The sequence below is a fragment of the Paracoccus sp. MA genome, assembly GCF_020990385.1.
Taxonomy (GTDB): Bacteria; Pseudomonadota; Alphaproteobacteria; order Rhodobacterales; family Rhodobacteraceae; genus Paracoccus.
In genome coordinates this window covers 509,291-565,696 of the sequence record NZ_CP087599.1, presented here as the reverse complement: position 1 = coordinate 565,696, position 56,406 = coordinate 509,291, and the positions used below count along the sequence as shown (strand labels likewise).

At 68.1% G+C, this 56,406-nt stretch carries 51 protein-coding genes and 3 pseudogenes (2 of these 54 only partly in view); 22 read left to right on the top strand and 32 right to left on the bottom strand.

Features of this window, described 5'->3' with window-relative positions; genetic code table 11:
* Both LOS78_RS21555 and LOS78_RS21550 read left to right on the top strand, forming a co-directional pair.
* Positions 1–34, top strand: the 3' end of a protein-coding gene (locus tag LOS78_RS21555; RefSeq protein WP_230378683.1) for a hypothetical protein. Its footprint begins 650 nt before the window's first position; 34 of the gene's 684 nt are visible here — the last part of the coding sequence; its start codon lies off the left edge, out of view; it ends in the stop codon at positions 32–34.
* Complete coding sequence (locus tag LOS78_RS21550; RefSeq protein WP_371824729.1) at positions 31–342, top strand: hypothetical protein; 312 nt, start codon at positions 31–33, stop codon at positions 340–342. The genes LOS78_RS21555 and LOS78_RS21550 overlap by 4 nt, the downstream gene beginning before the upstream one ends.
* Before the next feature lie 177 nt (positions 343–519).
* On the opposite strand, the pseudogene LOS78_RS21545 reads toward LOS78_RS21550, so the two are convergent.
* From LOS78_RS21545 to LOS78_RS21535, 3 genes and pseudogenes are all read right to left on the bottom strand, one after another.
* Positions 520–2,018: pseudogene (locus tag LOS78_RS21545) on the bottom strand (IS66 family transposase).
* Between the two features lie 59 nt (positions 2,019–2,077).
* Positions 2,078–2,425 (bottom strand): IS66 family insertion sequence element accessory protein TnpB, encoded by a 348-nt coding sequence (gene tnpB, locus LOS78_RS21540; protein ID WP_028714527.1) that lies wholly within the window; start codon positions 2,423–2,425, stop codon positions 2,078–2,080.
* Positions 2,422–2,817 (bottom strand): transposase, encoded by a 396-nt coding sequence (locus LOS78_RS21535; RefSeq protein WP_028714526.1) that lies wholly within the window; start codon positions 2,815–2,817, stop codon positions 2,422–2,424. The genes tnpB and LOS78_RS21535 overlap by 4 nt, the downstream gene beginning before the upstream one ends.
* Before the next feature lie 434 nt (positions 2,818–3,251).
* Between LOS78_RS21535 and LOS78_RS21530 the strand changes: the two genes are divergently transcribed.
* The 8 genes from LOS78_RS21530 to LOS78_RS21495 all read left to right on the top strand — a co-directional run bounded on the left by LOS78_RS21530 (position 3,252) and on the right by LOS78_RS21495 (position 11,775).
* Positions 3,252–3,902 carry an ABC transporter permease gene (locus LOS78_RS21530; RefSeq protein WP_028714230.1) on the top strand — a complete coding sequence of 217 codons (651 nt, stop codon included), beginning with the start codon at positions 3,252–3,254 and terminating at the stop codon, positions 3,900–3,902.
* 25 nt (positions 3,903–3,927) lie between these two features.
* Positions 3,928–5,076: a betaine/proline/choline family ABC transporter ATP-binding protein gene (locus LOS78_RS21525; protein WP_230378681.1), complete on the top strand. Its 1,149-nt coding sequence runs from the start codon at positions 3,928–3,930 to the stop codon at positions 5,074–5,076.
* A gap of 89 nt (positions 5,077–5,165) precedes the next feature.
* A complete protein-coding gene (locus LOS78_RS21520) occupies positions 5,166–5,795 on the top strand; it encodes an ABC transporter permease (protein WP_371824734.1) in 630 nt (209 codons plus the stop codon).
* Between the two features lie 37 nt (positions 5,796–5,832).
* The gene (locus LOS78_RS21515) at positions 5,833–6,717 is read left to right on the top strand and encodes a glycine betaine ABC transporter substrate-binding protein (protein WP_028714233.1); all 885 of its coding nucleotides are present in this window, start codon (positions 5,833–5,835) and stop codon (positions 6,715–6,717) included.
* Positions 6,718–6,782: 65 nt separating this feature from the next.
* Positions 6,783–7,658: a nitrilase-related carbon-nitrogen hydrolase gene (locus LOS78_RS21510; protein WP_230378680.1), complete on the top strand. Its 876-nt coding sequence runs from the start codon at positions 6,783–6,785 to the stop codon at positions 7,656–7,658.
* A 12-nt stretch (positions 7,659–7,670) separates the two neighbouring features.
* On the top strand, positions 7,671–8,861 hold the full coding sequence (locus LOS78_RS21505; protein ID WP_230378679.1) for an acyl-CoA dehydrogenase family protein: 1,191 nt from the start codon (positions 7,671–7,673) through the stop codon (positions 8,859–8,861).
* A 15-nt stretch (positions 8,862–8,876) separates the two neighbouring features.
* A complete protein-coding gene (locus LOS78_RS21500; protein ID WP_230378678.1) occupies positions 8,877–10,439 on the top strand; it encodes a class I adenylate-forming enzyme family protein in 1,563 nt (520 codons plus the stop codon).
* Positions 10,440–10,449: 10 nt separating this feature from the next.
* Positions 10,450–11,775, top strand: coding sequence for an MmgE/PrpD family protein (locus tag LOS78_RS21495; protein WP_230378677.1), 1,326 nt, complete (start codon positions 10,450–10,452; stop codon positions 11,773–11,775).
* A 24-nt stretch (positions 11,776–11,799) separates the two neighbouring features.
* On the opposite strand, the gene LOS78_RS21490 is transcribed toward LOS78_RS21495, so the two are convergent.
* The 5 genes from LOS78_RS21490 to LOS78_RS21470 all read right to left on the bottom strand — a co-directional run bounded on the left by LOS78_RS21490 (position 11,800) and on the right by LOS78_RS21470 (position 18,016).
* A complete protein-coding gene (locus LOS78_RS21490; RefSeq protein ID WP_028714237.1) occupies positions 11,800–12,822 on the bottom strand; it encodes a GlxA family transcriptional regulator in 1,023 nt (340 codons plus the stop codon).
* A 52-nt stretch (positions 12,823–12,874) separates the two neighbouring features.
* Complete coding sequence (locus LOS78_RS21485) at positions 12,875–14,068, bottom strand: FAD-binding oxidoreductase (RefSeq protein WP_230378676.1); 1,194 nt, start codon at positions 14,066–14,068, stop codon at positions 12,875–12,877.
* On the bottom strand, positions 14,055–15,638 hold the full coding sequence (locus LOS78_RS21480) for an NAD(P)/FAD-dependent oxidoreductase (protein ID WP_230378675.1): 1,584 nt from the start codon (positions 15,636–15,638) through the stop codon (positions 14,055–14,057). The genes LOS78_RS21485 and LOS78_RS21480 overlap by 14 nt, the downstream gene beginning before the upstream one ends.
* A 111-nt stretch (positions 15,639–15,749) precedes the next feature.
* Positions 15,750–16,778: a hybrid-cluster NAD(P)-dependent oxidoreductase gene (locus LOS78_RS21475; RefSeq protein ID WP_230378674.1), complete on the bottom strand. Its 1,029-nt coding sequence runs from the start codon at positions 16,776–16,778 to the stop codon at positions 15,750–15,752.
* Between the two features lie 5 nt (positions 16,779–16,783).
* Positions 16,784–18,016 carry an SRPBCC family protein gene (locus LOS78_RS21470; RefSeq protein WP_230378673.1) on the bottom strand — a complete coding sequence of 411 codons (1,233 nt, stop codon included), beginning with the start codon at positions 18,014–18,016 and terminating at the stop codon, positions 16,784–16,786.
* 160 nt (positions 18,017–18,176) lie between these two features.
* Between LOS78_RS21470 and LOS78_RS22175 the strand changes: the two genes are divergently transcribed.
* Entirely contained in the window at positions 18,177–18,464 is a 288-nt protein-coding gene (locus LOS78_RS22175; protein WP_371824728.1) for a transcriptional repressor, read from the top strand.
* A gap of 66 nt (positions 18,465–18,530) precedes the next feature.
* Here LOS78_RS22175 and LOS78_RS21460 read toward each other — a convergent pair whose 3' ends face one another.
* The 7 genes from LOS78_RS21460 to LOS78_RS21430 all read right to left on the bottom strand — a co-directional run bounded on the left by LOS78_RS21460 (position 18,531) and on the right by LOS78_RS21430 (position 23,611).
* Entirely contained in the window at positions 18,531–19,004 is a 474-nt protein-coding gene (locus tag LOS78_RS21460) for an aminoacyl-tRNA deacylase (protein WP_028714241.1), read from the bottom strand.
* Entirely contained in the window at positions 19,001–19,384 is a 384-nt protein-coding gene (locus LOS78_RS21455) for a DUF4186 domain-containing protein (RefSeq protein ID WP_230378672.1), read from the bottom strand. Before LOS78_RS21455 ends, LOS78_RS21460 begins: the two co-directional genes overlap by 4 nt.
* Positions 19,385–19,423: 39 nt before the next feature.
* Positions 19,424–20,044, bottom strand: coding sequence for a class I SAM-dependent methyltransferase (locus LOS78_RS21450; protein WP_230378671.1), 621 nt, complete (start codon positions 20,042–20,044; stop codon positions 19,424–19,426).
* Between the two features lie 9 nt (positions 20,045–20,053).
* A complete protein-coding gene (gene pssA / locus LOS78_RS21445) occupies positions 20,054–20,797 on the bottom strand; it encodes a CDP-diacylglycerol--serine O-phosphatidyltransferase (protein ID WP_028714244.1) in 744 nt (247 codons plus the stop codon).
* Positions 20,797–21,477, bottom strand: coding sequence for a phosphatidylserine decarboxylase (locus LOS78_RS21440; protein ID WP_230378670.1), 681 nt, complete (start codon positions 21,475–21,477; stop codon positions 20,797–20,799). The genes pssA and LOS78_RS21440 overlap by 1 nt, the downstream gene beginning before the upstream one ends.
* Before the next feature lie 261 nt (positions 21,478–21,738).
* Complete coding sequence (locus LOS78_RS21435; RefSeq protein WP_230378669.1) at positions 21,739–22,263, bottom strand: Hsp20 family protein; 525 nt, start codon at positions 22,261–22,263, stop codon at positions 21,739–21,741.
* 262 nt (positions 22,264–22,525) lie between these two features.
* Positions 22,526–23,611, bottom strand: coding sequence for a sensor histidine kinase (locus LOS78_RS21430; RefSeq protein ID WP_230378668.1), 1,086 nt, complete (start codon positions 23,609–23,611; stop codon positions 22,526–22,528).
* 334 nt (positions 23,612–23,945) lie between these two features.
* Here LOS78_RS21430 and LOS78_RS21425 point away from each other — a divergent pair, with 334 nt between their 5' ends.
* Complete coding sequence (locus LOS78_RS21425; protein ID WP_230378667.1) at positions 23,946–24,203, top strand: hypothetical protein; 258 nt, start codon at positions 23,946–23,948, stop codon at positions 24,201–24,203.
* Between the two features lie 632 nt (positions 24,204–24,835).
* On the opposite strand, the gene LOS78_RS21420 is transcribed toward LOS78_RS21425, so the two are convergent.
* From LOS78_RS21420 to LOS78_RS21405, 4 genes are read right to left on the bottom strand one after another with little or no spacing between them, the layout of a single operon-like run.
* Complete coding sequence (locus LOS78_RS21420) at positions 24,836–26,116, bottom strand: F390 synthetase-related protein (protein ID WP_230378666.1); 1,281 nt, start codon at positions 26,114–26,116, stop codon at positions 24,836–24,838.
* Complete coding sequence (locus LOS78_RS21415; RefSeq protein WP_230378665.1) at positions 26,113–26,895, bottom strand: MBL fold metallo-hydrolase; 783 nt, start codon at positions 26,893–26,895, stop codon at positions 26,113–26,115. Before LOS78_RS21415 ends, LOS78_RS21420 begins: the two co-directional genes overlap by 4 nt.
* Positions 26,883–27,815: an NAD(P)-dependent oxidoreductase gene (locus LOS78_RS21410; RefSeq protein ID WP_028714250.1), complete on the bottom strand. Its 933-nt coding sequence runs from the start codon at positions 27,813–27,815 to the stop codon at positions 26,883–26,885. Before LOS78_RS21410 ends, LOS78_RS21415 begins: the two co-directional genes overlap by 13 nt.
* On the bottom strand, positions 27,815–28,801 hold the full coding sequence (locus tag LOS78_RS21405; RefSeq protein WP_230378664.1) for a 3-oxoacyl-[acyl-carrier-protein] synthase III C-terminal domain-containing protein: 987 nt from the start codon (positions 28,799–28,801) through the stop codon (positions 27,815–27,817). Before LOS78_RS21405 ends, LOS78_RS21410 begins: the two co-directional genes overlap by 1 nt.
* Before the next feature lie 91 nt (positions 28,802–28,892).
* Between LOS78_RS21405 and LOS78_RS21400 the strand changes: the two genes are divergently transcribed.
* The 4 genes from LOS78_RS21400 to LOS78_RS21380 all read left to right on the top strand — a co-directional run bounded on the left by LOS78_RS21400 (position 28,893) and on the right by LOS78_RS21380 (position 33,366).
* Positions 28,893–29,483, top strand: a complete 591-nt coding sequence (locus LOS78_RS21400; RefSeq protein ID WP_028714252.1) for a TetR/AcrR family transcriptional regulator — start codon at positions 28,893–28,895, stop codon at positions 29,481–29,483.
* A 22-nt stretch (positions 29,484–29,505) separates the two neighbouring features.
* Positions 29,506–30,552, top strand: coding sequence for a sulfotransferase (locus LOS78_RS21395; protein WP_230378663.1), 1,047 nt, complete (start codon positions 29,506–29,508; stop codon positions 30,550–30,552).
* 208 nt (positions 30,553–30,760) lie between these two features.
* Positions 30,761–32,494, top strand: coding sequence for a BCCT family transporter (locus tag LOS78_RS21390; protein ID WP_230378662.1), 1,734 nt, complete (start codon positions 30,761–30,763; stop codon positions 32,492–32,494).
* Between the two features lie 482 nt (positions 32,495–32,976).
* Entirely contained in the window at positions 32,977–33,366 is a 390-nt protein-coding gene (locus tag LOS78_RS21380; RefSeq protein WP_230378995.1) for a hypothetical protein, read from the top strand.
* A gap of 20 nt (positions 33,367–33,386) precedes the next feature.
* Here the strand turns inward: LOS78_RS21380 and LOS78_RS21375 are convergent.
* Positions 33,387–33,473, bottom strand: a pseudogene (locus tag LOS78_RS21375) (hypothetical protein); the annotation flags it as partial.
* An 86-nt stretch (positions 33,474–33,559) separates the two neighbouring features.
* Between LOS78_RS21375 and LOS78_RS21370 the strand changes: the two are divergent.
* Positions 33,560–33,689, top strand: a pseudogene (locus LOS78_RS21370) (PIG-L domain-containing protein); the annotation flags it as partial.
* Between the two features lie 14 nt (positions 33,690–33,703).
* Here LOS78_RS21370 and LOS78_RS21365 read toward each other — a convergent pair.
* The 7 genes from LOS78_RS21365 to LOS78_RS21335 form a co-directional block, all read right to left on the bottom strand.
* Positions 33,704–34,759 (bottom strand): ornithine cyclodeaminase, encoded by a 1,056-nt coding sequence (locus LOS78_RS21365; RefSeq protein WP_230378994.1) that lies wholly within the window; start codon positions 34,757–34,759, stop codon positions 33,704–33,706.
* A 134-nt stretch (positions 34,760–34,893) separates the two neighbouring features.
* Positions 34,894–36,240, bottom strand: coding sequence for a carbohydrate porin (locus LOS78_RS21360; protein ID WP_028717383.1), 1,347 nt, complete (start codon positions 36,238–36,240; stop codon positions 34,894–34,896).
* Between the two features lie 227 nt (positions 36,241–36,467).
* Entirely contained in the window at positions 36,468–37,514 is a 1,047-nt protein-coding gene (locus LOS78_RS21355) for a M42 family metallopeptidase (protein WP_230378661.1), read from the bottom strand.
* Between the two features lie 5 nt (positions 37,515–37,519).
* A complete protein-coding gene (locus LOS78_RS21350) occupies positions 37,520–38,998 on the bottom strand; it encodes a leucyl aminopeptidase family protein (RefSeq protein ID WP_230378660.1) in 1,479 nt (492 codons plus the stop codon).
* A gap of 98 nt (positions 38,999–39,096) precedes the next feature.
* Positions 39,097–40,599: a M81 family metallopeptidase gene (locus LOS78_RS21345; RefSeq protein WP_230378659.1), complete on the bottom strand. Its 1,503-nt coding sequence runs from the start codon at positions 40,597–40,599 to the stop codon at positions 39,097–39,099.
* A 5-nt stretch (positions 40,600–40,604) separates the two neighbouring features.
* Positions 40,605–41,717, bottom strand: coding sequence for a serine hydrolase (locus LOS78_RS21340; RefSeq protein ID WP_230378658.1), 1,113 nt, complete (start codon positions 41,715–41,717; stop codon positions 40,605–40,607).
* Positions 41,718–41,764: 47 nt separating this feature from the next.
* Positions 41,765–43,315: an MFS transporter gene (locus LOS78_RS21335; RefSeq protein WP_230378657.1), complete on the bottom strand. Its 1,551-nt coding sequence runs from the start codon at positions 43,313–43,315 to the stop codon at positions 41,765–41,767.
* A gap of 23 nt (positions 43,316–43,338) precedes the next feature.
* Here LOS78_RS21335 and LOS78_RS21330 point away from each other — a divergent pair, with 23 nt between their 5' ends.
* The 3 genes from LOS78_RS21330 to LOS78_RS21320 all read left to right on the top strand — a co-directional run bounded on the left by LOS78_RS21330 (position 43,339) and on the right by LOS78_RS21320 (position 47,551).
* Positions 43,339–43,959: a TetR/AcrR family transcriptional regulator gene (locus LOS78_RS21330; RefSeq protein ID WP_230378656.1), complete on the top strand. Its 621-nt coding sequence runs from the start codon at positions 43,339–43,341 to the stop codon at positions 43,957–43,959.
* A 93-nt stretch (positions 43,960–44,052) separates the two neighbouring features.
* Entirely contained in the window at positions 44,053–46,296 is a 2,244-nt protein-coding gene (locus tag LOS78_RS21325) for a DPP IV N-terminal domain-containing protein (protein WP_230378655.1), read from the top strand.
* Between the two features lie 16 nt (positions 46,297–46,312).
* Positions 46,313–47,551 carry an FAD-binding oxidoreductase gene (locus LOS78_RS21320; protein ID WP_230378654.1) on the top strand — a complete coding sequence of 413 codons (1,239 nt, stop codon included), beginning with the start codon at positions 46,313–46,315 and terminating at the stop codon, positions 47,549–47,551.
* Positions 47,552–48,157: 606 nt separating this feature from the next.
* Here LOS78_RS21320 and LOS78_RS21315 read toward each other — a convergent pair.
* Entirely contained in the window at positions 48,158–49,225 is a 1,068-nt protein-coding gene (locus LOS78_RS21315; protein ID WP_230378653.1) for a Glu/Leu/Phe/Val dehydrogenase dimerization domain-containing protein, read from the bottom strand.
* Between the two features lie 120 nt (positions 49,226–49,345).
* Here LOS78_RS21315 and LOS78_RS21310 point away from each other — a divergent pair, with 120 nt between their 5' ends.
* Positions 49,346–49,807 (top strand): Lrp/AsnC family transcriptional regulator, encoded by a 462-nt coding sequence (locus LOS78_RS21310; RefSeq protein WP_084648155.1) that lies wholly within the window; start codon positions 49,346–49,348, stop codon positions 49,805–49,807.
* 790 nt (positions 49,808–50,597) lie between these two features.
* Here LOS78_RS21310 and LOS78_RS21305 read toward each other — a convergent pair.
* The 4 genes from LOS78_RS21305 to LOS78_RS21290 all read right to left on the bottom strand — a co-directional run bounded on the left by LOS78_RS21305 (position 50,598) and on the right by LOS78_RS21290 (position 55,156).
* Complete coding sequence (locus tag LOS78_RS21305; RefSeq protein ID WP_230378652.1) at positions 50,598–52,115, bottom strand: aldehyde dehydrogenase family protein; 1,518 nt, start codon at positions 52,113–52,115, stop codon at positions 50,598–50,600.
* 17 nt (positions 52,116–52,132) lie between these two features.
* Positions 52,133–52,630, bottom strand: coding sequence for an FAD-binding protein (locus tag LOS78_RS21300; RefSeq protein WP_230378651.1), 498 nt, complete (start codon positions 52,628–52,630; stop codon positions 52,133–52,135).
* A complete protein-coding gene (locus tag LOS78_RS21295) occupies positions 52,627–54,015 on the bottom strand; it encodes a VOC family protein (RefSeq protein WP_230378650.1) in 1,389 nt (462 codons plus the stop codon). The genes LOS78_RS21300 and LOS78_RS21295 overlap by 4 nt, the downstream gene beginning before the upstream one ends.
* A 241-nt stretch (positions 54,016–54,256) precedes the next feature.
* Positions 54,257–55,156, bottom strand: a complete 900-nt coding sequence (locus LOS78_RS21290; protein ID WP_028717393.1) for a LysR substrate-binding domain-containing protein — start codon at positions 55,154–55,156, stop codon at positions 54,257–54,259.
* A gap of 125 nt (positions 55,157–55,281) precedes the next feature.
* On the opposite strand from LOS78_RS21290, the gene LOS78_RS21285 reads away from it, so the two are divergent.
* Positions 55,282–56,406, top strand: partial view of an FAD-binding oxidoreductase gene (locus LOS78_RS21285; protein WP_230378993.1) — the 5' portion only. Its footprint extends 201 nt past the window's final position; 1,125 of the gene's 1,326 nt are visible here — the first part of the coding sequence; its start codon is at positions 55,282–55,284; its stop codon lies off the right edge, out of view.

Below are 56,406 nucleotides of genomic sequence, written 5' to 3'. Positions count from 1 at the left end.
GGACGAGGCCGCCGCCGAAAGGAAATGCGCATGAGGCCGCCGCCCAATCCCTATCTGGTGCTGGCCTCGGCCGTCCTGCTGCCGGGTTCCGGCCAGGTCTGGAACGGAGAGCCGCAGCGCGGGCTGATCTTCCTGTTCTTCCTGCTGCTGCTGGGTGGCTTCACCCTGATGACCACCGGAGCCGAGATATCCTTCGTGGGCCGTTTCGCAGGGGCCTTCTTCGTGCACGCCATGGCGATCTTCGACGCCTACAAGCGCGCGCGCATCCGGCAGGCGGTTTGGACGCATGACGCGCGTTCAAGCGCAAGGCCGAGGCATAGCGGTGGCCAGAACGCCTCTTAAAACCGATGTGCAATCAGGCGGGGTTCAGGGACATCCTTCCATGGCGATAGCAGAGGACCGGGGTTCGGCGCGATGGTCGAACCGGCGGCGCCTCCGCCCCTCACCTGCCCACCGGCACCTGCGCGACCGTCGCTTCGGTCAGCAGCCCGCCGCGGCAGTAACCGTCCGGCCTGACCGCTACCCGTTCCATCGCCAGGGCAGCAGGTCGTCGACCTTGGTGATCCTGTAGTCTGGGATGCGGGCGATGGTGTCGGCGAGCCAGGCGTGGGGATCGATTGCGTTGAGCTTGGCGGTTTCGATCAGCGTGTAGGCGATGGCAGCTGTCTTGCCGCCCGCTTCTGATCCGAAGAAGAGGTAGTTCTTCCGCCCGAGGGCTATGGCGCGCATTGCGCGTTCGGCGGCGTTGTTGTCGAGCTCGAGGATGCCGTGATCAAGGTAGGGGGCAGGCGCTCCATGCGAGTTAGCGCATAGCGGATGGCGGCCGCGAGTGGGGATTTACCCGAGATCGTGGTGAGCTGCATGGCCAGCCAGACCTCGAGATCGTCGAAGACCGGGGCGGCATGGGCGCGGCGGAGTTGCGCGCGAGGGTCAGGCGGCGAGCCTCGGGCCTCCTTCTCGACGGCGTAGAGCTGGGCGATCCGGGCGATGGCCTCTTCGGCGATGGGGGACGCCTGCGACCGGTGGATGTCGACGAACTTGCGCCGGACATGAGCCATGCAGGCAACTTCGCGGATGGCTCCGGAGCGATAGAGGTCCTCGAACCCGGCATAGCCATCGGCATGCATCCAGCCGCGGAACCGGGCGAGGTGATCCTTGGGGTGCTGGCCCTTCCGGTCGCCGGAGAACCGATACCATGCCGCTGGTGGAGCATCCCCGCCCCAGGGGCGCTCGTCACGGGCATAGGTCCAGAGCCGCGCGGTCTGGGTCTTGCCGGTGCCCGGCGCCAGCATCTGAACGGGCGTGTCATCCACGAAGATCGCTTCGGCCGACAGGACATGGCGCCCGATGGCCTCGGACAGCGGTTCCAGCAGGGCGGTGGTCTTGCCGACCCAGTCCGCCAGAGTAGAGCGGTCGAGGTCGATACCTTCGCGCTCGAAGATCTGGCTCTGGCGATAGAGGGGAAGATGGTCGGCATATTTACTGGCCAGGACATGGGCCAGCAGGCCAGGCCCGGGACGGCCGCGCTCGATGGGGCGCGTCGGCAGCGGGGCCTGGACGAACCGTTCGCAGCAGGCGCAGGTCAGCCGGGGCCGCACGATCCGGTTCACGATGAAGCGTCCCGGCACATACTCCAGCTCTTCGGTCACATCCTCGCCGATCCGGCGCAGCCGCCCGCCGCAATCGGCGCAGGCCTCGGCGCCCGGGGTCAGTTCCACTTCCATCCGCGGGATGTGATCCGGGATCGGCCGGCGCTTGGGGCGGTCCTTCTCCTCGATGTCCGGCAGCTTCATCCGCGCCGTCATCGCGGCAGCGGCGATCTCGCTGGTCTCGAGCGCCAGTTGCAGCTGCTCGGCCGTCTCCGACGAGGCTCCGAACCGCTGCGCCCGGTGCCCGGCCAACTGGTGGCGCAGCTTCTCGATCAGGATCGCCTGCGCCTTCACCTCGGCCAGAAGCCGCGCGGTGAAGCTGCGAAGCTCCTCGGGGTCGTCCGGCAAGGTCAGGGTGTGATCGAGCATGGGAGAAGTCTATCTCACGGGATTCCTTGTGGGAATCCTGCGATTGCATGCCCCTTGGATTAGCCTGCCGCCAAGGGCCTCCAGGTCCGCTCCGGCGCGCGCCAGTCGATCCCTTCCAGGAGCATCGACAGCTGCGCCGGCGTCAGCGCCACCTTGCCTTCCTTCGCCGAGGGCCAGACGAACCGCCCCTTCTCCAGCCGCTTCATGAACATGCAAGCCCCTTGCCCGTCCCACCAGATGACCTTCACCAGATCGCCACGACGGCCCCGGAACACGAACAGATGCCCGGCGAACGGGTCCTGCTTCAGCACGGCCTCGGCCTGCGCCGCGAGCGCTGCAAAGCCCTTGCGCATGTCCGTCACCCCGGCCGCCAGCCAGACCCTCGTAGTGGCCGGAACCGGGATCACGCCGTGAGACCCCGGATCAGCCGCGCCAGCGCCTCGGGATCATAGCTCCCGCTGATCCGCATCCGGTGACCGCCGGCCAGCTCGATCTCGATGCGGTTCTCGGCGACAGGCGCTGCCGCAGGTGCTTGCTCTTCCGCGACTATCTCTACCGGCAAAAACCGCGCCTCCTCCGACGAGGCCGGAACCGACGCCGGGTCGGGCGCAAAGCGGGGATCGCGCAACCACTTGAAGATCAGGTTCGCATTGACCGCGTAGCGTCGCGCCACCTGCGCTACCGAAACGCCCGGCGCAGCCGTCTGGAAACAGATCGACCGCTTCTCCTCATCCGTCCAGAGCCGCTTCGTCCGACGCGCCACGCCATCACCATAGTGTCCACTATCGATGGTGGACACTATCCCGCACCCTCAGCACGCGGCAGGGCGGTCAGGCCGGACGGTTACCCGGGGATCGGCCGCGGCGTTGATCCGCCCGAACGGCGACGGCTTCCTGGTCCACGGGCTTGCGGCTGATCATCGCTGCCTGACAGGCCCGACGAACCGCAAGCCCTTCCGCCTTCAATCAAGAATTCCGTCCCATAGGCCCTGACGCCGGACAGGCGGGGTGGTCCTGCGGCCGGGATTGTTGCAAGATGGGATCATGCGACAGCTTTGCGATATGCGATCCGGTGGAGCGATGATCTCCGCCCCGGTTCAATGGCGCCTGAACCGTCCTCGCGACGGATTCGTGCAAGCTGGTGACGAATTGGCGCAACATGATGCCGTTTCAACCGGGCTATTCCGGGATATCGCTGGTCGGCCCCCCATCTCTGCCAGAGGGAAAGAGGGATATGGAAATATTTGGTTTCATTGCGAATAACTGGCCGGTCATCCTGCGGCTGGCCGGCGAGCACATCTCGATCGTCGCGGTGGCCGTGGGGCTGGCGATCCTGACCGGCGTGCCCATCGGCATCGCCATCACCCAGAACCGGCGCATCGCGGATGCGGTGCTCTATGTGGCCTCGATCATCGTCACGATCCCCTCGATCGCGCTGTTCGGGCTGATGATCCCGATCCTGTCCAAGATCGGCCAGGGGATCGGCTGGCTGCCGGCGGTGATCGCGATCCTGCTCTATTCGCAGCTGCCCATCGTGCGCAACACCTATACCGCCATCACCAATGTCGATCCGGCGCTGCGCGAGGCGGCCATCGGCATGGGCATGACGCCCTTCCAGCGGCTGACCCGGCTGGAGATCCCCATCGCGATCCCGGTCATCATGGCCGGCGTGCGGACCGCGGTGGTGATGAATATCGGCGTCGCGGCCATCGCCGCCTATATCGGCGCCGGCGGCCTGGGCGTGCTGATCGCGCGCGGCATCTCTCAGACCGATCCGCGCCAGCTTGTCACCGGCGCGCTGGCCGTCTCTCTTCTCGCCATCGTGGCCGACTGGGCGCTTTTGCAATTGCAGAAGCGGCTGACCCCGGCCGGGCTGAAACGCTGACATTTCCGGGCAAGGACCTTTGCGGATGATCCGACTCGAAGACCTGACCAAGAGATTCAAGACCCCCGGCGCCGATATCGTGGCCGCCGACCGGGTGAACATGGAAGTGCCCACCGGCGAGATCTGCATCCTGCTGGGGCCCTCGGGCTGCGGCAAGACCACGGCGCTGAAGATGATCAACCGGCTGATCCCGCCCACCAGCGGCAAGATCTACATCAATGGCGAAGACACCGCGCAGCTGGACGATATCCAGCTGCGCCGCAATATCGGCTATGTGATCCAGCAGATCGGCCTGTTCCCGAACATGACGATCGAGGAAAACATCTGCGTCGTCCCCCGGCTGCTGAACTGGGACATCCGCAAGGCCCGCCAGCGCGCCGCCGACCTGCTGGACCTGGTGGGCCTGGACCCGCGCCAGTTCCTGCGGCGCTATCCCAAGGAGCTGTCGGGCGGCCAGCAGCAGCGCGTCGGCGTGATCCGGGCGCTGGCCGCCGATCCGCCGGTGATGCTGATGGACGAGCCCTTCGGCGCCATCGACCCGATCAACCGCGAGATCATCCAGGACGAGTTCCTGAAGATGCAGGCCGAGCTGAAGAAGACCATCATGTTCGTCAGCCACGACATCGACGAGGCGGTGAAGATGGGCGACAAGATCGCCATCTTTCGCGCCGGCCGGATCGAGCAATACGACACGCCCGACATGATCCTGGCCCATCCCGCCAATGCCTTCGTCGCCGATTTCGTGGGCGCGGACCGCACGCTCAAGCGGCTGCGGCTGGTCACGGCCGAAGAGGTGGCCTCCACCGACGTGCCGGTCACCGCGCGGTCGACCAAGGTGTCCGACGCGCTGCACCAGCTGACCGTCGCAAAGGCCCGCCGCGCGGTGGTCATCGACAGCGACCGCCGCCCGGTGGGCTTCGTGACCGCCGAAGAGATGGCCGGCGCCTCGGGCGCGGTCCGGGACTTCGCCCATCCGCTGCCCGCCACGGTGCCGATCCGGGCGGACCTGCGCGCCGTGGTTTCGGAAATGTTCGCGCATGACACGATGTGGCTGGCCTGCACCGACGATCACGGCCGTTTCGCGGGGGTCATCACCCAGCCGGACGTGACCGCGGCGCTGCGCGCGACCTATGGCCCCGACAAGGGCGCGGGACTGGAACAGGGGGCGTCATGACACGCTGGCTGGGTCTCGGGCGCGGGGCGACGATGCTGCTGGTCTTCCTGCTGGGCATCTGGGTGGCGACCTCGGGGTTGCTGGACCAGATGGCGATATACTGGGACGACATCACCTATCTGACGCGGCAGCACGTGTTCCTGGTCGCCAGTTCCGGCGGAGCGGCGATCCTCGTGGGCGTGCCGGTGGGCATCTGGCTGTCGCGCCCCTCGATGGAGCGTTATGCCGAAACGGTGATGCAGGTCTTCAACATCGGCACCACCATCCCGACGCTTGCGGTCATCGCGCTGTCGATGACGCTTCTGGGCATCGGCTTTCCGCCGGCCTTCTTCGGGCTGTTCGTCGCCTCGCTGCTGCCCATCGTGCGCAATACCTATGCCGGGCTGCTGGCCGTGCCTTCGCATCTGAAGGAGGCGGCGACGGGCATGGGCATGACGCAGCGGCAGATCCTGTTGCGGGTCGAGATCCCGAACGCGCTCTATGTCATCTTCTCGGGCATCCGCACGGCGCTGGCGATCAATGTGGGCACGACGCCGCTGGCCTTCCTGATCGGCGGCGGCGGACTGGGCGAGCTGATCTTTACCGGCATCGACCTGATGGACACGGGCATGTTGCTGGCGGGCGCGGTCCCCACGGCGGCGCTGGCCGTGGCCGTCGATTTCCTGATGGGACAGGCGCAGCTGCGGCTGATCCCGAAAGGCGTGAATCCGCTTCGATAAGGCGGAACCAGAACCAGCAACCAAGGGAGCCAACAGCATGAACATCACCGTCAAATCCGGCCTTGCAGCACTGGCCTTCGCGGCATTCGCGACCGGCGCGCAGGCGGCCGACATCGTGGTCGGCGGCAAGAACTTCACCGAACAGCAGATCCTGTCGGCCATCACCCAGCAGGTGCTGGAGGCCAACGGCCACCGGGTCGACAACCGCGCCGGCATGGGCTCGGCCGCGGTGCGCCAGGCGATGGAGAACGGCCAGATCCACGTCTATTGGGAATATACCGGCACCTCGCTCATCACCTACAACAATATCGAGGAAAAGCTGGACCCGCAGCAGACCTATGACACGGTCAAGGAGCTGGACGCCCAGAAGGGCATCGTCTGGCTGAACCCGTCCGAGGCCAACAACACCTATGCCCTGGCGATGCGCGCGGCGGATGCCAGCGAAAAGGGCATCGCGTCCATTTCCGACCTGGCCGGGGCGATCAATGGCGGCCAGAGCCTGACCTTCGGCTCGAACGCCGAATTCTATGCCCGCCCGGACGGGCTGAAGCCGCTGGAGGCGGCTTACGGCTTCGAGTTCGGCCGCGCCAATGTCAAGCGCATGGATACCGGGCTGGTCTATCAGGCGCTGCGGGACCGGCAGGTCGATGTCGGGCTGGTCTTTGCCACCGATGGCCGCATTCCCGCCTTCGACTTCACCGTGCTGGAGGACGACCGGGGCTATTTCCCCAGCTACGCGCTGGCGCCCGTGATCCGCGCCGAGGTGCTGGAGGCCAATCCCGATATCGGCGACCTGCTGAACGAGGTCTCGGCCAAGCTGGACGATCAGGTCATGGCCGCGCTGAATGCCAGCGTCGACGTGGACAAGGTCTCGGTCGAGAACGCGGCGGCGAAGTTCCTGCAGGACAACGGCCTCATCTGAGGCGGGACGGGCGGGGGCGGATGCGCCCCTGTCCTCGGGATGGCGATGCGGAGGGGCCGAAGGCGATGACCACCAGCAAGACGATCACCATCGGCGCCGCGCAATTCTCCAGCGAGATCGGCGATGTCGACGCCAATCTGGACCGCCACCTGCACTGGATCGCGCGGGGACGCGAGGCGGGCCTGGACATGCTGGTCATGCCGGAACTGTCGCTGACCGGCCATTACGGGTCCGAGAACCTGCTCGACGCCGCCATGTCGCGCAAGGACCCGCGGCTGAAGCGGCTGGCCGAGGCGGCGGGCCCGATGGCCGTGACGCTGGGCTTCATCGAGGAAGGGCCAGCCGCGCAATTCTACAACGCGGCGGCGATCCTGTGCGACGGGCGGATGATCCATCTGCACCGCAAGGTGAACCTGCCCACCTATGGCAAGCTGGAAGAGGGCAAGCATTACGCCCCCGGCCGTTTCGTCGAGACCTGCGAGCTGGACGGGCATTGGCGCGCGGGCCTGCTGATCTGCGCCGATGTCTGGAACCCGGCGCTGACCCATCTGGCCTTCCTGCATGGCGCCACCCTGCTGATCTGCCCGGTCAGTTCCGGCGAGGAGGCGGTGGGCGCCGATTTCGACAATCCCGGCGGCTGGGCGCTGACCTGCCGCTTCTATGCGATGATCTACGGCGCCCCGGTCGTCATGGTGAACCGCACCGGGACCGAGCGCGACCTGACCTTCTGGGGCGGTTCGCGCATCATCGATCCCTTCGGGCGCGAACTGGCCGTGGCCGGTTCCGGCGAGGAGATGATCACCGCCACGCTGGATTACGACGTGCTGCGCCGCGCGCGCCACCTGCTGCCCACGGTGCGCGACAGCAATCTGGCGCTGGTCCAGCGCGAGACGGCGCGGCTGATCGACACGCTGGGCGTCCCGGATTTCGTCCGCGAATGAGGCAAGGCGACGATGCGCGATTTCTTCCTGAATGACGAGGACCGGGCCTTCCGCGCCGAGATCCGCGTTTTTCTGGCCCGCGAACTGGCCCCGCGCGTCGACCGGATCGAGCGCGACCAGGATTTCGCGGCCCAGCTGGAGGTCGCGCAGGCCCTGGGCGAGGCCGGCTATCTGAAGCTGATGTTCCCCGACCTTTACACGGGCAGCCTGTCGCGGCCCGGCCTGACCCATGCGGTGATCGTCTCGGAAGAGGCCGCCTATCTGAATTATGCCTTCGAGACGACCATCGCCACGGCCCTGTCCTGCGCCTATCCGATCCACCGTCATGCCCGCCCGGCGCTGCGCGAACGCTACCTGACGCCGATCCTGGAGGGCCGCGCCGTCGGCTCGATCTGCATGACCGAGCCGAATGTCGGCTCGGACAGCGCCGGCATGGAAACCGCGATCCGCTTTGACGAGGCCAGCCGCGAATGGGTGATCGACGGGTTCAAACGCTATATCTCGAACGCGTCCAAGGCCGATGTCTATATCGTCTGGGGCATCACCGATCCCGATGCCCCTCCGCAAAGGGGCATGAGCGCGGTTCTGGTGCCCGCCGATACCCCCGGACTGTCCTTTCCGCGGCTTTACGACTTCATGGGCCGGCGCGGCTCGGTCGTGGGCGAGGTCGCGCTGGACGGGGTGCGGGTGCCGGAGGAGAACCTGCTGGGAGAGGCGAATGCCGGTTTCCGCATCATGCTGGGGGCCTTCAACTTCGAGCGGGTGATCCTGGGCGGCTCGGGCCTGGGCGTGGCGCGGGCGGCCTTCGACCTGGCGCGCGACCATGCGCAAAGCCGCGTCAGCTTCGGCGAGAAGCTGGGCCAGAAACAGCTGATCTGGGACATGATCGCGCAGATGAGCTGGCGGATCGACGCGGCCGAACTGCTGACCCAGCGGGCGGCCAGGATGTATGACGGCGGCATCGGCGGCAAGGATCTGATGCGCGAGGCCAGCCAGGCCAAGCTGGTCGCGACCGAGACCGCCGTCTTCTGCTCGGACCGCGCGGTGCAGATCCTCGGCGGCGACGGCGTCACCCGCCAATACGCCCGGGCCGAGCAGCTTTACCGCGATGCCCGCGCGCTGCCCATCGTCGGCGGCAGCTCCGAGATGTGCAAATACCTGATCGCGGCGCGCGAGATGCCGGCGATCCGTCCCAATCTGTGACAGCAAGAGAGACCGATGCATATCGCCCGCATTCTGGAGGCTTCCGCCGACCGCTACCCGGATCACCTGGCGCTGGTCTTCGAGGACCGGCGCTGGACCTATGCCGAATGGCTGGCCCGCGTGCGCCGCTTTGCGCAGGCGCTGTCGGATCTGGGGGTGCGGCCCGGGGACCGCGTGGCCTTCTATGTCTCGACCTCGGAAAACTCGGTGACGACCTATTTCGCCTGCCAGATGCTGGGCGCGGTGGCGGTGCCGATGAACTTCCGCCTATCGGCGGGCGAGGCCGCCTATATCCTGCAGGATTCCGGCGCCCGCGTGCTGATCTATGGCCGCAGCCTGACCGAAAACGTCGAAAGGATCGCGGCGCAGATGCATTCGGTCCACGATTTCATCGGCTGCGCCTATGACCGGGCACATATCCCCGCCGGCCATCTGCATTTCGATACCCTGGCCGAACAGACCGCGGACCGGGACGAGCCGCGCATCATTCCCCCGGGGGATGCGATTTCCTCGCTGGTCTATACCTCGGGGACGACCGGGCGGCCCAAGGGGGTGATCCACACCCATGCCAACGACATCGCCATCGCGATGAACTGCGTCATGGAATATTCGCTGAACCACACCGACAAGGCGCTGCATATCGCGCCGCTCTACCATGTGGGCGGCATGCAGGCCTATTTCATTCCGCATCTGCTGGTCGGCGGCACCAATGTCGTGATCGGCCGCTACGAGGCGGAAAAGACGCTGGACACCATCGCGGCCGAGCGCATCACCACGCTGTTCGCCGTGCCCACCCAGATCCAGGAGATGCTGTTTCACCCGCGCTTCCGCGATCAGGACCTCTCCTCGCTGCGGCTGATCACCACCGGCGGCGCGGCCATTTCCGCCGCCACGATGGAGCGGGTGATGGCCGAGTTCTGCCCGGCGATCTTCAACGGCTACGGCATGACCGAGGCCTCGCTGACGCTGGTGCTGCATCCGCAGGACGCGCTGCGCAAGCTGGGGTCCTGCGGCAAGCCGACGCTGATTTCTGAATGCCGGATCGTGACCGACGACCCCGGGCGCGAGGTGCCGCCCTCGGAAACCGTGCCGCGCGGACAGGTGGGCCAGCTGATCGTGCGCGGCCCGCAGGCGATGCAGGGCTATTGGAACAACCCGTTCGAGACGCAGAAGAAGCTGAAGGCGGGCTGGATCTATACCGGCGACCTGTTCAGCCAGAACCGGGACGGGTTCTATTACTTCCACGGCCGGGCCGACGACATGATCGTCTCGGGCGGCGAGAACATCCATCCGCGCGAGGTCGAGGAGATCCTCTATCGCTGCCCCGGCGTGCAGGAGGTGGCGGTCGTCGGACTGGCGGACGAGAAATGGGGCCAGGCGGTGACGGCCTTCGTCGTCCGCTCGGACCCGGCGCTGAGCGCGCAGGATCTGGATGCGTTCTGCAAGGGCAGCGACGATCTGGCGCCCTACAAGCGGCCCCGCCGCTACGAGTTTCTGGAAAGCCTGCCGCTGAACCCCAGCGGCAAGGTGCTTCGGCGCGAGCTGGTCGCGCGCCATGCCCCGCAGCCGGCCTGTTGAGGACAGCATCATGCCATCGAACTTTCACGATTTCCTGCACGACATGCGCGCGGAGGACATGCCGGATGCGGTGCTGGACCTTGGCCGCCGCTGGCTTCTGGACCTGCTGGGGGTCGCGGCGGGCGGCAGCCGGACGCGGCTGTCGCGCATCATCCGCGACCATGCGGCGGCGCATTTCGGCGCGGGGGGCCGCGCGGCCCCGATGCTGATGGACGGCCGCGGAGTCAGCCCCGCGGGCGCGGCGCTGGCGGGCGGCATGACCATCGACGCGCTGGACGGCCATGACGGACACAAGCTGACCAAGGGCCATGTCGGTTGCGGCAGCCTGCCCGCGCTGCTGGCGCTGATGCAGGCCGAGGGGCGGACGGACGACCGCGCGCTTCTGGCCGGGCTGGTCGTCGGGTATGAGATCGGGACGCGCGCGGGCATCGCGCTGCACCGCACCGCCTGCGACTACCACACCTCGGGCGCCTGGGTCGCGGTGGCGGCGGCGTCGCTGGGCGCGCGGGTGCTGGGGCTGGATGCGGCGCGGACCCGCGAGGCCGTGGGCATCGCCGAATATCACGGCCCGCGCAGCCAGATGATGCGCTGCATCGACCATCCGACCATGGTCAAGGACGGCTCGGGCTGGGGCGCGATGGCCGGGGTCTCGGCCGCCTATCTGGCGGCGGCGGGCTTTACCGGCGCCCCGGCGATCACCGTCGAGGGCGCGGATGTCGCCGACCTCTGGGCCGATCTGGGCACGAACTGGCGCATCGCCGAGCAGTATTTCAAGCCCTGGCCGGTCTGCCGCTGGGCGCAGCCCTCCGTGCAGGCGGTGCTGGACCTGCGTGCCCGGCATGGGGTGACCGCCGATCAGGTCGAGCGGATCGAGATCGCCACCTTCCACCAGTCCCGCCGCCTGGCCGCCCGCGATCCGGCCAGCACCGAAGAGGCGCAGTATTCCACCGCCTACCCCGCCGCCGTGGCGCTGGTGCGGGGCCGCGTCGATCCGGCGGACGTGGCCGAGGACGGCTTGGCCGACCCGCTGATCCGCAGCCTTGCCGCCGGCATGACCGTCACCGAGCGCGAGGATTTCAATGCCGCCTTCCCGGCCCGCCGCTTTGCCGATGTGCGGCTGGTGATGAAGGACGGCCGGGTGCTGGAATCCGGCCCGACCGAGGCGGCGGGCGATCCCGAGGCCCCGGCACCGATGGATGCGGTGCGCGCCAAGTTCCGCGCCTATGCCGCGCCGGTTCTGGGCGAGGTTCGAACGACCGCTCTGGAACGCGCGGTGGACCGGCTGGGCGACGGCGGCGGCACGACGGCGCTGTTCGGACTGCTGGGCGCGACCTGAACGGCGGCCGGGTCGGAGCGCGGCTCAGGCGATGCGGCGCGACCGGGCGCGGGCGGCCCGCGCCTGTTCGCGCATCTCGCTTGGGCGTATCCCATAGAATTCCTTGACCCATTTCGAGAAATGCGAGGTCGAGGCGAAGCCCGTGGCGACGGCGATGTCGATGATCGGCTGCTCGGTGTAAAGCAGCATCTCGCGCGCGCGCTCGACCCGCAGCGACAGGTAGCAGCGCGCCGGCGTCATGCCCAGGAAGCTGCGGAAGTTGCGCTCCATCTGGCGTTCGCTGACGCCCGTCAGCGCGGCCAGCCTTTCGATCTGCAACGGCGTCTCGATATTGGCCTGCATCAGGCGAATGGCCATCTGCATCGTCCCGGGGAGGGTGCCGATCTGCTCGGCCCGGCCGCCCTGCTGGTTCTCGCCCGCATCGCGCATGCGGGCGTGGTGGAACTGGTTGGCGACCCCGTTGGCCAGGTCGCGGCCATGCAGGTCGGCGATGATATGCAGCATCAGGTCCATGGATGCCGTCCCGCCCGAACAGGTCAGCCGGTTGCGGTCGATCTCGTAAAGCGTGCCGGTGATCGGCAGATGCGGGAAATCCTCTTCGAAGGCGGCGCGGTTTTCCCAATGGATCGTGCAGCGATAGCCGTCCAGCAGCCCGGCCCTGGCCAAGAGATAGCTGGCCGTGGACAGGGCGCCGATGGCCCGGCCGCGATGCGCCGCCCGCCGCAGGGCGGCCAGATAGGGGCGTTCGTCCTGCGGATCGACACGCGCGCCGCCGCAGATGAACAGGGCGTGGTTGCGCTCGATCGCCTGATCGACGGGGATGGCCGGAAAGGGAATGCCCGAGGACGGCATGACCGGCTGACCGTCGATGCTGCACAGGTCCCAGCGGAAAGCCTCGCGCCCCAAGAGGCGGTTGGCGGCGCGCAGGGGCTCGGTCGCCGAAGCGAGGCTCAGCATCGAGAGCCCTTCCAGCATCAGGAAGGCGAAGCACAAAGGCTCGCCCGTGTCGTGGTAGAACATCGGCGGGTCCGGGTTGCGATGCGCCATGTTCGGCCAAGCCGCCCCGTTCTTCAAGCCGCCCCGCTTCAAGCCCGTCCCATCAGGCCGAGGCCATCGCGGCGGGCAGCCAGCCCTGAAGCGCGTCCCAGTCGGGCTCCAGCCGGTCGAAGCGGGCCAGCCGCAGGCTGGAGAGATCGGCGAAATCGCAATGCCCCTGCGTCACCAGCTGCATCAGCGCCCGGCCCGAGGCGGGCGACAGGCCGAAGCCGACGCCGGACAGGGTGGCGACGGTCAGGTTCTGCCACGGCGCCGGGCGGTCGATGACCGGGCGGCCGTCGGGGGTGTTCTCGATGATGCCCGACCAGCTGCGGATGACGCGGGCATGGGCGGCCTTGGGCAGCAGTTCGGCCACGCGCCGGGCGATGCTGCCCGCCAGCGGGGTCGAGGGGCGCGGGCCGCCCGGCTGTTCCTCGGTCTCGACCCATTCATGCGGGCCGCCGCCATAGGCCAGGTTGCCGCGCAGGGTCTGGCGGCCATAAAGCCCATTGCCGTCGATCCCGCCAAGCGGCATGAGCGGCAGGGGTTCGGTCACGATCATCTCGGCGCGGGCGGCGCGCATGGGGATGGCGACCTCCAGCATCGCGGCCAGCCGGCCGGTCTGCGGCCCCGCAGCGATGACCAGATGGTCGCAGCCAAAGACACCCCTGTCGGTCTCGACCGCCGTCACCCGGCCGCCCTGCCGCCGGAAGCCGGTGACGGTGACATGCTGGCGCAGCCGCCCGCCCCGGTCGCACAGCGCCCAGGCATAGGCCTGCACGGTGCGGTGCGGGTTCGCATGGCCGCCGAAATGATAGTAATGCCCGGCATGGACATTGTCCCCGGCCAGCGGCACCAGATCGCGCACCGTCTGCGCGTCCAGGTCGTCGGCGCGGAAGCCCTGCTTGCGGGCATTGGCAGCGGCGCGGCCGTAAAGCGTGAACTGCTCGGGCGTCAGCGCGATGCGGATGCGGTTCGGCCGGAACTCGGTCGGATAGCCCAGCAATTCGTCCATCATCGGCCACAGCCGCTGTTCCTCGGCGAAAAGCGGGCTGTGGTGATGCGAGCAGCCGCCGCCATTGCGCCCCGAGGCCTCCCAGCCGACGATGCCGCGTTCCAGCACCAGCACGTCCACGCCCGCCTCGGCCAGCCAGAAGGCGGTGGAGAGGCCGGTGACGCCGCCGCCGATCACGATGACCGAGGCGCCGCGATTGTCGTCGCCGGCGTCGATGCCGGGAATGGGGTTATTCGCTGACATGTTCCTTCTCCGTCGCAAGCGCGGCGACCGTGTAATGGTCCTCGACATCCCAGAAAGGGACCCATTGGCGCGGCATTCCGAACCAGGAATCCCAGGCGGCGGCGATGGCGGGATCCTCGGGCAGGGCGGCGGCGGCCAGGCTGAGCGGGCGGACCGGGCTGCGATAGCCGGCCAGCGGCACCACCCCCAGCGACAGGTCCTCCTGCAAGGCCAGCAGCGCCTGAATCTGCTCGCGGCAGCGGCGGCCCTGACAGGGGCCCATGCCGGCGCGGGTCAGCCGCTTGATCTGGTCGGGATCGGGCGGACCCTCGCCCAGGATCTCGGTCAGGCTGCGCGTCAGGTTCGGCAGATGCGGCGCGTTCAGATAGCGCGGCGGGCTGACATCCAGGATCTCGCGCGCCGTGACCTCCTCGCATTGGCAGACCGGCATGTCGGCCACGGCCTCCACCACCGAGGAGCGGACCCAGGCCTTGCGGTATGCGCCCAGATCGGCGGCGGGTGCGGGCTGCGGGGCGGCATCGACCGGAGCCTCTGCCAGCCCCAGCGCCGCCAGCGCGGCCCCGGCGGCCAGCCGCCCCTCGGCCTCGGCCAGCGCGGGATCGGCGGATTTCGCGGGCCAGATCCCCACGCAGTCGCCCGCGGCGCGGATGCCGGGCAGGCTGGTTTCGCCCCCCGCGCCCAGCAGCGGCACGAAGCCGCCGCGATCGTTGTCGAAGGCGCAGCGCGCCCCGGCTGCGTGGAGCAGGTCGATCATCGGCACCGCGCCCACGCCCAGCAGCACGGAATCGCAGGCGATGGTGCGGTTGCGCAGCACCAGCCCGGTGACGCCATCCGCGTCCGAGGTGACGCCGCGCGGCGCCTCGCCGGTGACGATCTCGACCCCGGCGGCGCGGATGCGCGCGACCAGATCCTCGGGCGCGGCGGCGGCCTCGGCCTGCTCGACCACGGCGGCGATGGTCACGCCCGCGTCGATCAGGTCCAGCGCCGCCAGCAGCGCCTCGGGGTTCGAGCCCAGCATGACCGCGCGGCGGCTGTCCAGCGCATCATAGAGCCACGCCAGCATCAGCGCGGCGCCGGCGCCCAGCACGCCGGGCAGGTCCCAGCCGGGAAAGGCCAGCCCCATGTCGCGCCGCCCGGTCGCCACCACCGCCTGATCGAAGCCGACCAGATGGCTGCCCTGTTCCTCGTCCACCAGGCCGGCGACCAGGCCGGGCATCCAGCCCAGGTTGGGCTGATTGGCGAACAGCCCCCAGCAGGCGGTGCCAAGGCGGATGTCGACGCCGGCCTCGAACAGCTCGACCAGATCGGGGCGGGCTTCCAGCATCCGCTCGGTCATGGCGTTGCGGTTGCGAATGGCGCCGCCCATGCGGCCGCCCCAGATCTGCGGGACGCTTTCGCCCATGGTCTCGAAGGGCACGGGATGTTCGTCGACCAGCATCACCTGCGCGCCGCCCTGATGGGCGTGGCGGGCGGCGGCGATTCCGGCGGGGCCGGCGCCCACGACCAGGATCTGGGTCCGCTCCGCGATCTCAAGGCGCTTGCCGGCGACGGATCGGGGGTCTGTGGTCATCTTGCGTCCTCTGGTGACTGCATCGCGGCAGGGCCATCCTTGGTGTAAAGCCCGCCGGGCCGGCAGCAGGTTTTCGACCCGAAGGGAAAGAAATCCGACCGTGATCCGGGGTCAGGCCAGCCTGATCTCGACATCCGACGCGGCGCGGGTCGAGCAGGCCAGCACATAGCCCTCGGCCGCCTCTTCCGGCGTCAGCCCGCCATTCGGCCGGCTGTCGACCCGGCCCGAGACAAGCTGCACCATGCAGGTGCCGCACATGCCTTCGCCGCAGCCGCAGGGGATGACGACGCCCTGGCGCAGGCTGGCCTGCAACAGCGTCTCGTCGGCGCGGATGCCGATGGCGCGGCCGTTCACGGTCAGGCCGAAGCCGGGGCCTTCGGGGGCGGCTTCGGCGATGGGCGCAGCGGCGGGGGCCACGCCGCCGAAGCTTTCGGTGTGGAACTGCGCCCGCGCGCCGCCCTCGGCGGCATGGATCAGCCGGACCTCCTGCATGAAGCCCTGCGGCCCGCAGCAGAAGACCTGTCGCCGGCCCAGATCCGGGATGGCACTCGCCAGCCGCCCCCGGCTGACGCGGCCGCGATAGCCGAACCAGCCCGGCCCGGGGCGGCTGACGCTGATCGCCACCGCCAAGTTCGGCATCCGCGCCTGCAATTCGGCCAGTTCGCGGGCAAACAGCACCTCGGCCGGATCGCGGGCGGCGTGGAACCAGGCCAGGTCGGCCTCGGGATCGGTATCCGCCAGCTGCCGCAGCATCGCCATCATCGGCGTGGCGCCCGAGCCGCCCGAGACGAAGGCCAGCCGGTCGTTGTCGCGCAGGCCCAGCGTGAAGGCGCCGCGCGGGGGGCGGGCCTCGATGCCGCTGCCCTCGCGCAGGTTCTCATGCAGCCAGCGGGTGGCGCCGCCCGGCGCCTGCGCCTTGATCGTCAGCTCCAGATCGCCCCCGGTGCCGCCCGAGATGGTGAAGCTGCGCCAGGCCGGGCCGCCCGGCAGGGGCACCTTCACCACCAGCGCCTGACCGGGGGTGAAGCCCACCGGGCCGCCATCTGCACGCAGGCGGAAGGTCTTGACGGTGGGCGTTTCGTCGCGGACGGCGATGCAGGACAGCGACAGCAGGGCCGCCGAAGGGGCTTGCATGTCCATGCGCCTTACTCCGCCGCGATCCGCGCCTGCGGGCCGCCGGTGAAATCGCCCATCTTGCCCGCATACCATTCCGAGAAATTGTTCAGCATGAATTCCGAGGGCGCATAGGGGCCGGGCCGGTAGGCGCGCGACAGGATGCCGCGATGGTTGTTCTCGGCCAGCACGCGATCCTCGTCATTGGTGGCCAGCCAGACCTCGGTCAGGCGTTGCAGGTCGTAATCCACGCCCTCGACCGCATCCTCGTGGACCAGCCATGTGGTGCGCACCTCGGTGCGGTTCGCCGACAGCGGCAGGACCCGGAAATGCAGGATGTGGTCGGAGAGGAAGTGGTTCCAGTTGTTCGGCACCCGGAACATGCGGACCGAGCCCAGATCGGGCTCGGTGAAATCGGCCAGAAGCTTGTTGCAGGCGGGCTTGCCGTCCATGGTGAAGGACAGGCAGTCCTCGTTGAAGGGCAGGCGGATGCAGCGGAACTCGTTGCCGCCCTCGGCGGGCTTGTGCGGCAGCCCCAGCCCGTCCCAGCGCGCGGCCGAGCGGTCCATCAGCCCCTGGAACTGCGCCTTGACCAGCGGATCGTCGGGCAGCGCGAATTCGACCAGCGTCACCAGCAGCTCGGGATGGTTGCCGGCGCAGTGATAGCATTCGCGGTTGTTCTCGATCACCAGCTTCCAGTTCGCCTCCTCGACGATGGTCGAGGTGAAGGCAACCTTGGTGCGGTCGGGCATGTGCGGGGCGATATAGGGCGTGACCCCGGCGCGGAACCGCGCCAGCGAGGGCGGCTCGTCGGCAAGGCAGATATAGACCATGCCGCAGATCACCTCGACATGGATCGGGGCGAGGCCGTGCGCCGCCTTGTCGAACCCCTCGGGCATCTGGCGGGCATTGATCAGGCTGCCGTCCAGCTCGTAGACCCATTGGTGATAGGGGCAGACCAGACGGTTCGCGCGCCCCCTTTCCTTCTGGCAGATCAGCGAGCCGCGATGCCGGCAGCTGTTGTGAAAGGCGGCGATCTCTCCATCCCGGTTGCGCAGCACGACGACGGGATTGTCGCCGACCTTCAGCGTCAGGTAGTCGCCGGGGCGCGGAATCTCGACCACGTTGCAGGCGAAGATCCAGTCGGTTTCGAACACCACCTGCATGTCGGCGCGAAAGATCTCGTCATCGACATAGAAGTCGCGGGGCAGGGAATGGCCGGGCCGGCGCTGCGCGAGCAAACCCGCTATCCGTTCTTTCAGCATTCTCGCTAACCTCTTGATAACCCTTCCCATGGGGGCGCATTTCGGCATTCGCGGGCATCCTGTCCTGCGCCCTGGTTCCGGCGCAGCAGCAATGCGACATCGGCCGTCAGCTTTCCGACGGGCCGCGAAAAGGTCTGGTGCCGTCGCCCGAAGGGAAGGGGTGGACAGCCGTCAGCGGGGGCATCCGGCGACAGGTCGCGCCTTGCATGAACGATCCGCATGGGCCACCGGGATCTCCATCGCTACGGTCTATCGAACGGTCAGCACACTGGAAAGCTGTGGCCTGATCGAGCGCCACAGCTTCGCCGACGGACGCGCGCGCTTCGAAACCAGCGGTTCCGGACATCACGACCATTTCATCAATATCGAGTTTTTGTTGCCTGATAAAACTTCGATGGCTGCCAATTGCCCTGACAAATGGGCGAACTTGCCGTCCCTTCGCGGCTAAAGTCACGAAAACATGGGTATATCCAAGACCGGACAGGCCTTGATCGCCCGTCGCTTCAACGGTTTCTCAGGCCGAAAGCGGCTCGGCCCGGGCGCCAAGCGCGGTCAGCGCCGCGCGCGGCGACAGCAGCAAGAGCAGCCCGCGCTTGCCGCCGTTCACCGCCACCTCGTCGAAGCCCATGGCCTCGGCCTCGAAGATCACCGGCACCGGGCGGCGCTGGCCGAAGGGGCTGATGCCGCCGGTGCGATAGCCGGTCAGCCGCTCGGCCTTGTCCGGCGGCATCATCGTCGCCGTCTTGCCGCCGAAGGCCGCGGCCACGCGCTTCATCGACAGGCTGCGGTCGCCGGGAATGACGGCGCAGGCGGGCCGCCCGTCCACCTCGACCATCAGCGTCTTGAGCAAGCGCCCGGCGGGCAGGCCGATGGCTTCGGCCGCCTGCAGCGCCACCCGCTCGGAACCCGGGTCGTAGCGGTATTCGACCGCGCGGAAGCCCAGCTTCGCCCGGCGCAGGAATTGCGTGGCCGGCGTGCCGGTGCTCATCCGGCGGTCCCGTCCCGCGGCGGCGCAAAGCCCATCTCGCGGTCGATCCAGCCCATCAGCAGCGCCACGATCCGCGCCTGCTCGGCATCGCCAAGCGCCCGGCCCGGCGGGATGGCGTGCCATTTCCCCAGGCAGGACCGGCAGCAGCAGGCGGTGGCGTGCTGGGCAATAAAGACCGGATGGCCGCGCATCGGCGTCTGCCGGCCGTCGTTCTGCGGCTGGGCGGGCGCCAGCCGGGCGGCGACGAAATCGCGGGCATGGGCGGCGATGGTCTCGCGCCCCTTGGCATCGGCATAGGCGCGCTCTTTCGGGCCAAGGCGAAAGCGGCGGCGAAAGGCCGAGCGGGCCAGCCGGTCGAGGATCTTGTTCTGCGCCGTCATATCCCGGACATAGCCGCCCCGGCGCGCGGCGGAAAGCCCCTAGCCCGCGACCTTGCCCAGCACCAGGAAGGTCATCATGCCCAGCGGCGGCAGGCTCCGGCGTTCTTCCAGGACCAGCGACCGCTCTTGCAGCACCCGGTCGATGGGGAAATCGGAATGCCAGCCGATGGTGTTGGCCAGCGGCGCGAACACCCGCTCCAGCGCGGCAAGGGCGCCGCGTTCGCGGGCGAAATGGTTGGTGATCACCACCTTGCCGCCCGGCCGGCAGACGCGCGCGATCTCGGCCATCACCTTTTCCGGCTCGGGCACCACCGACAGCACATGCATCGCGGTCACGGTGTCGAAACTCCCGTCGGGGAAATCCAGCTTGCGCGCATCCATCTGCCGCAGCGCGTGCACCTGCTTCAGACCCAGCCGCTGCACCTTGGCGATGGCCTTGTCCAGCATGTCCTGGCTGAAGTCGATGCCGGTGACCTGCATCTGCGGGCCGTAATGTTCCAGCGACAGCCCGGTGCCCACCCCGACCTCGAGCACGCTGCCGCCGCGGCGGTTGATGTAGTCCACCGCCCGGCGCCGGCCCATATGGGTCACCGCCCCGAAGGTCCGGTCATAGATCGGCGCCCAGCGGGAATAGGAGGATTGGATGGCTTCGATATCCATGGCCGTTCCTTATCGGCTTGAGGGGCGGTCCCGGTCGATCCAGGCCCAGATCACCATGACGGCATAGCCCAGGCAAAGCGCGATCAGCGTGATCCAGGCAAAGCTGAGCAGCGCGGCGCCGATGAAGGCCACGCCGACAAGGAAGAACTTGACGTTCTCGCGCGAGATCTTCGTGGTCTTGAAGGACCAGGTGGGGATCCGGCTGATCAGCAGCAGGCCGACCAGGATCATGTGCAGGCAGATGACGATCTGCGGCAGCACCGGCCGGTCGGCGAAGGCGAAGGACAGATACATCGGCAGCATCACCAGAAGCGCCCCGGCAGGCGAAGGGATGCCCTCGAAATAGGCGCTGTCGCGATGCGCCTCCTCGGACTTGCTCGAAACGTTGAACCGCGCCAGCCGGATCACGCAGCAGACGGCAAAGACCAGAACGCAGATCCAGCCCAGGCTGCGGATGTCCTTCAGCGCCCAGAAATACAGGATCAGCGGCGGTGCGACGCCGAAATTCAGGAAATCCGCCAGCGAATCCAGCTCGGCCCCCATCTTGCTGGACGATCCCAGCAGCCGCGCGATGCGCCCGTCGATGCCGTCCAGGATGCCCGCGCCGATGATCAGCAGCACCGCCGGCATGTAGTCGCCCTGCACCCCGAAGCGGATGGCGGTCAGCCCGGCGCAGACCGCGATGATGGTCAGCATGTTCGGAAGCAGCTGCACCAGCGAGAATTCGGTCTGCGGGCCGGTGGGCTGTTCCATCACGCCTCCGCCCGCTCGGCCTGCAGCAGTTCGGCGATGACGGTCTCGCCGGCGACCATGGTCTGGCCGATCTCGACCAGCGGCGCCACGCCCGGCGGCAGGTAGACGTCCAGCCGCGAGCCGAAGCGGATCAGGCCGAAGCGTTCGCCCGTGCGCAGCCGGTCGCCGGGCTTGACGAAGCAGACGATGCGCCGCGCGACCAGGCCGGCGATCTGCACCACGGCCAGTTCCCGGCCGTCCTGCATGCGGATGCGCAGGCCGTTGCGTTCATTGTCGACGCTGGCCTTGTCCAGCGAGGCGTTGAAGAACTTGCCGGGCCGATAGGCGACCGAGACCACCTCGCCCGCCACCGGGCTGCGGTTCACATGGCAGTTGAACACGCTCATGAACACGCTGACCCGGGTCAGGGGCGCGTCGGCCATGCCCAGCTCGGCCGGCGGCACCGCGGGCTCGATCAGCGAGACCACGCCGTCCGCCGGGCTGACCACCAGGCCGGGACGGGCGGGCGTCACCCGCTCGGGGTCGCGGAAGAAGTAATAGCACCAGACGGTCAGGCCGACGCCGATCCAGCCCAGCGGCTCCCACAGCAGGAACAGCACCAGCGTCACGGCGGCAAAGATCGCCACGAAACGGACGCCCTCGCGGTGCATCGGCTTGATGAAGGTGTCGCGCATGCGCATCTGGCTTCTCCCCGGGGCTGAGCTGCCGCGCCAGTCATAATGGGATTGGCCCGGCGCGCAATAGCGCAGCCTGCCATACATGTGGCCCTTGCGGATGCGCGATCAACCCCTGACGAGGGCCGGCATGAAGCCGCCGGCTCTGCGGGCGCCGACCGGCGGGATCACGGTTTCCCGCCCCAGACGCGCGCAGCGCCGCGCAGGCGCTGCGGGGGCACCGGCGGCCCGATCACGCGAAACCGCGATGGCCGAGCGGCGCAGGAATCAGGCCGCAGCCGTCTCCGCCGCCTTCCCGGAGGGCGTGACCGACGCCTTCTCCGCGGGCTTGTCCGAGGCGATGCGCTTCTGCTCGGCCGCCTGCACCGTCCTGGGCGAGGCGATCTCGATCCGCCGCGGCTTCATCTCCTCGGGGATCTCGCGCCGCAGGGTGATGGTCAGCAGCCCGTCATGCAGTTCCGCCGCCTCGACCCTGACGTGATCGGCCAGTTCGAAGCGCCGCTCGAAGCCGCGGACGGGAATGCCGCGATGCAGGTATTCGGCCTTGTCGTCGCCTTCCTTGTGGCCGGTGACGATCAGCATGTTGCGCTCTTGCGTCAGCGAAAGGTCGTCCTGCCGGAAACCGGCCACGGCCATGCTGATGCGATAGCTGTCCTCGCCCTCCCGGGCGATGTCATAGGGCGGCCAGCTTTCCGCCGCATTGGCGCGCGAGGCGGTTTCGAGGGCGTTCAGAAGCCGGTCGAATCCGACGCTCGACCGGAAGAGCGGGGTGAAGTCAAACGTGGTTCTCATAGCCACATCCTCCTTGAGCAACATGGGTACAAGCATTTGATCTTGCCGGAAGACGCCCGGCAGGCGGACCCCGGACCCGGCAGCCCGCAACAGGCGATTTAGGACCGGATCGGCCGGATTCAAGTCCCCTGGCCGCGCCGGCACCGGCGGCGGGGCCGCGGGCGGATGCCGGGCGCCGCTTCGGGCATCCCGACCGGCCCGCCGGGGCGCTTCGGCGCGACTGGCCCGGCTGCCGCGGCGCCCCGCTCTCGCCGCGATCCGGTCATTCCGCGACCGGGTCCATGCCCATATGGCACATCCGCGTCCGCAATTCGTGGCGCAGCCCGCCGGGTTCCAGCCGGATCACGCTTTCCCCCATGAAATCCTGCGCCAGCGCCTGCTCGATGATCATCGAGCCGAAGCCCCGCGCCGGGCCGGGGGCGACCGGGGGGCCGCCCGTTTCCGCCCAGACCAGCCGGAACGGCTCGGCGCTGCCCGGCCGCCCGCCGCTCCAATGCAGGTCGACCATGCCGCCCGGCACCGACAGCGCACCGTATTTCAGCGCATTGGTCGCCAGCTCGTTCAGCGCCAGCGCCAGCGTCAGCGCCTGCTTCGCCGACAACCGCACCGGAGGGCCCGCGATGCGGAAACGCCGCTGGCCGCTGCGGAACGGCAGCAGCGCCTGTTCCACCACGGCGCCGATCTCGGCATCCAGCGCATGGGACTGGGTCAGCAGCGATTGCGCCTGCGCCAGCGCACCGATGCGCTGGCGCAGCACCGCGCGCGCCTCCTGCCCCGAATGGGTCTGCAGCGTCTGGTTGACGATGGCCGACACCACCGTCAGCGTGTTCTTCATCCGGTGGCCAAGCTCGCCGTTCAGCAGCCGCATCTGGCGGCTGGCCTCGACCTTGCCGGTGGTCTCGATCACCGTGTCGATCATGCCGCGCACCACGCCGGTCTCGTCGCGGATCGGGCTGTAGCAGAAGGTGAAATGGCATTGCTCGGGATAGCCGTAGCGGTCGATGACCAGCGGGAAATCCTCGATGAAGGTGGCCTCGCCGGCATAGGCGCGCTTGGCGATGGGGCCGATCTCGGGCCAGGCCTCGCGCCAGATATCGGCGAAGGAGCGGGCGAGCACATGCCCCTTGTCGCCCAGAATCGGCCGGAAGGCGTCATTATACAACGAGACCAGCCCCGGCCCCCAGACGATGCATTTGGGGAATTTCGAGTTCAGCGCCATGCCGACCGCGATCTTCAGCGCCGAGGGCCAGCCGTCGGGCGGGCCAAGCTCGTTTCTGCTCCAGTCATGGGCGCGAATCGCCCGGGCCATCTCTCCGCCGCCGTCCAGAAAATGCACCGAACCGCCCATTCCCCCACCTTTCCGTGCCGCCCGCGCCAGTCCCGCCGCCGGGTTCGTCCCGGCGCAACGCAACAACCCCCGCCCGGGTTGCGCAGGCAGGGGCCGGACCGCCTCCGGAGGGCGGGTCACAGGAATGTCGGACGCGGCCGATGCGGGTGTGGGGACGGTTCCGCCCGGCGGCACAGCCTTTGGCGAACCCGGCGCAACATGCGCCCTGCCGCCGCTTGGCCGGATCGGGCCGCGCCCTCCGCGCCAATCCGCAGAGGGAACAACCTGGCCCTCCGGCAGGTTCCTTTCCCGATGCAAGCCGAGGGACGTCCGATACATCACGAGGAGACCCGCAATGTCCGCACCACGCACGAATCTGGAAAAGCAGAAACGCCGCCACCTTGTCCCGATCATCTGGATCATCGCCGTCGTGCTGGTGGTGATCGCCGCCTTCCTGTGGTGGTTCGACGACGAGACCAGCAATCCCGAGATCCCCGGCCAGGTGCCGGGCCCCGTGGACGAGATCACCGAGCCCGCCCCCGCCGGCACCGGTACCGAAACCGGAACCGCGCCGCCCGAAACCGCGCCGCCGCCTGCGGAGCCGGCGGAATGAACCACCGGCGCGGCCGCCACCTGTCCTGAGGGCCGGGCGACCGGAACCATGCCCGGCGGGGAGAGCGTCGCAGGCGCCTTTCAGGCCCGACCCCGCGGCTGGCCAAGGGAGAACCGGCAGCCGGAGGGGGCTCGGGCGCCGGTCATTGGCGCCTTGCGATGCCGGTCCGGGCGGTATGCGCGGGCGGCTGGCAAGGTCCTGCGGCCAGCAACGTCACCTAGGCGGTCACGCGCAGGATCGCCGCCCCAGCGCGCCAGCAGCAGGAAATGCATGAAGCTCAAAGCACGCCCCAGACCAGCCGGCTGCTTGCAAACCGAAGCCCGGCCGGCGAGCCGGCAATTCCGACCGCGCGCAGAAAGGACCGGCGGTGATCGCCGCGAACAGGCTGAACCAGCTCGGGCCCCCGCCGTCCACCGCAACGACGCGGTTACGGGCCGCCAGAAATAGGTGCTGAACATCGGCGTAGCGCCGCCGCCCGGATCGTCTGCAGGTCCGCGCGGCGGGCCAAGGCGCCCTGCAACACCCTGCCCGCCATGACCGGACCCGAAACCAGGTTGGTCTCGCGATTCTCGATCCCCGGGGCCGCATCTGCGCGCAAAGCCCGGCGCACCCCGCCGGCCAGTCCGATGCCGTCACCGGGAAACCGGCGTCTCCGGCTCGACCCTGATCCGGCGGCGCTTGGCGCCGGTTTCGGGCGGCAGGCCGTGGTGAAAGGCCAGCTCGGGCAAGGTGCAGCCCAGGCGCCGCGCCATGGCGGCAAGGCCGGTGCGCAGCGCCGCCTCGGTTCCCCAAGCCGCGCCGTCCAGCCAGAGATGCAGCACCGCGCCGCGCTGGATGACCCGATAGTCGCGCAGCGCCTGCGGCAGGCAGGCGATGGCGGTGCGGATCGCCTCGGAAGTGACCAGACGCGGACCCGTGGCCGAGGTCCACCACAGCATGTCGTCCTCGCGGCCCTCGATCCGGGCGATGCGCTGGCTGGCGCAGCCGCAGGGGCAAGGCTCGGGATCGGGGATCAGCACGTCGTCCAGCCGATAGTTCAGGATCGGCAGGCTTTCGCGGGTGAAATCGTGGACGATCGGACAGAACGCGCCCGTCGCCCTGTCGATCACGTCGCGGTCGATGCGCAGCCAGCGTTCGTTCAGGTGCAGGTGGCCCAGCCGGCAGGTCATCGCCAAAACGCCCTCGGTCGCCTGATAGACCTGATCGACGCGAATGCCGAAGGCGCGTTCGATCAGCGCCGCATCCTCGGGCGACAGCGTCTCGGCGACCGAGATCACCCGGCGCGGCGCCAGGGCCAGCCCGCCCGCCGCCTGCCGTTCGGCCAGCAGCGCCAGGATGCGCGCGGGCGCGATCAGCACGCTGGGGTTCAGTTCGGCCAGCCGGGGCAGATGCGCCTCGAAAGGCGACAGCAGGTCGAAGAAGGCAAAGCGGACCAGCGCATTCGACAGGCTGCGATACAGCGCATTGTCGGCGCGCATGAAAAAGGCCACGCGCTGGCGCCGCCACAGTTCCGGCCAGTAGCGCCCCAGCATGATCGCGGCCCAGAGCCGCCTTTCCCGCGGCGTCGCCAGAAACAGCCCGCGCTGGCCCGAGGTGCCGGTGGACAGCCCGACCGAGACATCGCCGATCAGCGGGCGGAAATCGCGGCTGGCCTCGGCGCGGATGGCGATCTGCATCGCCCTGTCGCGGTCGATGCCGCAGGTGTTGATGGCCGAGAAATGCGCCATCAGCCGCGCCTTGTCCATGCGCGGCAGCGCCTCCAGCGGCAGGTCGGCCATGCCGCGATAGAAGGGCGAGCGCGGCATGACCTGCGCGCGGAACCGGCGGAAGGCGGCGGCGTGATGCGCCTCGATCCGGGCGCGAGACGCGAAGCCGCGGCCATGGCGGCTGTGCAGGAAGGCGGTCAGGCTCATGGTGCGGTCTCGGGGCAATGCGACGGGTCGATGGCGATGTCGGGACGGCGCTGCATCAGGGCGCGCAGCCGCGCGAAGGTCCGGCGATAGGCGGCGGCATCGCCCAGGCGCGCCAGCACCGGGCCGGGCGGCGGCCGGTTGCGGCGCAACGGCGCCCGGCCATAGGCGGCATCGGCGACCAGGAAGCGCGCGGCCCCGGGCAGCCACAGCCCCATCTGGCCGGTGCCGTGGCCGGGCAGCGGCACGGCGATCAGCCGACCGTCGCCCAGCAGGTCGTGGCCTTGCGGGAATTCGGGCAGGCCGGTGGGGACCGCCGGCCGCGCCTCGACCCTCTGCGGATCGCGCGCCAGGATCGCGTCGCGCAGAAGCGGCGGGCAGGCAGCGCGCAGGCTGGCCAGATCGCCGAGCGTCCGCAGCTCGGCAATCGCCGCGGCCGAAGCCATGACCGGAATGCCAGCCGGCAGGTCGATCAGCCCGGCGCTGTGGTCGGCATGCATATGGGTCAGGAACACCAGATCCGGCAGGCGCGGCAATTGGCGCAGCAACTGCTCTTGCCCCGGCAGCCGGACAGGGGTCAGCCAGCGATAGAACCGCGCCGGAAAGCCGCGCGTTGCGGCGAAAAAGGCGGGGCCATAGCCGGTATCGACCAGCACGCAGGCGCTTTCGGTCTGGATCAGCGTCGCCAGCGCCGGAAACCGCGCAAAGCCTGGGCCGGGCAGCCCGGCAGCCCAGGCCGGGGCGCGGCATTCGCCGATCTTCAGCGTGGTCAGGCGAAGCATTCCGCCACCCCTTCCTCGAACCCCACCCGCGGCCGATAGCCCAGATCCCGGCGCGCGGCCGAGATGTCCAGCGTCAGGCTGCTGCCCAGCGAGGCCACGGCCTGCAGCGTCAGCCGGGGCTCGGCCCCGCCGCGCATCCGCGCCAGCCTCTCGGAGGCCCCGGCCAGCCAGCGCGCCAGCCCGTGCGGCAACGGCATGCCGCGCAGGCGCAGCCCGCCGCGATGCGCGATGATCTCGGCCAGGTCGCGGAACCGGAAAGCCTCGCCCGAGGTGATGTTCCACACCCCGCCGCGCGGGCCCGAGGCGGCCAGGATCATCCCCCGCGCCGCATCGTGGCGATGCGTCAGGTCGATCAGCGCCCGGCCGCCGCGGATCATCGGCACCCGGCCGCGGCGCATGGCCTCGATCAGGCGCGGCAGCAGCGCCCGGTCGTGGCGGCCGTAGATGGCGCGCGGACGGATCGCCGTGCAGGCCATGGCACCGGCATGGGCCAGCACCATCCGCTCGGCCTCGCGCTTGCTTTCGGCGTAAAGCGACAGCGGCCGGGCCGGCAGCGGCGCATCCTCGGCCAGGTCCAGCCTGTCGGTGCCGTCGGCATAGATGCTGGGCGAGGAGGCAAGGACGAAGCGCATGACCCCTGCCCTTTCGGCGGCCTCCAGCAACCGCCGGGTCGCCAGCACGTTCGCGGCATGGAACTCCTCCCGCGTGCCCCAGGCGGAGCTCAGCGCGGCGCAGTGGAATACCACGTCGATGCCGTCCAGCAGCGGGCCCAGATCGGCGCGGACCAGATCGGCGGCGCGAAAGCCGGGCAGCGCCACGGGCTGGCGCGCGGTGGTGCCGACATCCCAGCCATGGAGCGACAATTGCTCGACCAAGGCGCGGCCCAGGCAGCCGCTGGCCCCTGTCACCAGCGCGCGCATCAGAACCGCACCAGCGTGCCGCCGAGCGAGATCCCGGCCGAGGTCCCCATCAGCAGCGCGGTATCCCCGCGCACCAGCCGCCCCGAGCGCACCGCATGATCCAGCGCCGTCGGGATCGAAGCGGCGATCTGGTTGCCGGCGCGGGAAAAGATGTCGATCACCCGCTCGGGCGGCAGCCACAGGTTGCGGGTCGCGTGCTGCAGCGCCTGCGCGCTGGCCTGATGCGGGATGACGCAGCCGATGCCGTTCAGCCCGACATCGGCCTTTTTCAGCAGCCTTTGCAGAAAGCGCGGCAGATAGCGCAAGGCGAGCTTGAAGGCCTTGCCCCCGTCCATGTGAAAGCGGTCCTCGCCCGGCGCGATGCCGCGGGCCGGATTGACCCGCGTGCCGCCGGCCGCCAGCACGCAGGCGTCATGGCCATGGGCATAGGTCTGGAAATCATGCGCCAGAACCGCGCCCTTGCCGCCCGCCTCGACCACCACCGCCGCGGCGCCGTCGCCGAAGATCGCCGCGGCCTCGGGCCGCTTCCAGTCCAGCCCGACCGAAGCGATGTCCGAGGAAAACACCAGCACCCGCCGCGCCCGGCCGCATTGGACATGCATCGCCGCAAGGTCCAGCGCCTGCAGGAAGCTGAGGCAGGTGGCATTCACGTCGAAGGCCGGAATGCCGGACCGGCCCAGCCCCAGGCGGTCCTGCACCAGCGTCGCGGTCGAGGGGATCGGCTGTTCCATCACCCCGCAGGCGCCCAGGATCATGTCCAGGTCCCGCGGCGCGCAGCCGGCCATCTCCATCGCCCGGCGCGCCGCCTCGGCGCCCATGAACGAGGTCGTCTCGTCCGGCATGGCGACATGGCGCGAGGCGATGCCGAAGCGCGCTTCGCATTCGCCCTGCGCCCAGCCCATGCGGTCGTCGATATCGGTCGAAAGCAGGACCGTGCGGGGCAGGTAGCTGCCGGTCCCGATGATCGTGAGGTTGATCGGAGGCATCTTGAGGCACCATTACTGAACAATGTTCATTAACGTTGACAAGCGCGGCGATTCCTGTCAAGCATATTTTTGAACACAGTTCAGGAACGCCATGGCCAGACCCAGACAATACGATCACGACGCCCTGCGGACCCGCACGATCGAGGCGGCCAAGCTGCTTCTGGAAGAGGGCGGACCGGCGGCGCTGACCGCCCGCGCCCTGGCGAGTGCGGTCAAGACCACGCCCGGCACCATCTACAACCTCTTCGACAGCATGAGCGCGGTGCTGCAGGAGGTGAACCGGCAGGCGCTGGTCGATCTGGCCATCGCCGTGGATGCGGTGCGCGAGACCGATCCGCGCGCGCGGCTGCTGGCGCTGGCCGAGGTCTATGTGACCTTCATGCTGGATCGCCGCGCGGTCTGGCGGGCGCTGTTCGAGGGACCGCGCATCTCGAACAATTTTCCCGACTGGTATCTGGCGCAGATCGACGGGCTGATCGGCCGCATCACCCAGCCGGTCGCGGCCTTGCAGCCCAAGGGCGACCCGCGCCTGCTGGCCGAGCAGCTGCTGCTTTCGGTGCATGGCATCGTGGCGCTGGCGGCCATCGACCGGCTGGACCTCATCACCAAGCAAAAGCCCATGGACCTGGCGCATGCGGCGGTCGAGCGCATGATCGCCGCCATCCGCGCCGGGGCCGAGTGATGCCTGCGCTGCGGCACCGGCCATGCGCGGCGCGCTGATCCTGGGCTCGGCCCGCTGCGGCTCGACCCTGGTGTCGCAGATCCTGAACGCACATCCGGCCGTCCTGTCGGTCTCGGAGCTTTTCGCCGCCGCGGGGCATAACGCCTTTCGCCCGGCGCATCTGGATGGGGCACGGTTCTGGGCGCAGATGGCCACGCCGTCGCGCGCCATGTCGCAGGTGGCCAATCCGGATGCCGCGCCGTCCGAATTCCTTTACGGCCGGGTTCCGCAGCCCGCGCATGACCCCTGGCATTGCCCGCCGATCCTTGCCGTCGCGCTGCCGCATCTGAGCCGCGACCCCGACGCCCTGTTCGATGCGCTGGCCGCGCAGATGCGCCGGCGGCCCCAGGCCCCGCTGGCCGCGCATTACCGGGCGCTTTTCCAGGCGATGGCGCAGCAGATCGGCGGCCGCAGGATCTGGGCCGAGCGGTCGGGCGGCTCTCTCGTCGCCGCGGCGACGCTGCGCGGCATGTTTCCCGATGCGGCGCTGGTGCTGCTGACCCGCAGCGGGCCCGAGACGGCGCTGTCGATGCGCGACTATCCGGCGGCACGGCTGGCGATCTGGTGCTGGCGGCGGCTCGGGCCCCTGGGCCTCGACCTGCTGCACCCGCGCCGGCATTTCGGGCGCGGCGCGCTGTGGCCGCTGGTCGCCGCGGTCGGCGGGCGTTCCGGCGTCCGCCGCATCGTCTCGCAGCGGCCCGGCCTTGCCGAGACCGGGGCCTTCTGGTCGGCGGTGATGGTCCGCGGCCTGCGGGGCCTGCAGGGCGCCCGCCCGCTGATCCTGCGCTACGAGGATCTGTGCCGGGAACCGGGCATCTGGATCGAAAGGCTGGGGCTGCATCTGGACGCCGGCGCGCCCGCCGCATGGCTGGACCGGACGGCAGGCATGCCGCAGCAGCGCCCGTCGCGCCTTGCCGCCCTGTCCGCCGACGAGCGCCATGAGCTGGAGCGCGCCTGCGCCCCCGGCGAAGCGGCGCTGGCCGCCTATGCCTCGGGCTTGTCCGCCGGGGCCGCCCGCCTGCAAGGGTGATCCGCAACGGCCGGCGGGCGGCCTTGGCACGCCACCCCCCGCGAAGCGATGGCGCCGGGGCATCCCGGGACCGCGCAATCGCCAGCGCGGATCACGGTTGCGGGATGGCATTCGCGGGAAAATTGTGGAAACTTTGGTCCTTCAGGCGCTTTTCGCGCCGAGTCGAAGTCTTCGGCGCCCGATCGATCCGCAAAAGAGAAAGGGACGCATGTCACAGACACCCCCACAGGACCAACCCATCGGCCAAGGCCACGAGGACGATCCCGGCGACCTCCTGCGAGAACAGGAGGCATTGGCCGGCCATCACGACCCCGATACCAGCATCGAGGCCCTGCCGCAGCCCGAAGGACCGACCGAGATCATCACCACCGATTACGAGATCGGCCAGGACAATATCGAGGGCGTCAAGCCGGTCGCCTTCGACATCCACAACCCGGTCTTCATGATCTCGGCCGCGACGGTGGTGCTGTTCACCGCCGTCACGCTGATGTTTCCCGCCGTGCTCGGGCCATTCTTCGGCGGCTTGCGGGACATGGTGACCGGCCGGTTCGACTGGTTCTTCCTGATCGCCGGCAATGTCTTCGTGCTGCTCAGCCTGGGGCTGATCCTGTCGCCTCTGGGCTCGGTCCGGCTGGGCGGGCCCGAAGCCAGGCCCGATTTCAGCCTGACCGGCTGGTTCTCGATGCTGTTCGCCGCGGGAATGGGGATCGGGCTGATGTTCTACGGCGTCAGCGAGCCGCTGGGTCATTTCACCGCCGCCCTGGGCGGACCGGTGGTCGAGGGCGGGCTGCGCACCGACTGGGCGCCGCTGGACGGCGCGGCGGGGGATGAGCTTGCCGCCCGCCGGCTGGCGATGGCCGCGACGATCTTCCACTGGGGCCTGCACCCCTGGGCGATCTATGCCGTGGTCGCGCTGGCTCTGGCGCTGTTTGCCTATAACAAGGGGCTGCCGCTCACGCTGCGCTCGGTCTTTCATCCGATCTTCGGCGACAGGATCTGGGGCTGGCCGGGCCATGTCATCGACGTGATGGCGGTGATGGCGACGCTGTTCGGGCTGGCCACATCGCTGGGAATCGGGGCCGAGCAGGCTTCGGCCGGCTTCGGCTTCCTGTTCGGTTGGAGCGCCACCGACACCTCAAAGATCGTGCTGATCATCGCGATCACCGCCGTGGCGACAACCTCGGTGGTGCTGGGCGTGGAAAAGGGCGTCAAGCGCCTGTCCGAAATCAACATGGTGCTGGCCCTCATCCTGCTGTGCTTCGTGATCTTCGCCGGGCCGACGGCCCAGATCGTCAGCGGCTTCTTCGGCAACCTGGGCGCCTATGCCGCGAACATCCTGCCGCTGTCGAACCCGTTCGGGCGCGACGACGACAATTTCCGGCAGGGCTGGACGGCCTTTTACTGGGCCTGGTGGATCAGCTGGTCGCCCTTTGTCGGCATGTTCATCGCCCGCGTCAGCCGCGGCCGCACCGTGCGGCAGTTCCTGGTCGCGGTGCTGATCGTGCCCTCGATCATCTCGGTGCTGTGGATGACCGCATTCGGCGGCACGGCGATCTCGGTCACGCTGGCGGGCTTTTCCGGCGTGACCGAGGCGGCGCTGGAGTTGCAGCTGTTCCAGATGCTGTCGCAGCTGCCGCTGACCGCGATCACCAGCTTCGTGGGCATCATCCTGGTCATCGTCTTCTTCGTGACCTCTTCGGACTCGGGGTCGCTGGTGATCGACACCATCGCGGCGGGCGGCAAGATCCACGCGCCGATGCCGCAGCGCATCTTCTGGTGCAGCTTCGAGGGGCTGGTCGCCATCGCGCTTCTGCTGGGCGGCGGGCTGACGGCCCTGCAGGCGATGGCGGTCTCGACCGGGCTGCCTTTCACGCTGGTGCTGCTGGGCGCCTGCTGGGCCATCGTCAAGGGCCTGATCGGGGAACGGCGAGAGCTTGCCTGACCCGGCCGCGCCGTAGCGGAGCGGGCGGGCCCTGGCCTGTCCGTTCCGACGGCACCGACCGGCGGGATGCCGGCTGGCGGATACCCGGTTCACCCGTGGCCGCGCAGGAGGCCGCGCGGCCAGGCTGCTGACGGGTGGGAGCCGGAGGCCAGGTCGCCTGCCAACCTGTTGGCGTCGCCAGCGCGTCCAGCATGGACTGGACCGGGACGCCCCGGCCCGCAAGGCTTGCCCCCGCCACCCACAGCCCCGCCGCCAGGGCCGCGAGCGCGGTGCCCGCAAGCCCGGCAGAGATCAGCCGTCCTCGTCCCGCGAGCAGCCGTCGCCGGTGAAGTAATAGCCCGGATATTGCTGGAAACAGGTCTCCATGAAACGCTGGTGGTCGCCCCAGACCGTACGCATCTGACCCGGCCAGCTGTCGGCGATGCACAGCCGATCGGCCGCGGCGTCCAGCGCGCCGGCATATCAAGGCGCCGGATCAGCCGGTGCCGGATTTCCGCCGCCGCCTGCAACGCCGAAATGCAGCCGAGGAAATCGCCCTTGGTCAGCATCTCGCGCATCAGCAGGATCGAGCCTGCCTTGATGATGCTGTTGGCCGGCGCCACCCCGGCATCCATGAAAAAGGCATCGACCACATGCACGGGCTGAATCGCGCGCCGTCGCCGAAAGGCGGCCAGCGCACCGGGCAGCAGGACCGAACGCGACATCGGCAGCGCGCCGATGAGGATCTTGCCGACCGCCTGCTCCAGCTCGTGAAAGGCCAGCCTTGCGGCCTGCGCCAGGTCGCGCGCGGCCCGGCTGGCGACGAGGCCGAAGGGGGTGCGCTGGAACAGGGGCCCCCTGCCTCTTGCTCAAGCTGCGAGATGGCGCGGTGAACCGTCGGCTGCGACAGCTCCAGCGACCGCGCAGCGAGGGTGAAGCTCTCGAACTCGCAGACGCGGATCAGGGCGATGAGCTGCGCGTGACTGGCGGTCAGCCGCAACCGGGGCGACAGCTCGACCAGCGGCGGGTCCAGCGCGCGGCAGGGCTTCTTTCCGACCCGGCGGGGCGAAATCCTGGCCAGGCGGAGCCGGCGGGCCTTTGCCCGGCCAGAAGGTGCTGGGGGCGCCGCAGCTCCACCTGTTCGAGCCGCACCAGACCGAGCAGATGGGCTGGAAGCCCGACATCTTCCTGGACATCACGCCGGTCTGGGACATCCGCCACCGCCCGATCCTATCCGGGGCGGAGCCGTCGCCACATGCCATAGAGATCGCGGGGATCGTCGGGATCGGCCAGCAGATCGAGCCGGTCGAAGAAATCGGTGCCCTGCACGCGGGCATGGATATAGCGCAAGGCGCTGAAATCCTCGATGGCAAAGCCGACGCCATCGAACAGCGTGATCTGCTGATCGGACAGGCGACCGGGACACCGGCCGGACAGGACCTGCCATAGCTCGGTCACCGGGACATCCTCCGGCATCTGCTGGATTTCGCCCTCGATCCGGGTCTGTTCGGAAAATTCCACGAAGACGTCCGAGCGCAGCAGGATGTCGCGGTGCAGCTCGGTCTTGCCGGGGCAATCGCCGCCGATGGCGTTCACATGCATCCCCGCGCCGACCATGTTGTCCGTCAGGATCGTCGCGCATTTCTTGTCCGCGGTGCAGGTGGTGACGATGTCGGCACCCTCGACGGCGTCATGGGCGGTGCGGCATTCGGTCACCGAAAGCCCCGCGGCCCGCAGGTTCGCCGCCGCCTTGCGGGTTGCCGTCGGGTCGATGTCGTAGAGCCGGACCCGGTCGATGCCGCAGATCGTCTGCAGGGCGATGGCCTGGAATTCGGCCTGGGCGCCGTTGCCGATCAGCGCCAGAACGCGCGCGTCCTTGCGCGCCAGCGCGCGCGTGGCGACCGCGGACATCGCCGCCGTCCGAAGCGCGGTCAGCAGCGTCATCTCGGCCATCAGCAACGGATAGCCGGATGCCACCTCGGACAGGGCACCGAAGGCCACCACCGTCTGCAGTCCCCGCCGCTGGTTGACGGGATGTCCGTTCACATATTTGAACGCATAGTGCCGCCGGTCCGAGATCGGCATCAGTTCGATCACCCCCTCCGCGGAATGGGAGGCAAGGCGCGGCGTCTTGTCGAACTCGTCCCAGCGCAGGAAGTCGGCCTCGATGCAGGCCGCCAGCTCCTCCAGGACCAGCGGCAGTCCGATGGAATGCACCAGCCTCGCCATGTTTTCGACGCTGACGAAGGGGACACGGGCACGATCCGGCAAGAGCATGGCGAACATCATCCTGGGATAGGTTTCGGATTTGATCGATGGCGAGCGATCTTCAAACCTGTCCCGATGGCCCGTCGCAAGGTCATCGGGAGGTTTCATTCTAGGGCATCGGGCGGCGGAACGGGACGAAGATGCCGCGTTCCCTAGAACACCAGCGTCAGGTTGACGCTTGCGTTGAGCGCCGAAGGCCGGACCGGGGCCAGCGTCGGGTTGTCGATATAGGTGATCGCCGATTGCAGATAGGCGCCCTGTTGCAGCCGGTAGGTATAGGAGGCGAGGAAGCTGGTCGAGCTGGAAGCCGCCTCCAGCCCCAGATCGGTCGCGTTCTGCACCACCACGTCGCTGAAATAGGTCTTGGCGGCCCCGATCGAGAACACGTCGTAGGGCCGGCTCTTGAACGTCCCGATGCGATAGAAGACCAGCCCCGCGTCATGCGAGAAGGCGTTCACATCCTTCTTGGCAAAGTTCACGCTGCCGGTGACATACCAGCCCTGATAAGGCGCGGCCATGTCGGGCTGCGACAATTGGTAGGTCGCGACGACATAGCCGCCGTAATTCTTGCCGGTCGTCGCCGGATCGTCGAGATGAGCGAAGTCGGACGTGTTGTAGACGGCGCCCGCCCGCAGCCAGATGTTGCGCTGGTTCACGTCCGGCTGGACCCTGTAGCCGATCTCGTTGATGAAGACCGCCTTCGCCCCGCGGGTCGAGAATTTCAGGCCCGAATGGTTTTCCTCGCCATCGGCGAAAAGTCCGTCGGGGCTGATGCTGCGGGCGACACCGAAATGGTTGTAAAAACGCTTGTCCGCGGAAGAGAGGCGAATGTCGAAGCCCGGCGCCGGTTTCAACCCGCCGACGCCCAGCCCGTAGAGGATGAAGCTTTGCGGACCAAGCGCCGAGGCGGCAAGGTTGTTGCCGATGGCCTGCCCGTAGAATTGCGACGCCATGTTGTATTGCCCGGCCTGCAGGACCACCCGCCCGTCGTTCAGCGGGACCATGGCGGAAAGCTGGTTGACATAGGCGTGGGAAAGCCCGGCCCCGGAAAAGGACGTGTAGCCGGCCACCGGGGCAAAGGTCAGAAGCGATCCCTCCGGCAGCCCGTATCGGCTCAGGTCATGCGTGAAGACCAGCGAGACCGAGGCATTCGCGGTCGGCTTCTGGCCGGTATAGATCTGTGGTCCGCCGTCGTTGCCGCGGACGTCATAGGTCAGGCCCTGGGTGGTGACGACCTGCAGATTCCAGCCGCGGCGGAAAAGCTTCTCGCGCAGGCCGCCCAGTTCGGGGTCGATTGCCTCGCAGTTCGATGGATAGGGAACCTCGGACCCCCGGTGATTGAGCTGGTCGTATTTGGCGCAGTTCGGCAGCTCCTGCGCGACGGCCGGCGCCGTGCCGCCGGGAAGGGCCGTGGCGAACAGGCCCCCGAGCATGAGGGCCAGGGCACGCCCGCCGAAGCGGCGCGGTTTTTGCGGGTCGGGACTTTGCGTGTCGGTCACGATGTCATCTCCTGTTGGTGCGTTGGGGTCTTGTCGCCGGGTCTTCTTCGAACCCTTGGCTGATCGTATCTGCGCCCGGCCTGCGATGCGGGCGCAGGCTTCCGTCCGGCGCCACAACCTTCTTGCGGTCCGCCGGTCAGGGGTGGTTGGCGGCCGGGCCTTGGCCTATCGCGTCGGGCGTTCGCGATGCCGTCCGCCTGCAAGGGCCCGCTTCAGGTGGTCCGGCGTCACCATTTCGACAGATCCTCCTTGCAGAGTTCCGCGAGGACGGCGACGCAGTTCCGGATCGCGGCAAGGCGCGCGATCTCGTATCCGTGGGTGTTCTGCGTGGGGAAGGCCAGGCAGGCCCCGCGCGGCGCATGGCCGTTGCGCATCACGATCGAGGCGTCGCTGCCGAAATCATGCACGACCGAGCGTTGCAGCCCGACCCCCGCCCGCGCGGCCGCGGCGGCGATCCGGCCGTTCAGCCCCTCATGGTAAAGGCCATAGCCGTCCTGCGCGTAGATCACCGGGTCCGGTCCGTCCACGATGTCGTATTCATCGGACAGGGGGGCGATCTCCAGCGCGATGATCGCATCCACGGGCTCGTTTCTGGTGAAATACAGCGCGCCGCAGGCCCCGACCTCTTCCATGGAGGAAAAGACCAGGCAGATTTCCGAGGCCGGGTTGCGGATCTGCTTGGCCAGCTCGATCAGGATCGCGACCGACGCCTTGTTGTCCAGCGTATAGCCGGCGATATGGTCGCCCAGCCGATGCGGCGCCTTGCGATGCCTTCCGACCAGCACGCGAGAGCCAGGCCGCACCCCCGCCCCGGCGATGTCGTCGCGGCTGCGCTTGGTCTCGACCCAGACATCCGACCATTTGACCGGCGCCGTCTCTTGCTGCGGATATTGCGGCGAGGCGCGGGTGATGTGGCGCGACCCGAAGCTGAGGACGCCCTGGATCGTCTCGTTATCGCCCAGGATATCCACGATTCCCTCGCCATAGACCCAGGGGAAGGACGATCCCAGGGCGCGCAGCTTCAGCCGGCCATCGTCCCCGAGGCCGCTGACCGATGCGCCGATCTCATCCTTGTGGGCGGTGATCGCCAGCCTGCCCGGCCCGCTGCCGGGAATGCGCGCGACGAAATTCCCGGCGGCGTCCAGCGCGGCCTCGATGCCCAGTTCCGAGAACCGCTGCATAAGGAAAGCGTCGATCCGCGCCTCGACCCCGCTGGGCGAATGGCACATGACCAGCTTGCCGATCAGGTCGAACAATGCGCTGTCGCGGTCCATGGCGGTCACCCCCTCTCGAAACGGCGCAGCCACTGGTCCAGCAGGCGGACCCCGTAGCCGGTGGCGTTCTTGCCGCCATAGGCCGAGCGGCGCGTGGCCCAGACGGTGCCGGCGATGTCGATATGCGCCCAGGGAGTATCGCCCACGAATTTCTGCAAGAGTTTCGCGCCGGAAACCGGGGCGGACAGGCCGGTGCCCAAAAGCCCCGGAAAGGTGCTCATGTTGGCCACATCCGCGACCGGGGTCTCGACCACATGGTCCTGGTTGGGCTGGCAGGGCATGCGCCACACAAGCTCTCCCGTCGCTCGCCCCGCTTCGTCGAGCTCGGCGGCCAGCGCATCGTTATTGGCATAGAGCCCTGCGAATTCCTCCAGCAATGCCACGGCGATCATGCCGGTCAGGGTGGCGATGTCGACGACATGGGCAGGCTGGTAGGTCTTCAGGCCATAGGCGATGCCGTCGGCCAGGACCAGCCGCCCCTCGCCATCGGTATTGCGGATCTCGATGGTCAGGCCGCCCAGGGATTGGATCACGTCGCCGGGCCGGAAGCTTTTCCCGTCGACGGCGTTCTCGGCCATCGGCACGATGGCCGCGACGTTGCAGCCCGCCTTGCGCGAGGCCGCCAGCTCGACCGCGCCCAGCACGGCGGCCCCGCCGCCCATGTCGAAGCCCATGGGCGCGATCACCGGCGCCGCGGTCTTGAGGTTCAGCCCGCCGCTGTCGAAGGTCATGCCCTTGCCGACCAGCACCGCGTCCCAGCCTTCGCGCGCCGGCGCGCCGCGCCATTCCACCACCGCCAGCAGCGGCGGAAATTCCGAGGCGCGGCCGACGGCCAGCAGGGCCGAGGCGCCCATCTCCTGCAGGGCGGCGCTGTCGAATATCCGCAAGGTCGCGCCCAGCGGCTCGAAGATCGCCGGCAGTTCCGCCGCCCATGCCTGCGGGGTCAGCCGGTTGGCCGGCGCCTCGACCCAGGCGCGGGCGCGGTTGACGGCCCGCGCCGTGCGCAGCGCCTGGTCGCGCGCGCCCTCCTGTCCCGGCGGGATGAGCAGGCGTTGCGGCCATGGCGTCGGATCGGGGTGCCTGCGCCCGGTATCGGGGCGGAAGCCGTGCAGCAGCACCCCCAGCAGGACCGCGGACAGGCGGGCATCGTCGGCCAGCGCCGCCCCGCCCGACAGCCGGGCGGTTTCCAGCCGAAGCGCCGCCATCGCCTCGACGATGTTGCCGCCCAGGCTTGCCCAGTCATGCGGCGTCGCCGTGCCGATCTCGGGCGCGCCGATCAGGATGATGCGGGCATCGGTGTCCTTCGCCGGCGGAACGTCGAGCCATTGGCCGGGCTGGGCGGCGAAGCCCGTATGGCGGATCGCCAGCGAAAGCCGGGGCTGATCCCTCTCCGGTATCGCGCCATCCTTGCCGGCGAAGGCGAGAACAAATTCCGCCGCGGGTTCGTCGGATTGCAGGATGTCGATTTGTGTCCAGGCTGTCATGCCAACTCCCGAAAGGGCGAAGCCGCTGTTCTGCCATCCGAATCCAAGCGCCGGAGGGTGATGCAATATTTACTACACAATTGTGTAGCTGGCAATTCCTATATGCCGCCGGATGAAGGTCTTTTCGCGACGCGGATCGCGGCCTGCATGTCTTCGTCGGCCCAGGGGTTCTCGACCAGCGGAAAGACCGGGCGATCCAGCCGCCGATAGGGAATCGAGGCGAAATCCAGGGTCATCGCGCCGGGCGTCGCCATATGCCAGATGTGATCGGCCAGAGGGCCGAAGCTGGCGACGTAATGGTTGCTGGACTTGACGACGACCAGCCGCTTGTCCTGCAGCGAGATGCCAAGCCCGGTGAAGCCGTCGGCGCCATAGAGCTGGCTGCGTGACGAGACGATCAGAATGTCGATGCCCCGGCAGCGGATCGCGGCAGAACGGCCCAGCGGCACGCGCATGCCGAAGGCCGTGCAGGCGTGATCCTTGGCCACCGCGACGATCTCGGCCACCAGATCGACCGGGTCGCCGGATTCCGGCCCCAGCTTGCCGCCCAGACGCAGCCGGATCGTGGCACCCGGCCCGGCATCGGCGCAAAGCCGCGCGGCCTCGGGGTCGTAGAAGGCGCCGATCGCCGCATCGGCAATGCCGCGGTCCAGCAATGCGCGCAGAACGAAGGTGCTGTCGCCGGGCGCCCCGCCGCCGGGATTGTCGGCAAAGTCGCCCAGCACGACCAGGCCGTCCAGCCCTTCCGCCCGGTCGAGCGAGGATGCGAGGCCGGGGAATGCGGCCTGCAATTCCCGCCGCCTGTCATGGACCAGCCGCGCCAGCCGCAGGGCCTCTGCCTTGGCGGTTTCCAGATCGCCATCCGCGTAAACCAGCACGCGCGCGCCCATCTCCGGCACGTCGCCCCAGGGAAAGCCATGCGCGAATTCCGCGGTCACGATGCGCGGGTCGGCGCTGCTGTGGCGAAAGGCGGCGACGACCTGCTTCATCGCCCCCTCCGTGGTCGGAAAGAAACCGATCATCCGGCAGTCGATCAGCGCCGCGGCCGGGCGGAAGTCCCCGCGCGCGGCCCGAAGGCAATGCCGATACAGATCCGCCGCCCGTTCGGCGAAATCGGTATGGGGATATTCGCGCATGATGGTGATCAGGTCGGCATGGGCGACCATGGCTTCGGTCAGGCTGCAATGCGGGTCCAGTTGGGCGCCGATAATTGCCCGGGGCGCGATCTCGCGGATACGGGCCAGCAGGTCGCCTTCGCAATCGTCGTATCCCTGCGCGATCATCGCACCGTGAAGGGCAAGCAGGACGACATCGACAGCGCCCGCAGCGCGCAGATCCTCCAGGATCATGTCGCGCAGTTCCTCATAGACGGCGCGAACAACCGGGGCCCCGGGCTCCGCCCCGGCGGCGATGCTCTGGACGACCTCGTGGCCGTCGGCGCTGCATAGCCTGTGAAAGACCGCCAGCATCTCGTCCTTCGGCGGCGCGACCTCGCCCGCCCGGACGCGGCGGACATGGTCGAGCGAAAAGGCCAGCGCGCCGGACGGGATCGGCGAGAAGCTGTTGGTTTCGGTCGCGAGGCCGGCGATGAAGACGCGCATAAGCCTTACCGGTTGCCGGCGACCGGGACGGGTGCCGGGACCGCCGCGGGCAGAAGATCGGTCAGGGCATGGGCGGTGCACAACACCTGCGTGAACAGCATCGAGGGGTTGTATCGCTGCGCGGCGATATGGGGCGGCTCGGATTCGTCCTCCACAAACATGAAGGCCGTCGTCGCGATCGCCCCGGTCGAGGGCACGAACCAGGACGATGCGCCGTATCCCACCGTCCGGCCGGGATGGCCCCAGACCTCCAGCCCGCCCCAGCGCCGCCTTTCCAGCCCGAGGCCGTAGGCCGCGCCAAGGCTCATCGGGTGGAAGGGCTTCGCGGCGGGCAGCGCCCAATGCGCGGTCATGTCCCGCAGCGTCACGCCCAGCGGATTGCCGGGCCGCGACAAGGCCCGGTAGAAGTCCAGCATGTCGCCGCAATTCGAGATGATGTCGCCGGCGCCATAGGCCCAAGCCAGGGAAAAGCCCCTGGCGGCACTGATGGCCGGCTGCCCGGCGCGCTTCAGATAGCCTTGCGCCAGCCGTTCCTCCGGATAGCCGCTGCCGACCCAGGAGTCCTGCATGCCGAGCGGGCCGAAGATCCGCTTCTTCACGTAGCCGGCATAGCCGCCCGGCGCCCTCGCATCCATCACCATGGCGGCGATCACCCATCCCGTGTTCGAATAGTCGAATTGCTGCCCCGGTGCGAACAGCACGCCTTGCTCAAGCGCCGGGATCACCATGTCCCGCGGAGCCATCCGGCCCGCCGAGGTCGGATCGATGAGCGAGAGATATTCGGGCAGCCCCGATGTGTTCATGATCAGATGGCGAAGCGTGATCCGCCCGTCGACCGGCAGGTCGATATGGCGGGCGACCGGGTCGTCGAGGTCCAGCAGGCCGTCGCGGCACAAAAGCAGGATCGACAGGGCGACAAAGGTCTTGGCCTGGCTGCCGATCTGGAACAGGTCCGATGACCCGAGTGCCGCCTCGCGCTGCGCGCGCGATCCGGCGGTGAGGCAGAGGCGCCCGGCCTCGGGCAGGTCGATCCCGACGATCACGCCGATTGCGCCGAAATTCTCGACATAGTCGTCGAGCATGAGTTGCAAACGCTCGACAGCGCCGTGAGAGGTCATTGCTTCACCTGTATTGCCGATGGATGTGTGGCGCGAACGCCGGGCGTTCAGTTGGTCGCGGAAAGTTCGTGCCCCCGCGGATCGGCTGCGCCGCTTCCGAGATGCCGCAGCTCTGCCTCTTTCGCCATGGCGACGACGGCCGGATAGCGGCGGTCGACGAAAAAGCTCGTGATCGCGGTAAACAGGATCAGCAGGCCCGACAGCAGCGACATCGTCAGGTGGATTCTGGAAGGATCCCCCAGCACGATATCGGTAAACCCGGCATAGACCACCGTTCCGGCACCCGAGATCAACCCCAGCACGAGCAACAGGACGGCAGTGACCCGGGCGCGCAGGTGGGACGGCGCGATGCTGACATAAATGACCGAGATGACGATCGAGCACCCGCCGGAAATCGCGATGACAATGCCGACCGCCGCCGCCGCCCAAAGCCCGTTCGACATCAGCGGGCCGCCGATCACGAAGGGCAGGATCACAAGAAGCATGAGGGAAATCGCGGCCAGCGGCGCCTCGCGGCCCATCCAGCGGCGCACGATCTGATTGAAGAACACCCCGATGAACGGAGAAAGCAGACCGGCGACCAGCAGGATCGTGCCCAGCGTGCTGCCCGTCCTTTCGATGGACCAGCCATAGGTTCTGGTGAAGAACGGCGCCAGCCAGCCGTTGAAGCCGACGGTGAAGATCGCGCTCATGCCCAGGCAGATGACCAGAAGCAGGATGAAGGGCAGCGTCGCCGTCAGGTATTCGCGAAACCCTGCCGCTTCGGGCGTGCCGATCGCGGCGGCGGCCATGGCGGGATTGCGCCGCCGCGGCTCGGGAAGGATGGTGACGACAAGGGCGGCGACGACAAGACCGGCGGCGCCGAATGCGATGGTGGTCCAGCGCCAGGCATCGTCGCTGGCCAAGGGCAGCGTGCCTTCCAGCGCGGCGGCATGAAGATATCCGTAAAGCGCGCCGCCGCCGACCATGGCGAGGACCCCGCCGAAGGTCACGCCGAAGAAGAGCAGCCCCGACGCCCTGGCAACGCGCCGAAGCGGAAACAGGTCGGCAATCAGCGACAGCGCGGCTGGCATCAGCGCCGCCTCGCCCAGGCCGACCCCAAGCCGGCACAGGAACAACGCGGTGAAGTTCGTGGCAAAGCCGCTGGCAATGGTCAGCAGGCACCAGGCGGTGATGGCGACCCCCAGCAGAAGCGTCCGGTCATAGCGGTCCGCCAGCCATGCCAGCGGCAGCGCGGCGACCGCCATGGCGATGGCGAAGGTGAAGCCGGTCAGGATTCCGATCTGCACGTCGGTCAGCGCCATGGCGTGCTTGATCGGCTCCATCAGCAGCATCGGCAGCGTCTTGTCCGCCATGGCGATCATCGCGGCCATGGCAAGGACGACGGTCGCCAACCACGCCCGTGCATGCTGCTTCTTTTCGGTATCCATCTTGCGCGTCTCCTCCCGGGCTCCCTTGAATTCAGGATTACTACACATTTGTGTAGTTCGAGTCCAGAGGATTGAATCCCGGACCTTCAAGCCATTGAGAAATGGAACATGAACGGGACGGCGGAATGCATTCAGGTCCGGCGGAGGCGGCGGAAATTGCCTTCGCACCGGCCTTCGCCTAGATTGCCGCCATGACACAGAAAGACCCGCCAGCCGAACAGACCAACGGACGCGAACGCCTGCTGGAGGCCGCCATCACGCTGTTCGGGCGCGACGGTTTCGATGCCACATCCGTCAGGGCGATTGCCGACGAAGCCGGCGTGTCCTGGGGGCTCGTCCGCTTCTATTTCCAGTCGAAGGAGGGTCTGCGCGACGCGGTGGAAAAACGCGTGATGACCGACTATCTGCAGCTGGTGCAGGTCGCCAACCGTGCCAGATCGCCGGAAGAGCTTTCCTCGATGATAGAGAGCCAGACGGGCAGCCTGTCGGGGATCGTCCGCTATCTGCGCCGCGCGATCATGGAAGAAAGGTCCATCGCGCTTGACTTCCTGCGCGAACTTCTGGGCACGACCGAGATGCTGAACGCGGATCTGCGCGCCCGGTTTCCGGATGAACCCGCCCTGTGGGATTCGATCCGGATGGTCGCCCAGCGAATCGGCTATCTTCTGCTGGCGCCGCAATTCGAAACCCTGCTGAATCGCAACCTCTTCTCGGTCGAGGAACTGAAGCGCCGCAACTTGCAGGAAGAACGGATCATGCAATTGATTTTGACGGGCCTGGCATCGGAAGAAGGCGGAAAACGCGGCACCTGACCAGCATCGTGCTTGCATTTGGCCATTGACTACACAATTGTGTAGCTCCATTCCTGCCCCATGACGTGATGCAGTCGGGAGAGGGAGGAGCACATGGTCGCGAACGGGAATTCGACCGGAACCGACCCGCACGAGCGGGCGCGTTATCTGGCCTCGGGGCAGCGCAATGCGCGGGTCTTCAACGACACGGTTCGCCCGTTCTGGTCCGATGACGGAAAGCTCTTCTCCTATTGCCGCCGCACGCCGGGCGGAACGGATTACCTGTTGGTCGAGGCCGGGACCGGAAGGGTCGAGCCCCTTTTCGACCGAAAGGCGCTTGCCGCGCGGATCGCCGCCTGGCCGGTCGCGCCGCAGGCGGCCGAGCCCGAGGATGTGCGGCTTGCCCCCGATGCCAGGGCCATCGAGTTCCGCCTGGAAGGGCGTCTCTGGCGGGCCGAACGCGATGGGCTGGTCCTGACCGATCTGGGCCCTGTAGCGGCACCGACCGAAAACGTGGCGCCGGATCATTCGGCGCGTCTGGTCCTTCGGGATCACGATCTCTGGCTGGTCGATCATTCGGGCAAGCGTCCGCTGACCAGCGACGGCGAGGCCGGGAACGGCTACGGCGGTTTTCTCGGTTTCGATTACAACCTCACGCAAGGGCGCTGTCCGCCGATTGCGCTCTGGTCGCCGGATTCCAGCCGGATCGCCACCTTGCGCACCGACCTGCGCCGGGTTCCCCTTGCCCATCTGATCGAGGCGGTCCCGGCGGACGGATCGCGTCCCAGGCTTCACAGCTTTCCCTATCCCGTCCCCGGCGACGAGCACGGCGCCCTGAGCGAGCTGTGCTTCATCGGCAGGAACGGACAGCGGGTGCAGGCCGGGATGGACAGACTGGTCAGCTTTGGCGCCAATCCGCTGATCAGCTATCCCGCCTGGTGGTCCGACGACGGAGGTCACTTCTACCTGCATGAGGGATCGCGCGACGGACACCGCCTGGATTTCTGGCAGGTGGACACCGCCACCGGCGACGCCAGGCGACTGGTCATCGAGGAAGGCCCCGGGTCAGGGCGGCCCTGTTTCAGCCCAAGCCCGCAACCACAGGTGCTGCGCGACGGCCGCATCCTCTGGTCGTCGATGGCCGACGGCTGGCGGCATCTCTATTTCGTCGATCCCGGCGATCCGCGCAGCCGCCGCCGCATCACCGCGGGCGAATGGAACGTCGTGTCGATCCTTCATGTCGACGAGGATGGCGGAACCATCCTCTTTGCTGCCGCGGGCCGCGAGCCGGGGCTGGATCCCTATTACCTCCAGGTCTATTCGATCCGTTTCGACGGGACGGATCTGCGCCGCCTGACCCGTCAGGATCTCAACCATGACCTGTCCCTGCCGCCGCGCGCGCTGACGCAGGTTCCGGCCGGCAGCGGGCGATATCCCAACGGCACCAGCCCCGACGGAGCGTTTTTCGTCGCCGCCCATGAGGCGCCGGACCGCCCGCCCGTCTCGGCCCTGTATGACCGGAGCGGCAGGGTGGTCATGACGCTGGAACATGCGGATGCCCGGGAAGCCTGGCCCGCCGACATGCCGCTGCCCGAGCCGTTCCACGTGCGGGCGCTGGACGGCGAAACGGCGCTGTGGGGGGTGCTCTACAAGCCGCCGGGGTTCGACCCGGAAAAATCCTACCCGGTCATCGACGTCATTTATGGCGGTCCGCAGGTCTTCATGGCGCCGAAATCCTTCGGCCAGACGACCTATGCCCGCTATGCCGAGGGCCTCGCCGCCGCGGGTTTCGTCACGCTTCTGCTTGACGGGCCCGGGACGCCGGGACGGTCCAGGGATTTCTGGCTGCATTCCCACGGCAGGATGGAATGCTGCGGCGGCCTTGCCGACCACGCGGCGGCCATCAGGTCGCTGGCGGCGGACCGCCCCTGGATGGACATCGCGAAGGGCGTCGGGTTGACCGGGTTCTCGGGCGGCGGCTACGCGACGGTTCGCGGCATGGCGGTCCATCCCGATGTCTTCACCGTCGGCGTGTCGATCTGCGGCAACCACGATGTTTCCCTGTATATCGCCAACTGGGCAGAGATGTTCCAGGGCATGGATGCCAGCGCGCGCCGCGGCCTGGCCAGCGCCGATGTGGCCGACCGGATCGCCGGCAAGCTGTTCCTGATTCAGGGAGAGATGGACGACAATGTCCAGCCCAGCCAGATGCTGCGCCTTGTCGATGCACTGGTGAAGGCCGATGCCGATTTCGACATGCTGATCGTGCCGGGCGCCGACCATGGCGTTGCCTTTCACCCCTACGCCCTTCGGCGGACCGTCGATTATTTCCTGCATCACCTTGCAGGCCGGGGATGAGGGGCCGTTATCCGCAATGAAGGAAGCCCTTGTCATCGGCGCCGGCATCGTCGGCGTCTCGACCGCCCTGGCGCTGCAGGAGCGCGGCTGGACCGTCACCGTCATCGACCGCAAGGAGCCGGGCAGCGAAACCAGCTTCGGCAATGCCGGCATCCTGCAGCGCGAGGCCGTGGCGCCCTATGCCATGCCGCTGGGGCCGGGCTTCCTGCTGGGGGTGCTTCTGGGCCGCAGGAACGATGTCCGCGCGCGATGGCGCGAGCTGGCATTGCAGGCCGGCGCACTGCTCCGCTACGGATTGCACTCGACCGCGGCGCGCCATGCCGTCCTGTCTGCGGCCTATGAGAGCCTGATCCGGACCTCGCTGGCGGCCCATCGGGATTTCGTCGACGCCTCCGGCGCGGAGAGCTTGATCCGCCGCAGCGGATACCGCGAATATTTTCGCGATCCGCGGCTGTTCGAGGCCGCCGCCCGCCGCAGCGAGGAGATGGCCGCGCGTCACGGCCTGAACCTGGCGATCATGGATGCGGCGGCGCTGCAAGCGGCGGAGCCGGCCATCGCGGACCCCGGTGCTGGCGCCGTCCACTGGCTGGACCCGTGGAGCGTCAACGATCCCGGTCGCCTGACCACGGCCTATGCGGCGGTTTTCGTCGCCCGAGGCGGACGGATCGTCCGGGCCGAAGTGACCGCGATCCGGGCAACCGCCACCGGCTGGAACGCCAAGGCATGGGGACGCGGCTGGTCGGCGCCGCATCTTGTGCTTGCCGCCGGTCCGTGGACGCCGCGATTGCTGGCCGGGCTGGGCATCCGCGTCCCGATGGTCTACAAGCGCGGCTACCATCGCCACTATGCGGCGCCGGTTCCGCTGCACGTCCCGATGCTGGACACCGACCACGGCTATGTCGCCACTCCGATCGAGCAGGGGCTGCGGATCACCACCGGCGCGCATCTTGCCCGACTGCACCTTCCGCCGGACTACGCGCAACTGGCCCGCGCCGAGGCGGCGGCGCGCGGTATCCTGGACATCGGGCTGGCCGATGAGATCCGGCCATGGACGGGGACCCGGCCCTGCCTGCCCGACATGCTTCCGCTGATCGGGGAATCCGCAAGGCTTCCCCGGCTATGGGTCAATTTCGGCCACGGCCACCAGGGCCTGACGCTCGGCCCCGCCAGCGGCCGTCACCTGGCGGCGCTGATGTCGAACGAACCGCCTCCGGCAGCGCCGGAACCGTTTCTGCCGGCAAGGTATGGGTTCTGACGGAAGCAGATCGCCGCCCGGGCCGACATTCACGTGACGGGTCAGACGCGCCGGCAGGCCGCTGCAAGGCGGAAAGGCCGTTTACAGCTGAAAACTCAGCAAGAAGGAGAACCGGCCGCTTGGCATGGCGATATTGTCCGATGCATGCGTGAACTGGGCATATCCGAAATCCGGCGCGCCCCTTCCGACCGCATCCCTCATCCCCATGACCGCCCTGGCCCCTTCCGCTCCCTCGATGCGCAGGCGTGGCTGCGAGAACACCTTGGCAAGAATCCAGTCCGACAGCAGGCGAGGGCAAGGTGACAGGACCGTCCAGCGCCGTCTCGGCCAGCGGAAAATCCGGCGCGTTCCGTCAGCTCGGCCCGGACGATCCCTGCGCAACCGGATCCGTGGTGCCACGGATGCCCAGGACACTGCCAAGGTCGAGGCGCTGGTTGCGCGCCAGCCTTGGCAGATGCGCAAACGCCGGCCCGGCGACAACGGGATCGCCATCAGGCGAAAGCTCGGCAATTCGCCCCGCAGCCGCGAAAAGCTCTGGCGTCGAGAGAAGCGGCGGCACCACCCCCCAGCTTTCCGGGGATGGCGCGGGGCCCGCTGTCCCGAGGATCAGGCCAGGACCCGGCGGGAGGACGCCTGTGCCAGAATATCCGCGACCATATCGCTTGCGACCTCGGTGGTGGTCTTGCCGCTGCTCTGGCTCAGCGCGAGGATGCGGCGGATGCGCTCGGCGATGCCCGCAAGCCGTTCGCGGCGATAGTTTTCGCCGCGGCGGTGTATCTCGCCCGCGACGCTGATGATGCCGCCGCCGTTGACGACGTAGTCGGGCAGATAGCTGATGCCGCGGGCCCGCAGATGCCCGGCGATGCCCGGGGTGGCAAGCTGGTTGTTCGCCGCCCCGCAGACGACCTTCGCGGTCAGTCGCGCGACCGTCTCGGCGGTCAGGATGCCGCCCAGGGCGCAGGGCGCGAAAATATCCATCTGCTGGGAAAACACGTCATCCGGGCTGCAGATCTCTGCGCCCAGATCGGTCTGCGCACGCTTTACCGCATCCTGGTTCAGATCGGACACGATGAGCGCGGCCCCGGCCGCATGCAGCTTTTCGGCCAGCGCCATGCCGACATGGCCCAGCCCCTGCACCAAGACCCGCTTTCCGGTCAGATCGGCGCTGCCGAAGACCTGCTCGGCCCCGACCCGGAGACATTGAAACACGCCTTCGGCGGTGAAGGGCGACGGATCGCCGCTGGCATGGGCGCCGCTGTTCAGCCCGACCGCATAGGGGGTTTCGCTGGCCACGATGGCCATGTCCTCGGGCGTGATCCCGACATCCTCGGCGGTGTAGTAAATCCCGCCCAGGCTGTCGACGGCACGGCCGAAGGCACGCAACAGCGCCTCCGACTTGTCGGTGCGCGAATTGCCGATGATCACCGACTTGCCGCCGCCAAGGCCCAGGTCGGCGATGGCGTTCTTGCAGGTCATCCCTTCCGCCAGCCGCAGCACATCGCGGCGTGCATCGTCACGCGAGGCATAGTTCCACATCCGGCACCCGCCCGCCGCGGGACCGCAAGCGGTGGAATGAATGCAGATGAAGGCGTCGAGCCCGCTTTCGGCATCTTCGGCATGGACAAGCCGTTCATAGCCCGCCGGCGGCGTTTCATCCGTGATCACAAGTGCCATGATTTCCTCCTCGGCTTGATCTCTGGACGATTATAACGCTTTTCTCCGGTGAAACTCTCCTATATGGAGGGTTAATAACGCAAACTTGGGTGACTATCGCTCTTATTCCGGGGAATTTGCGTGAATATCACCATTGATTCGATCGACCGCCGGATATTGCGCGTCCTTGGTCAGGAGGGCCGGATTCCCGTCGTCGAGCTGGCCGAGCGGGTCGGCCTCTCGGCCACGCCCTGCAAGCGGCGGCTGCAACGGCTGGAAGAGGGCGGCGTGATCGCCGGCTATGCCGCCCGCATCGACCACAAATCCGCCGGTTTCGGGATCACCGCCTTCGTCTCGGTCGAGCTGGAGCGGCAGGACGGCGACGAGATCGAGCTGGTGCAGCAGCAGGTCGCGCAATTCGACGAGGTCGTGGCCGGCATGCTGATGACCGGCTCGCAGGACTTCCTGCTGGAAGTCGTCGTCGGCAGCCTGGAGGATTACCAGGATTTCCTTCAGGGCAAGCTGCTGAAGATCGCCGGGGTGCGCAGCGTGCGCACGCATTTCGCGCTGCGCAAATTCATCGACCGGCCGCGCATTCCCTGACGGCGTGACACCCGCCGCCTTCGCCGGAACGGGGGTGCGATAGGTTGCCCCGGGGTGGTTGCGACAAGGCACCTCCCGCGACCTTTCGGGCATGATCAACAGCATATCCGGCGGCCCGTCCGGCTGGTCATGGCCAGTTCACGCCGCAAGGCCCGGTTGCAATGTCTCGATCAGGTTTGCTGAGCCGTTCCTCGGCCCCGGAATGATCGAAACCTTCTGCTCAGCCCGTCTTCCAGACCTGCCGCGCGATGCGTTCACGATTGCCGCCCATGATCTTCGCCAGCGTGGCGGTGCCATATCCCGCCCGGCAAGTCGCTGGGCCAGCACAGGCAGGCGCCGGGGCGCGATCGTCCGCAGTTCGTCGCCATCGGCGCCCGAGGGCAGGACCTCTGGCCGCGCCGCCGGCTTGCCGATCAGCTCGCCAATACCCTCGACCGGCTCGACAGGTTGCACAGGCCGGACTGATGGCGAAGCGTGATCGCGTCGCCGCTCTCCAGTGCCGCGACCTCGGGAAGGGTCCGGAACAGCGGATCAGCCCGCCCCTTTCCGCCAGCTGGCAGATGACGCGGGCGATGAAAAGCCTAGTGACTGAGCCGAGCGCGAATTGCGTCCCGGCCTTTACCGTTCCGGCCGGTCGCGGTCGGGCCGGCCTCGGCCCGGCATTGGCAAAGATCACGGTCACGATCCTTTCCAATTCGGCAACGGCCGGCCGGATCATCTCCAGCCCGGCGCCAGAGGATGGACCGGCTCCACAGGCGGCCCACACCCTTTCCCCAAACGGCGCACCGCCTCATTCGATGTCGAAGACGACGCCCTGCGCCAGCGGCAATGCGGTCGAGTAGTTGATGGTATTGGTCTGGCGGCGCATATAGCCCTTCCAGGCGTCCGATCCGCTTTCGCGCCCGCCGCCGGTCTCTTTCTCGCCGCCAAACGCCCCGCCGATCTCGGCGCCCGAAGTGCCGATATTGACATTCGCGATGCCGCAATCCGAACCTGCGGCCGATACGAAGGTTTCGGCCTCGCGCAGATCCAGCGTGAAGATCGACGACGAAAGACCCGCCCCCACCGCGTTATGCAGGCGGATCGCCTCGGCCAGATCGCTGTATTTCATCACATAGAGGATCGGGGCGAAGGTTTCCTCCAGCACCGGCCCGGTCTGTTCGGGCATCTCGACCAGTGCCGGACGGGCGTAGAAGGCGGTATCGGGCCCGACCGGCACGCGCTCGCCGCCATGCACCGTCCCGCCGGCGGCCTGTGCGGCCTCCAGCGCATTCTGCATCGCCTCGAAGGCTTGGCGATCCACCAGCGGGCCGACCAGCGCGCCGCTGTCCAGCGGGTTGCCGATGCTGACCGAGCGATAAGCCTTGATCAGCCGGGGCACCAGCCTGTCGTAGACCGATTCATGGACGAACAGCCGGCGCAACGTCGTGCAGCGCTGGCCGGCCGTGCCCATCGCGCCGAAGGCAATCGCGCGCAGCGCCATGTCCAGGTCGGCCGAGGGGCAGACGATGCCGGCATTGTTGCCGCCCAGTTCCAGGATCGAGCGGCCAAAGCGTTCCGCAACCTTCGGACCGACGATCCGGCCCATGCGGGTCGAACCGGTGGCCGAGATCAGCGGCACGTCATGGCTGGCGACCAGAGCCGCGCCGATGTCGGGGCCGCCGATCAGCACATGGCTGAGGCCCTTCGGCGCATCGCCGAAGCGTTTCAGCGCGCGCTCGAAGATGGCCTGGGTGGCCAGTGCCGTCAGCGGGGTTTTTTCCGAAGGCTTCCAGACCACGGCATTGCCGCAGACCAGCGCCAGCGCGGCATTCCACGACCAGACCGCGACCGGGAAGTTGAAGGCCGAGATGACGCCGACGACGCCAAGCGGGTGCCATGTCTCCATCATCCGGTGGCCGGGACGTTCCGAGGCGATGGTCAGGCCGTAAAGCTGCCGGGAGAGGCCCACGGCAAAGTCGCAGATGTCGATCATCTCCTGCACCTCGCCCAGGCCCTCGGACGGGATCTTGCCCGCCTCGATGGATACGAGCTGGCCCAGATCATCCTTGGCGGCGCGCAGTTCCTCGCCCAGCAGGCGAACCAGTTCGCCCCGACGCGGGGCGGGGACGGTGCGCCATGCCTCGAAGGCCGCGCGGGCGCTGGCGATGGCCTGCTGCGTATCCTCGGCGCTGTGGGCCTTCAGCCGGGCGACCTCCTCGCCCGTGACCGGCGAAAAACTGGCCAGGGTGCCGCCGGTACAGGCATCGGACGCCACGCCAAGGCGGGTCAGCAAGTCGGTCGTGCGGGCGGCGATGGATTGGGACATGGGTTCTTCCTCTTCTGTCATCCGAATTTCACCACGCCGAGCCCGGCGGGCGCCGTCTGCCCAGGCAGGGCATTTGCAAGGCGGCGCTGCGGCTCGGGCGTGTAAAGGTCATACCAGTGCTGGTTCTTGCGGCCGAGGGCATGTTCGGCGCTGAAGCTGCCGCCAAATTCGCGGCGGGTCACCTCGATCACCCAGTCGCGCAGCTGCGCCTCCTGCGCCGGATCGGTGGCGATCACCCGCTCCACGCTCAGCACGACCTGCCGGCCGCTGTCATCGGGGGTCGAGCCGGAAACGAGCCCGGTATTGCCCGCCTGTGCGACGACATGCAGCCCATCCCGCGCGCAGATTTTCAGCGCGCGGGACACGTCCTCCGTGCCGGCGGGCCGCAGCACCGCCAGCACATGGCCGCGATCATAGCGCGCGCCGGTCTCGTAGGACAGCATCTGATCCGGCGCGGTCAGCATGCCGCGCGGCCCCAGCAAGGCGTGCAACTCGTCCAGGGCCGTCACGCTCATGCGGCAAGTCCGTCCAGCGCCTTGAGGCTTGCGTCCAGCGAAGCGCACTGGACGGCGGCGTAATGATCGAACTCGTTCAGAACGGCTGCCCCCAGATCGGCTTCGAACCGCCGCTGGCTGGGGCTGGCCGCGAAATCCTGCGCCGCATCATCGCCCAGGTTCGACTGGAAGATTCCGGCGGCGCTGACGGGCAGGAAATCCTCATAGATGATCGGATCGTAACGCAGCGCGCCTTGCGCGATCAGCGTTTCGAGATCCTTCCCCCCTGCCCCTGCGGCCAGACCCTTTTCGGTCGGCGCATAGGTGAAATAGGCCAGACCTTCGGCGCGCAGGCTTGCCCAATCGTCGGGGAAAGCGGCAAAGGCCTCGGTCAGTGCGGCCATGTATTCGGATGCATTCGAGCCGTCCGCCGCCGGGCGCCAACGCCGGCGGGTCTGGCTCAGCAGGCGGTCGTAAAGTGCCCGCCCCTTGGGGGTCAGCGCCACGCCGCGCTGTTCGATCTCGCCAAAGCGGGCGGTGTGCGAGCCTTCCTGCCAATCCTCGCCCGCGCGGAACAGGACCGGCTCTTCCAGCGCCTTGAACGAGGTCTGGCGCAGCAGGATCGGGCATTTGCGCGTGGGCGGGCCTTCGACCACGGCCTTGGGCGTGATGCCGCGGGCAGGCATCCGGGCCTGCACCTTGTCGATGTCCAGCGTCCGCGGGGTCAGGTGGTTGATATGCGGCCCCTTGAAGGACACCACATCGGCGATCAGCCGATGGGCGTCATGCAGCCGGCGATACATGTCATGGCCGACATTCGCGTGCGGCTGCCAGCGGAAGGTTTCCAGCGCCTCGGTCACGAAACGCCCGGCTTCGGCATCGGTCAGACCGCCCTGGGCTTCAGCATGCTCGATCAGGTCCAGGCAGCCTCGCGTGAAAATCCGGCGTCCTGACAGAAGCCGCGCCGCCTCGGCCCGCAGGGCGTCATCCTCGATCAGGTCCAGCCGCAGCAGCGAGGTAAAGACGCGGAACGGATTGCGCTTCAGCGCCTCGGCCCCGACCGGGCGGAAGGCGGTGGAATGGACCGGCACGCCCGCCTCGGACAGATCGTAATAGCCGACCGGATGCATCCCCATCACGGCAAACAGCCGCCGCATGATGTGCAGTTCCTCGGCGGTGCCAAGCCGGATGGCGCCGTGGCGTTCCTCGGAAATGCGGGCAAGGTCGTCGACCTCCTCAAGTCGCGCACGTTCGGCCGGGTCCGCGGCAAGGGTTTCGTCATTCACCCCGGCCACCAGGTCCATCAGCGTGCCATAGGCGGGCACCTCGTCGCGATACATGGCGGACATGGCCGCCGAAAAGCGGCTGCGGATCGTGTCGGGGCTGATATGGATGCCGGCGCTCATGGGACGCTCCTTTCTCTGTGGTGCCTTGGATAGCACGAGCGATCCGGCGCGGCCTTCGTTGATTGGGGCTGACATCATGCCAGCCGGGAATGACTCTGATCCGGGCCTGCCATCCGGGGCGCGTTCGACAAGGCGGATCATGCTGCTGAAATCGCAGACCAGCGACGCAGCAGGACCCTTGCCGAATAATCAGGGAACCGATCTGAACGCATGTCCGATCGGCATGATCGCCCGCGGACCCTTACGGACGATCAGCGGCCGTTTCTTCCATCAGCCAGTCGCGAAACAGGATCAGAGGGTGATGCGTGCCGCGATCCTCGGGCCAGCACAGATGATAGGCTTCCACGCTTTCCAAGGCCAAGGGCAGCGCCTCGACGATGCGGCCCTTGCGCAGCTCATCTTCGAACATGAATCGGGGCAGCAAGGCGATACCGAGACCCGCCGCCGCCGCTTCGAACAGCGTCGTGAACTGATCGAACAGCATGCCGTAAACCGCCTGATCATCCACCCCGTAATGACGCAACCAGCATTCCCACGCATCCGGCCTGGTGGTCAGATGCAGCAGCGGCGCCAAGCGGATGTCGTGGGGCTCGCGAAACCGGAAACGCTCCATCATCTGCGGCGCGCAGACCGGCACGGTGACTTCGGCGCGCAGCGCCACCATCCTGGCGCCGGTCCATTGCGGCGGGCCGAAATAGATGGCGGCGTCGATGATGTCCTGGCTGAAGTCGAACTTCGTCGGCCGGCTGAGGACGTTCAGCATCACCTCGGGGTGGCGCGCGACGAATCGCGGCAATCGCGGCGTCAGCCAGCGCGCGCCGAATGTCGGCGGCACACCCAGCGTCAGCGAGCCGCCGGACGGGTTGGCCCGCAGGTTCAGCGAAGCGTTCGAGATCCTGGCCAGCGCATCGCGGATTTCCCGCGCATAGACCATGCCGCCCAGGGTCAGGCGTATCTTCTGCTTCTCACGGACGAACAGCTCGACCCCCAGCTGCCCTTCCAGGGCCTTGATCTGCCGCGAGACCGCGGATTGCGTCAGCGACAGCTCATCGGCCGCGCGGGTGATCGAGCCGGTTCGGGCGGCGGCATCGAACGCCGCAAGCAATGGCAACGACGGAAGGAAGCGGCGGGCAGAGAGGATGGCTATGACTCCACGGTATGATGTCATGCAAAACGCTTGCTAGCGTAATGGCGCCCGACCCCTGAATAAAGATGAAAAAAACCGGCCCTGCCCACACCGGCCTTCAGGACAAAACGGGAGGAATGATGCTCAACGATCCGCGCTCGCACGGCCTGTGGGAAAAAACCGCACCAGCCCCGCCGCCGACCCACGCGCTTGAGGGCGAGGTGATGACCGATGTGGCGATCATCGGCGGCGGCTATACCGGCCTTTCCACCGCGCTGCATCTGGGCGAACGCGGCATCGGCTGCATCGTCGTCGAGGCCGAGCAGATCGGCTTTGGCGGCTCGGGCCGCAATGTCGGGCTGGTCAATGCCGGCATGTGGGTGATGCCCGAAGACCTGATCGCCACGCTGGGGCCGGATCATGGCAACCGGCTTCTGGATCTGCTGGGCGGGGGGCCGGCGAAGGTCTGGGATATCGCACGCCGCTACGGCATCGATTGCGAGGCCACGCCGGTCGGCACGCTGCATGCCGGTGCGGGGCGCAAGGGATTCGACGAACTGGCCGAACGCGCCCGGCAATGGCAGAAGCGCGGCGCCCCGGTCGAGCTTCTGGGCAGGGAGGAGGCCGCCCAGATGCTGGGCACCCATGCCTTCGAAGGCGCCTTGCTGGATCGACGGGCGGGAACCATCCAGCCTCTGGCCTATGCGCGCGGGCTTGCGCGGGCCGCCATCGCCAAGGGCGCGGCGATCCATACCGGCACGCCGGCCATTGCGCTGGAACGCAGCGGCAATGGCTGGCTGCTGCGCACCCCGAAGGGCAGGGTCAAGGCGGGTCGGATCGTCGTGGCGACCGACATGTATACTCGCTTCGTGATGACGGACATCGCCCGCGAGCAGGTCGTCCTGCCCTATTTCAACATGGCGACGACACCCCTGCCCGAGGATATGGCACGGACCATCGTGCCGGGCCGTCAGGGTGTCTGGGACACCAGGGACGTGCTGCTGTCCTATCGCTTCGACAGGATGAACCGGCTGATCTTCGGCTCGGTCGGTGCGCTGAGGAACGGCGGCGCGGTAGTGCACCGGGCTTGGGCCAGGACCGCGCTGCGCCGCCTTTATCCGCAGATCGGGCCGGTCCGTTTTGAACAGGAATGGTTCGGCAGCATCGGCATGACGTCGGACAACCTGCCGCGCTTTCACCGGCTGGACGACGGCGTCCTCGCCTTCTGCGGCTATAACGGCCGCGGCATCGCACCGGGCACCGTC

Coding starts and splice junctions, on each gene's coding strand:
- LOS78_RS21550 (WP_371824729.1), top strand. CDS start 31: ATGAGGCCGCCGCCCAATCCCTATCTGGTGCTGGCCTCGGCCGTCCTG.
- LOS78_RS21530 (WP_028714230.1), top strand. CDS start 3,252: ATGGAAATATTTGGTTTCATTGCGAATAACTGGCCGGTCATCCTGCGG.
- LOS78_RS21525 (WP_230378681.1), top strand. CDS start 3,928: ATGATCCGACTCGAAGACCTGACCAAGAGATTCAAGACCCCCGGCGCC.
- LOS78_RS21520 (WP_371824734.1), top strand. CDS start 5,166: ATGGCGATATACTGGGACGACATCACCTATCTGACGCGGCAGCACGTG.
- LOS78_RS21515 (WP_028714233.1), top strand. CDS start 5,833: ATGAACATCACCGTCAAATCCGGCCTTGCAGCACTGGCCTTCGCGGCA.
- LOS78_RS21510 (WP_230378680.1), top strand. CDS start 6,783: ATGACCACCAGCAAGACGATCACCATCGGCGCCGCGCAATTCTCCAGC.
- LOS78_RS21505 (WP_230378679.1), top strand. CDS start 7,671: ATGCGCGATTTCTTCCTGAATGACGAGGACCGGGCCTTCCGCGCCGAG.
- LOS78_RS21500 (WP_230378678.1), top strand. CDS start 8,877: ATGCATATCGCCCGCATTCTGGAGGCTTCCGCCGACCGCTACCCGGAT.
- LOS78_RS21495 (WP_230378677.1), top strand. CDS start 10,450: ATGCCATCGAACTTTCACGATTTCCTGCACGACATGCGCGCGGAGGAC.
- LOS78_RS21490 (WP_028714237.1), bottom strand. CDS start 12,822: ATGGCGCATCGCAACCCGGACCCGCCGATGTTCTACCACGACACGGGC.
- LOS78_RS21485 (WP_230378676.1), bottom strand. CDS start 14,068: ATGTCAGCGAATAACCCCATTCCCGGCATCGACGCCGGCGACGACAAT.
- LOS78_RS21480 (WP_230378675.1), bottom strand. CDS start 15,638: ATGACCACAGACCCCCGATCCGTCGCCGGCAAGCGCCTTGAGATCGCG.
- LOS78_RS21475 (WP_230378674.1), bottom strand. CDS start 16,778: ATGGACATGCAAGCCCCTTCGGCGGCCCTGCTGTCGCTGTCCTGCATC.
- LOS78_RS21470 (WP_230378673.1), bottom strand. CDS start 18,016: ATGCTGAAAGAACGGATAGCGGGTTTGCTCGCGCAGCGCCGGCCCGGC.
- LOS78_RS21460 (WP_028714241.1), bottom strand. CDS start 19,004: ATGAGCACCGGCACGCCGGCCACGCAATTCCTGCGCCGGGCGAAGCTG.
- LOS78_RS21455 (WP_230378672.1), bottom strand. CDS start 19,384: ATGACGGCGCAGAACAAGATCCTCGACCGGCTGGCCCGCTCGGCCTTT.
- LOS78_RS21450 (WP_230378671.1), bottom strand. CDS start 20,044: ATGGATATCGAAGCCATCCAATCCTCCTATTCCCGCTGGGCGCCGATC.
- pssA (WP_028714244.1), bottom strand. CDS start 20,797: ATGGAACAGCCCACCGGCCCGCAGACCGAATTCTCGCTGGTGCAGCTG.
- LOS78_RS21440 (WP_230378670.1), bottom strand. CDS start 21,477: ATGCGCATGCGCGACACCTTCATCAAGCCGATGCACCGCGAGGGCGTC.
- LOS78_RS21435 (WP_230378669.1), bottom strand. CDS start 22,263: ATGAGAACCACGTTTGACTTCACCCCGCTCTTCCGGTCGAGCGTCGGA.
- LOS78_RS21430 (WP_230378668.1), bottom strand. CDS start 23,611: ATGGGCGGTTCGGTGCATTTTCTGGACGGCGGCGGAGAGATGGCCCGG.
- LOS78_RS21425 (WP_230378667.1), top strand. CDS start 23,946: ATGTCCGCACCACGCACGAATCTGGAAAAGCAGAAACGCCGCCACCTT.
- LOS78_RS21420 (WP_230378666.1), bottom strand. CDS start 26,116: ATGAGCCTGACCGCCTTCCTGCACAGCCGCCATGGCCGCGGCTTCGCG.
- LOS78_RS21415 (WP_230378665.1), bottom strand. CDS start 26,895: ATGCTTCGCCTGACCACGCTGAAGATCGGCGAATGCCGCGCCCCGGCC.
- LOS78_RS21410 (WP_028714250.1), bottom strand. CDS start 27,815: ATGCGCGCGCTGGTGACAGGGGCCAGCGGCTGCCTGGGCCGCGCCTTG.
- LOS78_RS21405 (WP_230378664.1), bottom strand. CDS start 28,801: ATGCCTCCGATCAACCTCACGATCATCGGGACCGGCAGCTACCTGCCC.
- LOS78_RS21400 (WP_028714252.1), top strand. CDS start 28,893: ATGGCCAGACCCAGACAATACGATCACGACGCCCTGCGGACCCGCACG.
- LOS78_RS21395 (WP_230378663.1), top strand. CDS start 29,506: ATGCGCGGCGCGCTGATCCTGGGCTCGGCCCGCTGCGGCTCGACCCTG.
- LOS78_RS21390 (WP_230378662.1), top strand. CDS start 30,761: ATGTCACAGACACCCCCACAGGACCAACCCATCGGCCAAGGCCACGAG.
- LOS78_RS21365 (WP_230378994.1), bottom strand. CDS start 34,759: ATGTTCGCCATGCTCTTGCCGGATCGTGCCCGTGTCCCCTTCGTCAGC.
- LOS78_RS21355 (WP_230378661.1), bottom strand. CDS start 37,514: ATGGACCGCGACAGCGCATTGTTCGACCTGATCGGCAAGCTGGTCATG.
- LOS78_RS21350 (WP_230378660.1), bottom strand. CDS start 38,998: ATGACAGCCTGGACACAAATCGACATCCTGCAATCCGACGAACCCGCG.
- LOS78_RS21345 (WP_230378659.1), bottom strand. CDS start 40,599: ATGCGCGTCTTCATCGCCGGCCTCGCGACCGAAACCAACAGCTTCTCG.
- LOS78_RS21340 (WP_230378658.1), bottom strand. CDS start 41,717: ATGACCTCTCACGGCGCTGTCGAGCGTTTGCAACTCATGCTCGACGAC.
- LOS78_RS21330 (WP_230378656.1), top strand. CDS start 43,339: ATGACACAGAAAGACCCGCCAGCCGAACAGACCAACGGACGCGAACGC.
- LOS78_RS21325 (WP_230378655.1), top strand. CDS start 44,053: ATGGTCGCGAACGGGAATTCGACCGGAACCGACCCGCACGAGCGGGCG.
- LOS78_RS21320 (WP_230378654.1), top strand. CDS start 46,313: ATGAAGGAAGCCCTTGTCATCGGCGCCGGCATCGTCGGCGTCTCGACC.
- LOS78_RS21315 (WP_230378653.1), bottom strand. CDS start 49,225: ATGGCACTTGTGATCACGGATGAAACGCCGCCGGCGGGCTATGAACGG.
- LOS78_RS21305 (WP_230378652.1), bottom strand. CDS start 52,115: ATGTCCCAATCCATCGCCGCCCGCACGACCGACTTGCTGACCCGCCTT.
- LOS78_RS21300 (WP_230378651.1), bottom strand. CDS start 52,630: ATGAGCGTGACGGCCCTGGACGAGTTGCACGCCTTGCTGGGGCCGCGC.
- LOS78_RS21295 (WP_230378650.1), bottom strand. CDS start 54,015: ATGAGCGCCGGCATCCATATCAGCCCCGACACGATCCGCAGCCGCTTT.